This is a genomic window from Plantactinospora sp. ZYX-F-223 (assembly GCF_039649625.1).
GTDB lineage: Bacteria > Actinomycetota > Actinomycetes > Mycobacteriales > Micromonosporaceae > Plantactinospora.
The window spans coordinates 230,685-288,355 of sequence record NZ_JBDJAV010000001.1 but is presented as its reverse complement, the minus strand read 5'-3'; the positions used below and the strand labels follow the sequence as shown (position 1 = coordinate 288,355).

The 57,671-nt window shown below is 73.0% G+C and carries 54 protein-coding genes and 1 pseudogene (2 of these 55 cut by a window edge); 19 read left to right on the top strand and 36 right to left on the bottom strand.

Translation table 11 applies throughout. The features are described 5' to 3' along the window. The 9 genes and pseudogenes from AAH979_RS01160 to ftsY all read right to left on the bottom strand — a co-directional run. A protein-coding gene (locus AAH979_RS01160; protein WP_346255883.1) for a histidine kinase crosses the window boundary here: on the bottom strand, positions 1-37 show its 5' end (the start). It extends 1,166 nt beyond the left edge of the window; only the first 37 of its 1,203 coding nucleotides appear in the window; it begins with the start codon at positions 35-37; the stop codon falls past the left edge of the window. A 37-nt stretch (positions 38-74) separates the two neighbouring features. Beyond that, positions 75-368, bottom strand: a complete 294-nt coding sequence (locus tag AAH979_RS01155; RefSeq protein WP_346255882.1) for a hypothetical protein — start codon at positions 366-368, stop codon at positions 75-77. A 24-nt stretch (positions 369-392) separates the two neighbouring features. Then, positions 393-896 carry an ABC transporter permease subunit gene (locus tag AAH979_RS01150; protein WP_346255881.1) on the bottom strand — a complete coding sequence of 168 codons (504 nt, stop codon included), beginning with the start codon at positions 894-896 and terminating at the stop codon, positions 393-395. Further along, on the bottom strand, positions 886-1,818 hold the full coding sequence (locus AAH979_RS01145) for an ABC transporter ATP-binding protein (protein ID WP_346255880.1): 933 nt from the start codon (positions 1,816-1,818) through the stop codon (positions 886-888). The genes AAH979_RS01150 and AAH979_RS01145 overlap by 11 nt, the downstream gene beginning before the upstream one ends. A gap of 126 nt (positions 1,819-1,944) precedes the next feature. Continuing rightward, positions 1,945-4,287, bottom strand: a pseudogene (locus AAH979_RS01140) ([protein-PII] uridylyltransferase); the annotation flags it as partial. Between the two features lie 78 nt (positions 4,288-4,365). Continuing rightward, positions 4,366-4,704 carry a P-II family nitrogen regulator gene (locus AAH979_RS01135; RefSeq protein WP_196205300.1) on the bottom strand — a complete coding sequence of 113 codons (339 nt, stop codon included), beginning with the start codon at positions 4,702-4,704 and terminating at the stop codon, positions 4,366-4,368. A 24-nt stretch (positions 4,705-4,728) separates the two neighbouring features. Beyond that, a complete protein-coding gene (locus AAH979_RS01130; protein WP_346256277.1) occupies positions 4,729-6,111 on the bottom strand; it encodes an ammonium transporter in 1,383 nt (460 codons plus the stop codon). A 247-nt stretch (positions 6,112-6,358) separates the two neighbouring features. Further along, positions 6,359-7,147, bottom strand: coding sequence for an aminoglycoside phosphotransferase family protein (locus AAH979_RS01125; RefSeq protein ID WP_203858403.1), 789 nt, complete (start codon positions 7,145-7,147; stop codon positions 6,359-6,361). 89 nt (positions 7,148-7,236) lie between these two features. Next, entirely contained in the window at positions 7,237-8,436 is a 1,200-nt protein-coding gene (ftsY, locus tag AAH979_RS01120; protein WP_346256276.1) for a signal recognition particle-docking protein FtsY, read from the bottom strand. A 161-nt stretch (positions 8,437-8,597) separates the two neighbouring features. On the opposite strand from ftsY, the gene AAH979_RS01115 reads away from it, so the two are divergent. Then, a complete protein-coding gene (locus AAH979_RS01115) occupies positions 8,598-10,358 on the top strand; it encodes an alkaline phosphatase D family protein (RefSeq protein ID WP_346256275.1) in 1,761 nt (586 codons plus the stop codon). A gap of 35 nt (positions 10,359-10,393) precedes the next feature. Here the strand turns inward: AAH979_RS01115 and AAH979_RS01110 are convergent, their stop codons facing one another. Beyond that, a complete protein-coding gene (locus AAH979_RS01110) occupies positions 10,394-10,558 on the bottom strand; it encodes a DUF397 domain-containing protein (protein ID WP_346256289.1) in 165 nt (54 codons plus the stop codon). Positions 10,559-11,060: 502 nt separating this feature from the next. Here AAH979_RS01110 and AAH979_RS01105 point away from each other — a divergent pair. Further along, the gene (locus tag AAH979_RS01105; protein ID WP_346256274.1) at positions 11,061-11,579 is read left to right on the top strand and encodes a DinB family protein; all 519 of its coding nucleotides are present in this window, start codon (positions 11,061-11,063) and stop codon (positions 11,577-11,579) included. Positions 11,580-11,588: 9 nt separating this feature from the next. On the opposite strand, the gene AAH979_RS01100 is transcribed toward AAH979_RS01105, so the two are convergent. From AAH979_RS01100 to AAH979_RS01090, 3 genes are all read right to left on the bottom strand, one after another. Continuing rightward, entirely contained in the window at positions 11,589-12,212 is a 624-nt protein-coding gene (locus tag AAH979_RS01100) for an HAD-IA family hydrolase (protein ID WP_346256273.1), read from the bottom strand. Beyond that, positions 12,213-15,791 carry a chromosome segregation protein SMC gene (gene smc, locus AAH979_RS01095; protein ID WP_346256272.1) on the bottom strand — a complete coding sequence of 1,193 codons (3,579 nt, stop codon included), beginning with the start codon at positions 15,789-15,791 and terminating at the stop codon, positions 12,213-12,215. A gap of 438 nt (positions 15,792-16,229) precedes the next feature. Next, a complete protein-coding gene (locus AAH979_RS01090) occupies positions 16,230-16,424 on the bottom strand; it encodes a hypothetical protein (RefSeq protein WP_101370286.1) in 195 nt (64 codons plus the stop codon). A gap of 416 nt (positions 16,425-16,840) precedes the next feature. On the opposite strand from AAH979_RS01090, the gene AAH979_RS01085 reads away from it, so the two are divergent. After that, entirely contained in the window at positions 16,841-18,265 is a 1,425-nt protein-coding gene (locus AAH979_RS01085; RefSeq protein ID WP_346256271.1) for a CAP domain-containing protein, read from the top strand. Between the two features lie 126 nt (positions 18,266-18,391). After that, the gene (locus tag AAH979_RS01080; protein WP_346256270.1) at positions 18,392-19,213 is read left to right on the top strand and encodes an endo alpha-1,4 polygalactosaminidase; all 822 of its coding nucleotides are present in this window, start codon (positions 18,392-18,394) and stop codon (positions 19,211-19,213) included. 5 nt (positions 19,214-19,218) lie between these two features. Here the strand turns inward: AAH979_RS01080 and mutM are convergent, their stop codons facing one another. The 8 genes from mutM to rsmD all read right to left on the bottom strand — a co-directional run bounded on the left by mutM (position 19,219) and on the right by rsmD (position 24,959). Then, positions 19,219-20,082, bottom strand: a complete 864-nt coding sequence (mutM, locus tag AAH979_RS01075; RefSeq protein ID WP_346256269.1) for a bifunctional DNA-formamidopyrimidine glycosylase/DNA-(apurinic or apyrimidinic site) lyase — start codon at positions 20,080-20,082, stop codon at positions 19,219-19,221. Positions 20,083-20,095: 13 nt separating this feature from the next. Further along, positions 20,096-20,923, bottom strand: a complete 828-nt coding sequence (rnc, locus tag AAH979_RS01070; RefSeq protein ID WP_346256268.1) for a ribonuclease III — start codon at positions 20,921-20,923, stop codon at positions 20,096-20,098. Between the two features lie 224 nt (positions 20,924-21,147). Beyond that, positions 21,148-22,125, bottom strand: coding sequence for a phosphate acyltransferase PlsX (locus AAH979_RS01065; RefSeq protein WP_346256267.1), 978 nt, complete (start codon positions 22,123-22,125; stop codon positions 21,148-21,150). A 117-nt stretch (positions 22,126-22,242) separates the two neighbouring features. Next, entirely contained in the window at positions 22,243-22,416 is a 174-nt protein-coding gene (gene rpmF / locus AAH979_RS01060) for a 50S ribosomal protein L32 (RefSeq protein ID WP_089254967.1), read from the bottom strand. Between the two features lie 8 nt (positions 22,417-22,424). After that, positions 22,425-22,988: a YceD family protein gene (locus AAH979_RS01055; protein ID WP_346256266.1), complete on the bottom strand. Its 564-nt coding sequence runs from the start codon at positions 22,986-22,988 to the stop codon at positions 22,425-22,427. A 180-nt stretch (positions 22,989-23,168) separates the two neighbouring features. Then, complete coding sequence (locus AAH979_RS01050; protein ID WP_107258419.1) at positions 23,169-23,666, bottom strand: hypothetical protein; 498 nt, start codon at positions 23,664-23,666, stop codon at positions 23,169-23,171. A gap of 229 nt (positions 23,667-23,895) precedes the next feature. After that, positions 23,896-24,381: a pantetheine-phosphate adenylyltransferase gene (gene coaD, locus AAH979_RS01045; protein ID WP_318395408.1), complete on the bottom strand. Its 486-nt coding sequence runs from the start codon at positions 24,379-24,381 to the stop codon at positions 23,896-23,898. After that, positions 24,378-24,959, bottom strand: a complete 582-nt coding sequence (gene rsmD / locus AAH979_RS01040) for a 16S rRNA (guanine(966)-N(2))-methyltransferase RsmD (protein ID WP_346256265.1) — start codon at positions 24,957-24,959, stop codon at positions 24,378-24,380. The genes coaD and rsmD overlap by 4 nt, the downstream gene beginning before the upstream one ends. A 374-nt stretch (positions 24,960-25,333) precedes the next feature. Between rsmD and AAH979_RS01035 the strand changes: the two genes are divergently transcribed. After that, complete coding sequence (locus AAH979_RS01035) at positions 25,334-26,464, top strand: cell wall anchor protein (protein WP_346256264.1); 1,131 nt, start codon at positions 25,334-25,336, stop codon at positions 26,462-26,464. A 226-nt stretch (positions 26,465-26,690) separates the two neighbouring features. Here AAH979_RS01035 and recG read toward each other — a convergent pair whose 3' ends face one another. Together recG and AAH979_RS01025 are read right to left on the bottom strand one after the other, a co-directional pair. Further along, positions 26,691-28,937, bottom strand: a complete 2,247-nt coding sequence (gene recG / locus AAH979_RS01030) for an ATP-dependent DNA helicase RecG (protein ID WP_346256263.1) — start codon at positions 28,935-28,937, stop codon at positions 26,691-26,693. 91 nt (positions 28,938-29,028) lie between these two features. Then, positions 29,029-30,663: a DAK2 domain-containing protein gene (locus AAH979_RS01025; protein WP_346256262.1), complete on the bottom strand. Its 1,635-nt coding sequence runs from the start codon at positions 30,661-30,663 to the stop codon at positions 29,029-29,031. Between the two features lie 223 nt (positions 30,664-30,886). Between AAH979_RS01025 and rpmB the strand changes: the two genes are divergently transcribed. Next, on the top strand, positions 30,887-31,078 hold the full coding sequence (gene rpmB / locus AAH979_RS01020) for a 50S ribosomal protein L28 (protein ID WP_101370273.1): 192 nt from the start codon (positions 30,887-30,889) through the stop codon (positions 31,076-31,078). 156 nt (positions 31,079-31,234) lie between these two features. On the opposite strand, the gene AAH979_RS01015 is transcribed toward rpmB, so the two are convergent. Next, positions 31,235-31,702, bottom strand: coding sequence for a GNAT family N-acetyltransferase (locus tag AAH979_RS01015; RefSeq protein WP_346256261.1), 468 nt, complete (start codon positions 31,700-31,702; stop codon positions 31,235-31,237). Between the two features lie 98 nt (positions 31,703-31,800). After that, positions 31,801-32,739, bottom strand: a complete 939-nt coding sequence (locus AAH979_RS01010; RefSeq protein ID WP_346256260.1) for a thiamine-phosphate kinase — start codon at positions 32,737-32,739, stop codon at positions 31,801-31,803. A gap of 215 nt (positions 32,740-32,954) precedes the next feature. On the opposite strand from AAH979_RS01010, the gene AAH979_RS01005 reads away from it, so the two are divergent. Then, positions 32,955-33,188: an Lrp/AsnC ligand binding domain-containing protein gene (locus AAH979_RS01005; RefSeq protein ID WP_101370271.1), complete on the top strand. Its 234-nt coding sequence runs from the start codon at positions 32,955-32,957 to the stop codon at positions 33,186-33,188. A 3-nt stretch (positions 33,189-33,191) separates the two neighbouring features. After that, positions 33,192-33,893, top strand: coding sequence for a DUF3515 family protein (locus AAH979_RS01000; protein WP_346256259.1), 702 nt, complete (start codon positions 33,192-33,194; stop codon positions 33,891-33,893). 79 nt (positions 33,894-33,972) lie between these two features. On the opposite strand, the gene AAH979_RS00995 is transcribed toward AAH979_RS01000, so the two are convergent. After that, positions 33,973-35,067, bottom strand: a complete 1,095-nt coding sequence (locus AAH979_RS00995) for a D-alanine--D-alanine ligase family protein (RefSeq protein WP_346256258.1) — start codon at positions 35,065-35,067, stop codon at positions 33,973-33,975. Positions 35,068-35,464: 397 nt separating this feature from the next. Here AAH979_RS00995 and AAH979_RS00990 point away from each other — a divergent pair, with 397 nt between their 5' ends. Next, on the top strand, positions 35,465-36,799 hold the full coding sequence (locus AAH979_RS00990) for an AAA family ATPase (protein WP_346256257.1): 1,335 nt from the start codon (positions 35,465-35,467) through the stop codon (positions 36,797-36,799). After that, complete coding sequence (locus AAH979_RS00985) at positions 36,799-37,965, top strand: tetratricopeptide repeat protein (protein WP_346256256.1); 1,167 nt, start codon at positions 36,799-36,801, stop codon at positions 37,963-37,965. Before AAH979_RS00990 ends, AAH979_RS00985 begins: the two co-directional genes overlap by 1 nt. A gap of 124 nt (positions 37,966-38,089) precedes the next feature. Here the strand turns inward: AAH979_RS00985 and AAH979_RS00980 are convergent, their stop codons facing one another. Next, positions 38,090-38,311, bottom strand: a complete 222-nt coding sequence (locus AAH979_RS00980) for a hypothetical protein (protein ID WP_346256255.1) — start codon at positions 38,309-38,311, stop codon at positions 38,090-38,092. A 469-nt stretch (positions 38,312-38,780) separates the two neighbouring features. On the opposite strand from AAH979_RS00980, the gene AAH979_RS00975 reads away from it, so the two are divergent. The 4 genes from AAH979_RS00975 (at position 38,781) to AAH979_RS00960 (ending at position 42,971) form a co-directional block, all read left to right on the top strand. Further along, positions 38,781-39,626 carry a helix-turn-helix transcriptional regulator gene (locus tag AAH979_RS00975; protein WP_318395419.1) on the top strand — a complete coding sequence of 282 codons (846 nt, stop codon included), beginning with the start codon at positions 38,781-38,783 and terminating at the stop codon, positions 39,624-39,626. A gap of 1 nt (position 39,627) precedes the next feature. Then, a complete protein-coding gene (locus AAH979_RS00970) occupies positions 39,628-39,852 on the top strand; it encodes a DUF397 domain-containing protein (protein ID WP_346256254.1) in 225 nt (74 codons plus the stop codon). 139 nt (positions 39,853-39,991) lie between these two features. After that, positions 39,992-40,582: an HD domain-containing protein gene (locus tag AAH979_RS00965; protein WP_346256253.1), complete on the top strand. Its 591-nt coding sequence runs from the start codon at positions 39,992-39,994 to the stop codon at positions 40,580-40,582. 166 nt (positions 40,583-40,748) lie between these two features. After that, positions 40,749-42,971: an MMPL family transporter gene (locus tag AAH979_RS00960; protein ID WP_346256252.1), complete on the top strand. Its 2,223-nt coding sequence runs from the start codon at positions 40,749-40,751 to the stop codon at positions 42,969-42,971. A gap of 101 nt (positions 42,972-43,072) precedes the next feature. On the opposite strand, the gene AAH979_RS00955 is transcribed toward AAH979_RS00960, so the two are convergent. The 6 genes from AAH979_RS00955 to AAH979_RS00930 all read right to left on the bottom strand — a co-directional run bounded on the left by AAH979_RS00955 (position 43,073) and on the right by AAH979_RS00930 (position 49,145). Then, complete coding sequence (locus AAH979_RS00955; RefSeq protein WP_346256251.1) at positions 43,073-43,735, bottom strand: DUF998 domain-containing protein; 663 nt, start codon at positions 43,733-43,735, stop codon at positions 43,073-43,075. 99 nt (positions 43,736-43,834) lie between these two features. Continuing rightward, complete coding sequence (locus AAH979_RS00950) at positions 43,835-44,290, bottom strand: hypothetical protein (protein WP_346256250.1); 456 nt, start codon at positions 44,288-44,290, stop codon at positions 43,835-43,837. Positions 44,291-44,513: 223 nt separating this feature from the next. Then, the gene (locus tag AAH979_RS00945; protein WP_346256249.1) at positions 44,514-45,578 is read right to left on the bottom strand and encodes an ROK family protein; all 1,065 of its coding nucleotides are present in this window, start codon (positions 45,576-45,578) and stop codon (positions 44,514-44,516) included. 586 nt (positions 45,579-46,164) lie between these two features. Beyond that, on the bottom strand, positions 46,165-47,289 hold the full coding sequence (locus AAH979_RS00940; protein ID WP_346256248.1) for a cystathionine gamma-lyase: 1,125 nt from the start codon (positions 47,287-47,289) through the stop codon (positions 46,165-46,167). Between the two features lie 26 nt (positions 47,290-47,315). Beyond that, the gene (locus tag AAH979_RS00935) at positions 47,316-48,311 is read right to left on the bottom strand and encodes an NAD(P)H-dependent glycerol-3-phosphate dehydrogenase (RefSeq protein ID WP_346256247.1); all 996 of its coding nucleotides are present in this window, start codon (positions 48,309-48,311) and stop codon (positions 47,316-47,318) included. A 111-nt stretch (positions 48,312-48,422) separates the two neighbouring features. Further along, entirely contained in the window at positions 48,423-49,145 is a 723-nt protein-coding gene (locus AAH979_RS00930) for a lysophospholipid acyltransferase family protein (RefSeq protein ID WP_346256246.1), read from the bottom strand. Between the two features lie 245 nt (positions 49,146-49,390). Between AAH979_RS00930 and cofC the strand changes: the two genes are divergently transcribed. The 5 genes from cofC to AAH979_RS00905 all read left to right on the top strand — a co-directional run bounded on the left by cofC (position 49,391) and on the right by AAH979_RS00905 (position 55,645). After that, positions 49,391-50,035, top strand: coding sequence for a 2-phospho-L-lactate guanylyltransferase (gene cofC / locus AAH979_RS00925; protein WP_346256245.1), 645 nt, complete (start codon positions 49,391-49,393; stop codon positions 50,033-50,035). A gap of 90 nt (positions 50,036-50,125) precedes the next feature. Beyond that, positions 50,126-50,323 (top strand): cold-shock protein, encoded by a 198-nt coding sequence (locus AAH979_RS00920; protein WP_318395431.1) that lies wholly within the window; start codon positions 50,126-50,128, stop codon positions 50,321-50,323. A 602-nt stretch (positions 50,324-50,925) separates the two neighbouring features. After that, a complete protein-coding gene (locus tag AAH979_RS00915) occupies positions 50,926-53,082 on the top strand; it encodes an RNA degradosome polyphosphate kinase (protein ID WP_346256288.1) in 2,157 nt (718 codons plus the stop codon). 68 nt (positions 53,083-53,150) lie between these two features. Beyond that, entirely contained in the window at positions 53,151-54,680 is a 1,530-nt protein-coding gene (locus AAH979_RS00910) for a CYTH and CHAD domain-containing protein (protein ID WP_346256244.1), read from the top strand. Next, positions 54,668-55,645, top strand: coding sequence for a bifunctional NUDIX hydrolase/histidine phosphatase family protein (locus tag AAH979_RS00905; RefSeq protein ID WP_346256243.1), 978 nt, complete (start codon positions 54,668-54,670; stop codon positions 55,643-55,645). The genes AAH979_RS00910 and AAH979_RS00905 overlap by 13 nt, the downstream gene beginning before the upstream one ends. Positions 55,646-55,906: 261 nt before the next feature. Here the strand turns inward: AAH979_RS00905 and AAH979_RS00900 are convergent, their stop codons facing one another. The 3 genes from AAH979_RS00900 to leuC form a co-directional block, all read right to left on the bottom strand. Further along, positions 55,907-56,497, bottom strand: a complete 591-nt coding sequence (locus tag AAH979_RS00900; protein WP_346256242.1) for an HU family DNA-binding protein — start codon at positions 56,495-56,497, stop codon at positions 55,907-55,909. A gap of 174 nt (positions 56,498-56,671) precedes the next feature. Further along, complete coding sequence (gene leuD / locus AAH979_RS00895; protein ID WP_318395435.1) at positions 56,672-57,259, bottom strand: 3-isopropylmalate dehydratase small subunit; 588 nt, start codon at positions 57,257-57,259, stop codon at positions 56,672-56,674. Positions 57,260-57,273: 14 nt separating this feature from the next. Continuing rightward, positions 57,274-57,671 carry the 3' end of a 3-isopropylmalate dehydratase large subunit gene (leuC, locus tag AAH979_RS00890; RefSeq protein ID WP_346256241.1) on the bottom strand. It continues 1,057 nt past the right edge of the window, so 398 of the gene's 1,455 nt are visible here — the last part of the coding sequence; its start codon lies beyond the right edge, outside the window; its stop codon occupies positions 57,274-57,276.

The following is a 57,671-nucleotide window of genomic DNA, read 5'->3' as shown; positions in this document are numbered from 1 at the left end:
CCCGCCCCTGCATCGCCATCTGTGCCGAGGATGTCATGCCGGCTCCCCTCCCAGCAGGCCGCGCCGGTACGGCTTCAGAGGATGTCCCGGCGGTGCAGGTACGCCCCGGCCAGCAGGACGAAACCGAGCAGGTACCCGGCGAGGATCACCGCCGCCTGGCCACCGCCGACGACCGCACCGACCCCCGGGGTGTCGGCCGAGGCGCCGAGCGCCGCCGCCAACGCCCCGGCGTTCGGGCCGGGCAGCCCCTTCTGGAGTTCCGCCACCCAGTCCAGGATCGGCGCGGCGACGGCGGCCAGCAGGTTCTGCACGGCGAGCAGCCAGACCAGGCCGAGCCCGATCGGCAATGCCACCCCGCGCAGCAGCACCGCCAGCAGTACGCCGAAGCCGGCCTAGACCATGCTGATCAGCCAGCCGCCGCCGATCCCGACCGCGAGGTCGCCGGGCGCCGGCCAGTGCACCGGCTGCGACTCCGACACCGCGATCAGCAGGCTGGTCAGCGCGCCGACCCCGAAGAGGGTCAGCACCAGCGCCAGGGTGGCGGCGGCCAGCACCAGCAGCTTGCCCAGGTAGACCGACAGCCGGGACGGCCCCTGGGTGAGCAGGGTCTTCCAGGTGCCCCAGGCGTACTCGGCGCCGACGGTGAGTACCGCCAGGATCAGGCAGATCGCGCCGACGAAGACCGGTAGTCCGCCGATCGAGTTGCCGACCAGTCGCGCCGGCAGCAGCGCGTCGAGCGCCCGGTCGCTGAGCACCCCGGCGGAACCGTCGGCGTAGGCGGCGTACGGGACGAAATAGGTGAAGACAAGGCTGAGTACGACCGCGACGGCGAGCAGCAGCCAGGTACCCGGTCGACGGACCATCTTGATCGCTTCCGCTCGGCAGCTAGCCCACATGGTCGGCCCCTCCGGTCAGTTCGAAGAACACCTGCTCCAGGTCCCGTTCCAGCGGCCGCAGCTCGCGTACCGCCACTCCGGCGCCGACCAGCTCGGTGTTGAGCCAGGCGGCCCGGTCCGGATCGACGGACAGGTCCAGCCCGCCGTCGACCACCCGCACCCGGTCCGGGCCGAGCAGTGCCCGTACCCGCTCCTCGGCGCCGCCCAGCGGCTCGGCCAGTACCCGCAGCCCGGCGGCGCCGCGCAGCTCCGCGACAGTGCTCTCGGCGACCAGCCGGCCCCGGGAGACCACCCCGACCCGGTCGCAGACCTGCTGCACCTCGCCGAGCAGGTGGCTGGAGAGCAGTACGGTGCAGCCGGCCGCCGCCAGCCGGCGGATCAGGGCCCGCATGTCGGCCATCCCGGCCGGGTCGAGCCCGTTGGTCGGCTCGTCCAGGATCAGCAGCCGGGGATCCTTCAGCAGGGCGGCGGCGACGCCGAGCCGCTGCTTCATCCCGAGCGAGTAGCCGGCGTACCGGTCGCCGGCCCGGTCGGCGAGGTCGACCAGCTCCAGCACGGTCCGGATCCGGATCGGCGGGGTGCCGGTGAGCCGGGCCAGCACCCGCAGGTTGTCCCAGCCGGAGAGGTAGGGGTAGCACGCCGGGCCCTCGATCAGCGCGCCGACCCGGTCCAGTTGGCCGGGGGCGCCGGGCGGCCGGCCGAAGAGCCGGACGGTCCCGGCGGTAGGCCGGACGAGGCCGAGCAGCATCCGCAGGGTACTGGTCTTGCCGGCGCCGTTCGGGCCGAGGAACCCGTACACCTCGCCGCTGCGTACGGTGAGGTCGAGCGAGTCGACGGCGACGAGGTCGCCGTACCGCTTGGTCAGGCCGCAGGTCTGCACCGGGTGCGGCGGCCCGGCCGGGCTGGCTGGCATGTCCGTCATGCCCTCGACGATCCCGCCCGGCGGGCCCGGCGGCGTCGCCCGGTGAGCGACCTCCGGGCTACGTCCGCTGACGTAGTCGGGGCTGCCGGCCGACGCGACCGCCGCCCCGGACAGCAGCGCGACGGTTCAGCCGGCGACGGCCAGCACGGCGGCCTCGACCCGGTCCCGCTCGGCCGCGTCGGGCCAGTTTCCGACCAGGTAGAAGGCGTCGACCACGTCGCCGCCGAGGGTGGAGATCCGGGCCGCCCGCACCTGGGCGCCGGCCTCGTCCAGTGCGCTGGTGACCCGGTAGAGCAGCCCACCCGCGTCGGCGGCCCGCAACTCCAGCACCACGGCGTCGGTCGCGGCGGCCCGGTGCCAGACCACCCGGGGTGGCGAGCCGCCGCCCCGGGCGGCCAGCGCACGACCGCGCAGCCGCTGGGTCACCGAAACGTCGCCGGTGACCGCCCGGCGCAGGTCGGCGGCGAGCGCGACCGGGTCCGGCGGGGTGCCGTAGCGGGGCTGCACCAGGAACTCGACCAGGGCGGTCTCCTCGACCATGCTGGCGTCGGCGGCCAGCACCTCCAGCCGGTGCAGGGCCAGACATCCGGCGACCGCGGCGAGCAGGCCCCGCCGGTCCGCCGCGGCCACCGCCACCCGGTCCCCCTCCAGGTGTACGGCCGGCAGCGGCCCCGCCACCAGCGCCGGGTCCGGGGTCGGTGGCTCGGGGAGCCGGCCGGTGTCGAGCCGGGTGTGCACCCGGCGGACCAGTTCGGCGATCAGCCGGGCCTTCCAGTCCGACCAGGCGGCCGGTCCGGTCGCCAACGCGTCGGCCCGGGCCAGCGCGTGCAGCAGGCTCAGCGTGCTGGTGTCCTGCACCGCCTCGGCCACCCGCGCGATGGTGACCGGGTCGGCGAGGTCCCGCCGGGTCGCCACCTCGGGCAGCAGCAGGTGCAGCCGGACCAGCTTCTCGATCAGGTCGACCTCGGCCGGCGGCAGCCCGATCCGGGCGGCGATCCGGGCCGCGATCGGCGCCCCGACCAGGCTGTGATCCCCACCCAACCCCTTCCCGACGTCGTGCAGGAAGGCGGCGAGCAGCAGCAGGTCGGGCCGGTCCACCTCGCGGGCGTACCCGGTCGCCTCGGCGGCGGCCTGCACCAGGTGCCGGTCGAGCGTGTAGCGGTGCACCGGATTGTGCTGCGGCAGGCTGCGCATCCGGGGCCACTCCGGCAGCCAGCCGTCGACCAGGCCGTACCGGTCACAGGTCTCCCAGGTGGCGACCAGCCCGGGACCGGCGCCGAGCAGGGTGATCAGCGCGGCCCGGGCGGCCGGCGGCCAGGGCGTCGGCAACGGCGGGCAGTACGCGGCCAGCCACTCGCAGGTGGCCCGGGCGATCGGCAGCCGGGCGCTGGCCGCGGCGGCGGCGACCCGCAGCGACAGGCTCGGATCGGGGCGGGCCCCGATGGCCGTCCGGGCGAGTACCAGCTCGCCGTCCTGCTCCACCACGTCCCGGGCGACCGGGCGGCGCAGCGGCCGGCCGTCGGCGCCCCGGCGCCGCCCGGAGCGGAGCCGGTCGGCGGCCCGCCAGGCGTCGTCCAGGGCGTGGCTGATGGTCCGGGCGTCCCCGGCGACCTGGCGCAGCAGCGCGTCGCCCAGCTCGGCGACGCCGTCGGCCGACCCCGCGCCGTCGGGCGGAACCGGCCCGTCGCCGTCGGGTGGAAGCTGTCGGGGGGCGGGGTCGAGGGTGCCGCGCCGGAGCTGACGCAGCCCGAGCAGGCCGGCAACGGCGGCCCGCTCCTGGGCGAGTAGCCGGTCGACGCGGCGGCCGACCGAGGTGTGCAGGGCGTCCCGGGTGTCCAACATCCGCAGGTGCGCGGCCCGGACCGCCGGGCGGAGCGTGTCGCTGATCCCGGCGAAGGCGATGGCCCGGAGCAGCCCGACGTCCCGCAGGCCGCCGGCCGCCTCCTTCAGGTCGCCTTCCAGCAGGAACGCCAGCTCGCCGTGGGCCTGCCAGCGGGTCGCGGTGACCTCGCGCAGCGCCGGCAGCGCGCGTACGGCGGTCCGCCGCCACTGGTCGGCGGCGGCGCCGACCAGCCGGGCGGAGAGTTCCCGGTCTCCGGCGACGTGCCGGGCGTCCAGCAGGCCGAGCGCGACCTTGACGTCGTCGTGTGCGACGGAGAGTGCCTCGGGGATGGTCCGCACCGAGTGGTCCAGGCCGAGCCGGGCGTCCCAGATCGGATACCAGAGCGCGGCGGCCAGCTCGTCCATGCCGGGCATCCCGGAGTGCAGCAGCACCAGGTCCAGGTCGCCGCAGGGTGCGCACTGCCGGCGGCCGAGCCCGCCGACCGCGACCAGGGCTACGCCGGTAGCCGAGGCCGGTTCCGGGCCGCCCCGTCTGCCGGCGGTCTCCCGCAGCCCCGCCGCGAGCAGCCCGGCGAGCCAGCCGTCGAGCGCCGCCGCACGCTGCTCGCGTGCGGCGGCGCCGATGCCGGGGATGACCAGGGGCCTCGGGTCGACCTGACCAGCGGTCAGCGGCGCGGGTCCCGTGGTCATCGTGGCGATCTCCTCCTAGAGCGCGTCGAGGCCGCGCTCGCCGGTACGGACCCGGATGACGTCCTCGACGCCGGTCACCCAGACCTTTCCGTCACCGATCTTGCCGGTACGGGCGGCGGTGACCACCGCGTCGACCACCTTGTCGACGTCGATCTCGTCGGTCAGTACCTCGACCCTGATCTTCGGCAGGAACTCGACGGTGTACTCGGCACCCCGGTACACCTCGGTGTGGCCCTTCTGCCGTCCGTACCCCTGGACCTCGCTGACGGTCAGGCCGGCCACGCCCAGGGCGTGCAGCGCCTCCTTGACCGCGTCCAGTTGGTACGGCTTGATGACCGCAGTCACCAGCTTCATGTCCAACCCCTCCATCGGAGAAACTTAACCGGCGACCTTTTCGCTGACCGGAGCGGCGGGCTCCCCCGCCGCCGTGCTGCTGTTCGGGGTGCCGATTCCGGCCATGGCGAACGCGCCGCCGCCGCTGCCGGAAGCCGTGGAGAGGTCGTACCCGCTCTCCGCGTGCTCGGCGAGGTCGATGCCGTCGACCTCGGACTCGCTGCTCGCCCGCAGGCCGATGGTGTGCTTGATGGCCAGCGCGATCAGCGCCGCGACCGCGAACGAGTAGATCGAGACAATGCCGCTGCCCAGCGCCTGCCGGCCGAGTTGGGTCAGGCCGCCGCCGTAGAAGAGGCCCTCGCTGCCGCCGAGCCCCTCGATCGCGGAGTTCACCTGGAGGGTGGCGAAGAAGCCGATGGAGAGCGAGCCGATCCAGCCGGCGACGAAGTGCACGCCGACGACGTCGAGCGCGTCGTCGTAGCCCAGCCGGTACTTGAGGCCGACCGCCAGCGCGCAGACCGCACCGGCGACGATGCCGAGGACGACGGCCGGGAGCGGGGCGATGAAACCACACGCCGGGGTGATCGCGACCAGGCCGGCGACCGCGCCGGACGAGGCGCCGACCAGGGTCGGCTTGCCGTCCCGCAGCCACTCCACGATGATCCAGCCGAGCAGGCCGGCGGCGGTCGCCACCTGGGTGTTGACGAAGGCCACCGCGGTGGTGCTGTCCACGGTCAGCTCGGAACCGGCGTTGAAGCCGAACCAGCCGAACCAGAGCAGGCCGGCACCGAGCGCCACGAACGGCACGTTGTGCGGCTTGAAGCTCTCCTTGGGCCAGCCGATCCGCTTGCCGAGGACCAGCACCAGACCGAGCGCGGCGGCACCGGCGTTGATGTGCACCGCCGTACCGCCGGCGAAGTCGAGAGCCTTGATCTTGGCGCCGATGAATCCGCCGCCCCAGACCCAGTGCGCGACCGGGATGTAGACCAGAGTGAACCAGGCGAACGCGAAGACCACCCAGCCGGCGAACTTGAGCCGGTCGGAGACCGCACCGCTGATCAGCGCGACCGTGATGATCGCGAACATCATCTGGAACACCATGAAGACGTACGTCGGGATGCCGGTCCCGGCGCCGAGGAAGAGCCACTCCTCGCCGGTGAAGCTGGTCTCGGTGCCCAGGTACTGGGTGAAGCTACCGATCACGTTGTTCAGGCCGGCGTTGTCGTTGGTGCCGAACGCCAGGGTGAAGCCGTAGATGACCCACAAAACAGAGACGAGCCCGATGGACACGAAGCTCATCATCATCATGTTGAGCACGCCCTTGGACCGGTTCAGGCCGCCGTAGAACAGGGCCAGACCCGGCGTCATGAGCAGCACCAGCGCAGACGACACGAGCAACCAGGCGGTGTTGCCAGTGTTGATCTCCACGCTGCCTCCTCTCGGTAGATTCCTCCTTCCGGCAGGAAGGGCAGCATCGCCCGTACGCCGGTTGCGCGGAAGCTTCCTGGCTGGAGGTTTCACGCGTGGTGCCCACTTGGTTTCCACGGCGTCACGGGTTGTTTCCAACATGTGAAGAAGCCCGCACTATCGATGGAACGGACGGGGGCATACCAGCCGAATAGCCCGCCATGGATGTACGGACAGCGACACCCGGCCGCCGGAACGCGTAACCGGACTACCGGAGCGCGTACTCCAGGGTGTGCCGTTCGTAGTCGAGCAACCGCAGATCGCGCATCGGGCGCCGGAGGTGACCTTTGTGCACGATCCGGACGAACGCCGGGTCACCGGCCGCAGCCATCCGGCGGATCCCCTCGACGTGGTCCACGATCCGCTTCCGGATGGTCCGGACCAGCCGGTGCCGGTCCCGGGGGATCAGCCCGTACGCGTCGGCGAAGAGCCGCAGCCGGCGCGGCCGGTTGGGCCGCTGCCAGCCAAGGGTGTAGGAGTCCCGGTCGGAGAAGAGCGGCACCCAGGTCCAGGCCGCGTACGCCACGTCGTAGATCCGGGCGCCCGGCGAGGCGAGGTCGAAGTCGATCAGGGCGAGTGTGCCGTCCGGCCGCCAGATCACGTTGTGCGGGGCGGCGTCGTGGTGGCAGATCACCTCGGTGTCCGGCGGCGGCGGGCCGAACGACCGCCAGACCGCGTTCGGCGGGGGCTGGAAGCCGTACTGGGCGTCGTGGAACATCCGCAGCATGGTGGCGACGGTGGCCAGCGCCTCGTCGGTGACCCAGTGCGGGGCGAGCGGGTATTCCCCGCACTCCCCCTCCAGGTACGACAGCACCTCGCGGTTGCGCGAGTCCATCCCGAGGGCCCGGGGTGAGCCGGTGAAGCCGACGTATTCCAGGTGCCGGAGCAGGGCGTGCACCGAAGGGGTCCACGGGCCGGCGTTGCGCCGGACCGTGTCGCCCACCCGCACGACGGTGCTGACGTTCCCGCCGTGCAGCGGGATCTCCTGCGAAGTCACGTACGTCTCTCCTGAAGGAGCGGCGCTGGAACAGCGTCACCAGGCCCGCGCCCGGGGACGGGGCGGGGTTTGCGAACAGTCCCCCGAGATTACGCGTCCACGCCAAGCGGCTCGGTGCCGAGGAGCGCATCGACGAACTGCGCCGGATCGAAGGGCGCCAGATCGTCCGGCCCCTCGCCCAGCCCCACCAGCTTCACCGGGATGCCGAGCTTGCGCTGCACCGCGATCACGATGCCGCCCTTGGCGGTGCCGTCGAGCTTGGTCAGCACCACGCCGGTCACGTCCACCACCTCGGTGAAGACCCGGGCCTGCTCCAGGCCGTTCTGCCCGGTGGTGGCGTCCAGCACCAGCAGGGTCTCGTCCACCGGACCGTGCCGGGAGACCACCCGCTTGATCTTGCCCAGCTCGTCCATCAGGCCGACCTTGTTCTGCAACCGGCCGGCGGTGTCGATCAGCACGGTATCGACGGACGCCTCGATGCCGCGCTGCACCGCGTCGAAGGCGACGCTGGCCGGGTCGGCTCCCTCCGGGCCCCGGACCACCTCGGCGCCGACCCGGCCGGCCCAGGTGGTGAGCTGCTCGGCGGCGGCGGCCCGGAACGTGTCGGCGGCGCCGAGCAGCACGGTACGGCCGTCCGCGATCAGCACCCGGGCCACCTTGCCGCAGGTGGTGGTCTTGCCGGCGCCGTTCACCCCGACCACCAGCAGCACCGCCGGGGTGCCGCCGTCCCGGGTCGCCCGCAGCGACCGGTCCAGCGTCGGGTCCAGTACGCCCACCAGCTCGGCGGCGAGCAGCGCCCGCAGCTCGGTCGCGGTACGGGTGCCGAGCACGGCGGTCCGCTCCCGCAGCCGGTCCACGATCTCCCGGGTCGCCTCGACCCCGACGTCGGCGCCGATCAGGCTGTCCTCGATCTCCTCCCAGACCTCCTCGTCGAGATGGTCCCGGGCGAGCAGGCTGAGCAGGCCCTTGCCGAAGACGTTCTGTGACCGGGAGAGCCGGGCCCGCAGCCGGACCATCCGGCCGGCGGTCGGCTCCGGCCGCTCCACCACCACCGGCGCTTCGACCTCGGTCGGTGCCGGCGGAGCCTCGACGGGCGGGGTCAGCACGTCCGTCGGCGGTGCCGCCGTGGGGCTGGGCGGCACCGGTGGCACCGGTGGGGCTGGCGGGATCGGCGGCAGCGGCGGGGCGGCCCGGCCGCCCCGGCGGGTCACCACCAGACCGACCGCCAGGCCCACCAGCAGGAGCACCAGCACGGCGGCCACGACCACCATGACGAGGAGGTTGTCCATACGGGCGATCCTGTCAGACGCCGGACGGCTTGGCGCAGCCGCCGCACCTGTGCCGGGGTGTTACAGCCGAGTAGGCTCGCCGCGAAGCTCCGGTAAGCACTGCGGGCAACCGGGTAGGAAAATGCGTCCAGCACCCCCTCACCGCGCTCGGAGGTCGTCCCATGCCCACCGCCCGGCTCCTGATCGGCCCGGTCCTGCGCCGGGTGGTCGGCTCCAGCGCGACCGTCTGGGTGGAGACCAGCGGGCCGGCCCTGGTCCGGGTCGAGACGCCGGACGGCGCGAGTGGCGAGGCGCCCACCTTCACCGCCTTCGACCACCACTACGCGCTGGTCGTGGTGACCGGGCTGACCCCGGGTACGGCCGCGCCCTACCACGTCTTCCTGGACAGCGAGCAGGTCTGGCCGGAGCCCGGGGGGAAGTTCCCGCCGAGCGTGATCCGGACCCGCCCGGCCGGCGACCTCGGGGCGCGGCTGGTCTTCGGCTCCTGCCGGGAGACCACCCAGCACGCCACCGCCCGGAAACTGCCGCCGGACGCGCTCGACGCGTACTCCCGGCGGTTGATGGCGTCGGTCGGCGCCGGGCGGCCGGGCGAGCGCGGCGGGCCCGCCGACGCCGCCGACTGGCCGGACCTGCTGGTGCTGCTCGGCGACCAGGTCTACGCCGACCAGACCTCTCCGACGGTACGCAAGCTGCTGCGCCGCCGGCGTGACCGGAGTGCCGGTGCCCCGGCCGACCAGGTGGTGAGCTTCGACGAGTACACCAAGCTCTATCTGGAGTCGTGGCGGGATCCGGAGATCCGCTGGTTGCTCTCCACCGTGCCGAGCGTGATGATCTTCGACGACCACGAGATCATCGACGACTGGAACACCTCGGCGCCGTGGCGGACCGAGACGCACCGCCAGCCCTGGTGGCCGGAACGGATCTCCAGCGGGCTCGCGTCGTACTGGGTCTACCAGCACCTGGGCAACCTCGAACCGGACGAGATCGCCGCCGACCCGGTCTATGCCAAGGTCGTCGCCGCCGAGGACGCGACCTCGGTGCTGCGCGAGTTCGGCGAGCGGGTCGACGCCGAGGCGACCGGCTACGACGCCGCGCTGGGCCGGGGCGAGTCACCGGCCGAGGCCGCCCCGCCCGGCCGCTACCAGTGGAGCTACTCGCTCGACGTCGGCCGTACCCGGCTGGTGGTGCTGGACAACCGGTGCAGCCGGGTACTCGACCGGACACACCGGGCGATGCTGCCGCCGGCCGAGTGGTCCTGGTTCACCGACCAGGTGCACGGCGAGTACGACCACCTGGTGGTCGGGTCGTCGCTGCCCTGGCTGCTGCCACCCGGTATCCACCACCTCGAATCCTGGAACGAGCGGCTGGCCGACTCGGACCGGCCCCGGGTGGCGGCGTTCGCCGAACGGTTGCGCCGGGCGTTCGACCTGGAGCACTGGGCGGCGTTCCGCCGGTCGTTCGACGCGCTCGCCCAGGTCTTCGTCCGGCTCGGCAGCGGGCCTGCCGGGCAGCCGGGCGACCGGGTGGGTGCCGGGCCGGCGTACCCGCCACCGGCGTCGATCAGCGTGCTCTCCGGCGACGTGCACCACTCGTACGTGGCCCGGGCCCGGTTCCCCGGCGGGCCGACCGCCACTCCGGTGCACCAGTTGACCTGCTCGCCGATCCACAACCAGATCCCGGTGCCGATGCGACCGATGCTCCGGCTCGGCTGGTGGCGCGGCCCGTCGGTGGTGGCCCGGGCGCTGGCCCGAGCGGCGGGGGTCCGCCGACCCCCGGTGCGCTGGCGCAAGCTGGACGGGCCCTACTTCGGCAACGCGGTCAGCACACTGCGGCACGAGGGCCGCTCCGCCGAGGTGACCATCGAGGGCACCGCGCCGGACGGCACCCTGCACACCGTCGCCCGGCGTACCCTCACCCGCTGACCGCCGTAACCGCCAGTCGGGTAAGGGCGAACCGGTCAGAAGTCGAACTCCCCGTCCTTGGTACCGGCCAGGAAGGCATCCCACTCCGCCCGGGTGTAGACGATCACGGCACCGTCCGGAGCCTTGCTGTGCCGCACCGCCACCCGGCCACTTCCATCCGCCAACGGCCCCGCAGTGTCGAAACCTTGCTCGGGTGCGATGAATGCATCGATCGTCTCCTGTCGGCGGGCGCCCGGGAGCCGTTGCTCCCGCTGAACCTTTTTCAACCTCCCCTTGCGGTCCGGCGGACCGAAAGGTCGGACGCGGTGAGTGAGCGCCGCGCGGTCCAGGTTGAAAAAGGTTCACTGTTGGGCGCGGGGAAGCGTGGTGACGTGCGCGACGGACGCCACCGGGCGACTAGCAACGGCTTGGCTGTGAAGCCGACAGGTAAGGGTTTCCGGGCGCTGTCCCGGCCACCGGGCCTCATCTGCGGGTCGGACCGGACCCGCCTTGCCAGCCCGCGAAAGAACTACCACAAACCACCCAACGCCGACTACCCCGCGACCACACAAGATGCGGCCCGAGATTCTCGGCGAATTGTGGTTAGCGGCGAGCCACAATTCGCCAAGAATCTTGACGCCCTTGAGCGCGGTGGCGGGGCGGGGCGCAGCGCGGGGCCGGTGGCGGCGGTGGGCGGGCGAGTGATCATGCAATCATGTCCCGATGACCTGGACCGCTCCCGACATCGACCGGCACCGCGCACCAGTGGTCGCGGACGAGCGCACCATGCTCGACGGCTGGCTCGACTTCCACCGGCAGACCCTGCTGACCAAGTGCGCCGGGCTGACCGCCGACCAGCTCCGCACCGCCAGCGTCGAACCCTCCGGGCTGACCCTGCTCGGCCTGGTCCGGCACTGCGCCGACAACGAGCGGTACTGGTTCCGCCAGCAGTTCGCCCGGCTCGACATACCGTGGCTGTACTACACCCCGGAACAGCCCGACCGCGACCTCGAAGGCATCGCCGACGCGGACCCGGCGAGCGACCTCGCCACCCTGCGGGACGAGATCGAACTTGCCCGCCAGGCCGTCGCCGGTCGTGACCTGGACGACACCTTCCCCGGCAACCGTGGCAGGGACATCAGCCTGCGCTGGGTCTACCTGCACATGATCGAGGAGTACGCCCGGCACAACGGCCACGCCGACCTGATCCGGGAACGCCTCGACGGCACCACCGGCGAGTAGCAGCCCGGCTCAGTACGCCAGCGCGGCGCGCAGGTAGGGCAGGTCCGCCGGCCCGTTCCACCGGTACGCGGACAGCCCGGCCACCCGGGCCCCCCGGACCGACCGGTCGGAGTCGTCGACGAAGAGCACCTGGGCCGGCGGGGCGCCGACGGCCAGGCAGGCCTGCTGGAAGTACTCCTTCGACGGCTTCGGTACGCCCAGCTTCGAGGAGTTGACCACCACATCCACCTCGTCGGTCAGGCCGAGCAGCGCCAGGTCGGAGTCGAGCAGGTCGGTGGCGTTGCTGGCCAGCCCGACCCGGATCCCGGCCGCCCGCACCTCCCGGACGAAGTCGAGCACCTCCGGGTCCACCGTGCCCCGGTCGGCCTGCCACTCCTGCACCGCCGCCCGTGCCCGGTCCGGCCCACCGGCCGGCTCGGCGAGCGCGTCGGCGATCCCGGCCAGCCAGTCGGCATGACTGAGCTGCCCGGTGACCGCCGGTTGCAGCAGCGACCACCGCATCGCGGTGTCGTAGAGCGCGCCAGCCGGCAGCCCGTACCGGCGCTCGACGGCAGCGGTGCGCTCCGGGTCCCACCGGCGCAACACCCCGTCCAGGTCCACCAGCAGGGCGGTCGGGCGTTCCCGCCGGGCCATTCAGTCCTCCTCGTTGCTGAGCCGCTGGCTGATCACCTGGGTCACGCCGCTGCGCATGGTCACGCCGTACAGGGCATCGGCGACTTCCATCGTCCGCTTCTGGTGGGTGACGACGATGAGTTGGCTCTTCTCCCGCAACTGGGCCATCAGGGTGATCAGCCGGCCCAGGTTGACGTCGTCCAGCGCCGCCTCGACCTCGTCCATGATGTAGAACGGGCTGGGCCGGGCCCGGAAGATCGCCACCAGCATCGCGACGGCGGTCAGCGACCGCTCGCCGCCGGAGAGCAGCGACAGCCGCTTGATCTTCTTGCCGGGCGGGCGGGCCTCGACCTCGACGCCGGTGGTGAGCAGGTCCTCCGGGTCGGTGAGCACCAACCGCCCCTCGCCGCCGGGGAAGAGCACCGTGAAGACCTGCTCGAACTCCCGGGCGGTGTCGTGGTAGGCGCTGGCGAAGACCTCCAGGATCCGGTCGTCCACGTCCTTGACCACGGTGAGCAGGTCCTTGCGGGTCGCCTTCAGGTCTTCGAGCTGCTCGGAGAGGAACTTGTAGCGCTCCTCCAGGGCGGCGAACTCCTCCAGGGCCAGCGGGTTGACCTTGCCGAGCAGGGCCAGCTCGCGTTCCGCCTTCGCGGCACGCTTCTCCTGTACCGGCCGCTCGAACGGCACCGGTTCCGGCGCCGGCCGGTCGTCCCGCTCGGCGGCGGTGATCTCCGCCTGGCTGGGCGGGACCGGCTGCTGCGGGCCGTACTCGGCGACCAGCGTCTCCACGTCCAGCCCGAAGTCCTCGGCCGCCTTCGCCTCCAACTGCTCGATCCGCAGCCGCTGCTCGGCCCGGGCCACCTCGTCCCGGTGCACCGCGCTGGTCAGCCGCTCCAGGTCGGCGCCGAGCCGCTTGGCCGCGCCGCGTACCTCCTGGAGTTCGGCCTCCCGGGCGGACCGGGCCGCCGCGACCTCGTCCCGGGTCTGCTCGGCCGCGGCCAGCGACACCGCGAGCCGGGTCAGCGCCTCCCGGGCACCGAACTCGACGGCCCGGGCGATGCCGGCACCCCGGGCCCGGGCGGCCCGCCGGGCGGCGGCCCGCTCCCGGGCGGCCCGCTCGGCGGCTGCCTGCCGGGCCAGCGAGTCTGCGCGGCCGGCGATCGAGGCGACCCGCTCCTCGGCGGTACGCACCGCCAGCCGGACCTCCATCTCGTTCTGCCGGGCCTGCGGCAGGTACGCCGCCAGCTCGTCCCGCTCCTCGGTGGACGGGTCGGCGTCGATCGGGGTGGCCTCGGCGAGCCGGAGCCGCTCCTCCAGCTCGGCCAGGCCGGCGAGGTCCCGCTCCCGGGCCTGCTCGGCGCGGCCCCGCGACTCGGCCAGCCGGTCCATCTCGGCCTTGGCGGACCGGGCGGCGGCGCCCAGCTCGGCCAGCCGACGGGCGGCGGCGTTGCGCTGCCCCTCCGCGTCCCGCTTCACCGCCGCGGCGGCGGCCACCTCCTGCTTGCGCTCGGCCACCTCCTCGCGGGCCTCGCCGAGCTGTTCGCGCAGCTCGGCGATGGTCTGCTCGGCGGTGAGCCGGTTGGCCCGGGCCTCCTCGACCGCGGCCTGCACCTCCAGGAAGCTCGGCGCCTTGGCCGAGCCGCCGGCCGCCGCGTAGCCGCCGATCACGTCACCGTCGGCGGTCACCGCCCGCAGCTCGGGACTGCCGGCCACCAGCTTGGTCGCGGCCTCAAGCGTGTCGACCAGTACGACGTCACGCAGTGCCCGGTGCACCGCCGGGCGTACGTCGTCGGGGCAGCCGACCAGGTCCGGCGCCCAGTGCGCACCGGCCGGCAGGGCGGGGCGGAGCGCGTCCGGTGAGCCGATCATGCCCGGCCCGGCCTGGCCGCCGACCAGCAGCTCGGCCCGGCCGGCGTCCTGGATCTTCAGCCACCGCATCGCCTCGGCGGCCTCGTCCACCCCGGCCACCGCGACCGCGTCGGCCAGCGAGCCGAGCGCGGCGGCCAGCGCCGCCTCATGCCCGGGCGCGACGGTCAGCAGCCCGGCCAGGCTGCCGAGCAGCCCCGGCACCTGGTCGCCCCGGGCCAGCAGCGCCCCGGCGCCGTCCTTGCGGCGCAGCCCCATCGCCAGCGCCTCTTCCCGGGCCTTCCAGGTCGCCGCGTCCTTCTCCGCCGCCCGCTCGGCGTCGGAGAGGGTACGCACCCGGGCCGCCGCCTCCTCCTGCGCGGCGACCGCCTCGGCGTGCCGGGCGTCCAGCTCGGCGTTGTCCCGGTCCGCCTCCGAGGACTGCTCGGCAACGGCGTCCAGCTCGTTCTGGGTCTGCTCCGCCCGCAGTTGCGCGTCGGCGTGCGCGGCGGCGAGCCGTTCGATCTCCTCGGCCGCCGACCCGGTACGCGCCCGCGCCGAGTTGACCTGCCCGGTCAGCTTGGCCAGCCCCTCACGCCGGTCGGCGATCGCCTTCGCGGCCGCCACCAGCGCGCGTTCCGCCTCGGCGAGCTGGCGTTCGAGCTGCTGGCGGCTCTCCACCGCCTCGGCCAGCCGGATCTGGTCCTCGGTCAGCGCGGCACGCAGCTCCTCCTCGTGCGCGCGGACCTCCTCGGCCTCGGCTTCCAGCCGGTCCGGGTCCCGGCCGGGGCGCTCGTCGTCCGGGGTGGTGCTCAGGTGCCGCAGCCGCTCCCGGGCCAACTGCTCCGTGGAGCGGAACCGCTCGGTGAGCGCGGAGAGCCGGTACCAGGTGTCCTGGGCCCGGGCGAGCAGCGGGGCGTCGGACGCCAGTGCCTCTTCCAGCTCGGCGAGCCGGGACTGCACCTCGGCGTGTTCGCGTTCGACCTGCTCGCGCCGCTGCCGTAGGGCGGCCTCGTCGGCGATCTCCTTGTCCAGGGTCGAGCGGAGCGTGGCCAGGTCGTCGGCGAGCAGCCGCAGCCGGGCGTCCCGCAGGTCGGCCTGGATCCCCTGCGCCCGCCGGGCCACCTCGGCCTGCCGGCCCAGCGGCTTGAGCTGGCGGCGCAGCTCGGCGGTGAGGTCGGTCAGCCGGTTCAGGTTGACCTGCATCGCGTCGAGCTTGCGCAGGGCCTTCTCCTTGCGCTTGCGATGCTTGAGTACGCCCGCCGCCTCCTCGATGAAGGCACGCCGGTCCTCCGGCTTCGCGTGCAGTACGGCGTCGAGCTGGCCCTGCCCGACGATGACGTGCATCTCCCGGCCGATGCCGGAGTCGGAGAGGAGCTCCTGGATGTCGAGGAGCCGGCAGGAGTCGCCGTTGATCTCGTATTCGCTCTCGCCGGACCGGAACATCCGGCGGGTGATCGACACCTCGGTGTAGTCGATCGGCAGCGCGCCGTCGGTGTTGTCGATCGTCAGGGTGACCTCGGCCCGACCCAGCGGCGCCCGGCCGGCGGTGCCGGCGAAGATCACATCCTCCATCTTGCCGCCACGCAGCGCCTTCGCGCTGTGCTCACCGAGCACCCAGGCAATCGCGTCGACGACGTTCGACTTGCCCGAGCCGTTCGGACCCACCACGCAGGTGATCCCCGGCTCCAGCTTGAAGGTCGTGCTGGAGGCGAAGGACTTGAAGCCCTTCACCGTCAGGCTCTTGAGATACACGTTCCCGATCCTCGTCCGGCGCGACCGCCGGGCAGACTCAGCGCTTCCCGGTCCGTCCCACTCCCGGTCCGGCGCCGCCGACGACCGGGTCGTCAGCCGCTCGGCCGCGCCCGAACTCGGCGGAGATTCTGCCCCCGGCGGTGGGAGCCTGGTCAACCCGCAGGGTAACCCGGTGGCGGTCGTCCTGCTCGACGCGGCACGCACCGACCAGCGTATCGGATCGCCAGAGACCCTCCGGCCCGCACACGCACCGCTCCGGGCCGGATCCGACCGGGAACCGCCGTACTGCCACCGGACGGAGACGGGACCGGCGACAGGCGTAGCGGGGAGCAGGCGTACCCGGGAAACAGAACTGCGCGCCGCCACAGGTGTGTCGGCGCGCTTTTTCTGGTGCGATTCAGTTGTCAGGCGGGGCGCCGGTTGCCCGACGCCCGGAGCTCAGGTCAGTGCGGGCTCGGCCAGCCGCAGCAGGTCGTCTGCCTCGGCGACCGCTGCCGCGAGCCGATCATTCTCGGCACGCAACCGCGTCGTCTCGAACTCCAGTGCCTGAACCCTGGCACGCAGTCGGGTGACCTCGTCGAGGAGGCGCCGGTCGGGCGCCGCACCAACGTGGCCGTAGAGGGCCTTCGCCATATCGTCTCCTTGTAATGCGCTGCCGGAAAGGCCGGCCAACGCGCGCCCAACTCGTACGCGACTACCCGCCCGCAGGCATACGCGGGCATGGTCGGGCGCGACTGGCGACACTTACATAGTGTGCCGATGTCCCGGCTGAGTCAAGTTCACCGGGACACGGGCCACCTGTGCCATCAACCACTCGATCGCCGAGGGCTTGCCGCGCAGGCACGAACCAGGTCGCTGTCCGGACCACCGGAGTCTATCCGCCGTCGATGTCCGGATCGACGTCGCCCCTGGCCAGCCGCACAATCCCGCCGGCGGGTCCCCCCTTATATCTTCCTTAGCCACGTTGCCCCGCTCTGGCCGGCCCGCGTAGCGTCCGCACGGTCAGCGACCAGGCAATAACCGGGATCCGGAAGCAATGGAGGCACGGCGTGCAGGGGTGGAACGAGCAGACCGACTGGGAGGACGGCAGGGACTGGCCCGGCCGACCCGACAACGGTGCTGCCTACCCGGCCGTCCGCGCCGGTCGTCCGGATGATCTATCCCGCTCGTCCCGGCACCCCGGCACGGCGGACCCGCACCACCGTCCCGATTCGGACTGGTCGGACCAGCCGGACCACCACCGGCAGTACCCCGACGGCGGCTGGCAGGACGAGCCGGCCGGGGCCGGACGGCGGACCGGAGCAGGCTGGTCGGACGAACCGACCGAGTTCCGGCAGCCCATCGAGACGGGCTGGGCCGACGAGCCGGACCGCCAGCACGGTGACGCCCGCTGGGCCGACGAGCCGGACCGCCAGCACGGCGACGCCCGCCGGGCCGACGAGCCCGCCGACGTCGCGCGGTCCGCCGCAGCCGGTCTGGAGGGCGAGCCGAGCCGGGTCCCGCATCCCGGCGAGGCGGGCTGGACGGACGAGGTCACCGAGCGCTGGCGACGGGCCGGACTCGACCGGGTGGACGAGCCGACCGAGCGGCGGCAGCACGCCGCAGCACGCTGGGCGGACGAGCCGGCCGACCTCGGCGCGTTCGCGCTGGGCCGGGACCCTGACGGCATCCCGGGCCGCCGGGTACCGTCCGGCGGCCGCCGGACGGACGGCGGCCCTGCCGACCGGAGCGGATCCGGCCGGCACCGCCGGCCCACCCCGCTGCGTGGCCCGGTCGGTCTGGGTATCGCGGTGACCGCGCTGCTCGGCCTCTTCGGCGTCGGTGCGGCCCTGCTGCCACCGAGCCTCGCCGACGCGCCGGCCGGCAACCGTGAGGGCCAGCCGGCCGTCGAGGCGGCCGGTCCCGAGCAGGCCACGGCCCCGGCGACGCCGGAGCCGAGCGGGACCGCCACCCCGACGCCGACCCCGACCGCCACCCGGCCGGCCCCGAAGCCCAAGACCACCACCACCGCGCCGAAGCCGCCCCGGACGAGCAGCCCGGCCGCGCGGCGTACGCCGGCCCGGTCGGGGTCCGGGGCCAGCGCGGCGGGGAGCAGCCAGGAGGCGCAGGTACTCGCGATCGTCAACCGGGAGCGCGCCGCCAACGGATGCGCCGCAGTGGTGATGAACAGCGACCTGGCCGAGGCGGCCCGACTGCACAGCCAGGACCAGGGCGAGCACACCAACATGTCGCACACCGGCAGCGACGGCAGCGACTTCGTGGAACGGGCCCGCCGGGCCGGCTACGACCGGCCGATCGGCGAGAACGTCGCCATGGGTTACGAGAACGCCGCGGCCGTGATGGACGGCTGGATGAACAGCTCCGGGCACCGGGCCAACATCCTCAACTGCGACGCCAGGGCGATGGGGGTCGGGGTGGCCACCGGTGCCGACGGCCGGCTCTACTGGACCCAGATGTTCGGCGCGGTGGCCTGACCTGCTCAGCCCGGCCGCGTGAGCTGCGGCTCCGGCGGCACCTCCCCGGCCGCCGTGCCCGAGGTACGGGCTGACTCGTTGGCCGGTACGAGGGGGTGCGCAGCCGTGCTCAGCGCTGCTGGATGAGTGTCCGGGATACGCCGGGCGGCCGGGCTGGTCCTCGCGGTCGCGCTGCTGCTGCCGACCCAGGGGTGTCGCCTCCTACCGGACCGGTCCGAGGTGCCACCGTGGCCGGGCGGCCCGACGCCGAGCTGGCAGTGGCAGGTCAGCGGTCAACTCGATCCGACCGTCGACGCCGAGGTGTACGTGCTCGACGGCTTCCTGATATCGCTGGAGACCGCCCGACGGCTACGGGCGCACGGGCGGCGTCTGGTCTGCCACGTCGAGGCCGGGATCTACCAGGCGGCCCGCCCCGACGCGGCACGGTTTCCGGCCGGCGTACTCGGTGCGCCGGCCCGGGTACCCGGCCAGCCGTCGGGTACGCCGCGCGGCCGGTGGCTGGACATCCGGCAGTGGTCGGTACTCGAACCGGTACTCGCCGACCGGTTCCGGCTCTGCCGGGGCAAGAGGTTCGTCGCGGTACTGCCGGTCGGGATGGACGGCTACACGCACCGGTCCGGCTTTCCGCTGACCTTCGACGACCAGCTCGCCTTCAACCGGCGCGTCGCCGAGCTGGCCCGGCAGGCGCACCTCGCACCGGGGCTCGCGGGCGACATCGACCAGGTGCTGGCGCTGGAGCCGTACTTCGACTTCGCGGTCAACGAGGAGTGCGTCCGGCGTACCGAGTGTGCCCGGCTGGTGCCGTTCACCCAGGCCGGGAAGCCGGTGTTCCACGTCGAGTACCAGGGCTCGACGGCGGACTTCTGCACCACCTCGGTCGGCTACGGCCTCACCTCGATCCGCAAGGACCGGGACCTCGGGGTACGCCGGGACGTCTGCCCGCCCTGACCGCCTCAGCGGGTCGGCCGTGCCGCCGTGCGGGGGCGGGGCTGGCAGCGGGGACAACTGAACGACGACCGGTTCATGAACGCCTCGCGACGGATCGGCGTGCCGCAGCGCCGGCAGGGCAGGCCCTCCCGGCCGTACACGTTCAGTTCGCGGTCGAAGTAGCCGCTCTCGCCGTTGACGTTGACGTAGAGCGCGTCGAAGCTGGTGCCGCCCTCTTTGATCGCCTCGCCGAGCACGTCCCGGACGTGGCCGAGCAGTCGGGTGACCGCCGGCCCGGTGAGCGTTTCCGTCGGCCGGGCACCGTGCAGCCGGGCCCGCCACAGCGCCTCGTCGGCGTAGATGTTGCCGACCCCGGAGATCAGGGTCTGGTCGAGCAGCGCCCGCTTGATCTCGGTACGCCGCCGCCGGGTCGCGGCCACGAAGTCGGTGTCGGAGAACTCCGGATCCATCGGGTCCCGGGCGATGTGCGCGATCTCGGCCGGCAGGGTCGCGCCACCCTCCGAGACCGCCAGGCCGCCGAAAGTGCGCTGGTCGACGAAGCGCAGGTCGGTGCCGCCGTCGTCGAAGGTGAACCGGATCCGCAGATGGGTCTCGTCGGCCGCCTCGGTCGGCCGGACCAGCAGTTGCCCGGACATCCCGAGGTGTCCGACGATCGCGTCACCGCTGTCCAGCGGCAGCCACAGATATTTGCCACGCCGCCGGGCGTCCAGGATCGTCCGTCCGGCGAGTACCGCGGCGAAGTGCTCGGCGCCGGGCAGGTGCCGGCGTACGGCGCGCGGATGGCGTACCTCGACGGTCGCGATCCGCCGACTCGTCACCCAGCGGGACAGCCCTTCCCGGACCGTCTCCACCTCGGGCAGCTCAGGCATGTACCACCTTCGTTCAGTTCGGGACGGCGTCGCCGACCGTACCCGGGTTGCCGCGGTCGGCGTCGACCGGCCCGCCGGAGGTCGCGACGACCGGCCGTCCGGCGGCCGGTTCGGCGGTGGCCGGCTCGTTCTGCTGTTCGGAGAGGGTCCGCCAGGCGGCCTCGGCGGCCCGCTGCTCGGCCTCCTTCTTGCTGCGGCCGTCGGCACCGCCGTACTTCCGGCCGGCCACCACCACCCAGGCGGTGAAGGTCTTGGCGTGGTCGGGCCCGGCCTCGTCGATCCGGTACTCCGGGACGCCCAGCCCGAGCGCGGCGGTCAGCTCCTGCAGGCTGGTCTTCCAGTCCAGCGCGGCCCCCCGGCCGGCCGACTCCGCCATCAGCGGGTCGAAGAGCCGGTGGATCACGATGGCGACGGTGTCCAGGCCGTACTGGAGGTAGATCGCGCCGAGCAGCGCCTCCAGGGTGTCGGCGAGGATGCTCGCCTTGTCCCGCCCGCCGGTGCTCTCCTCGCCCTTGCCCAGCAGCAGGTACGGCCCGAGTCCGGCCGGGCCGAGCCGCCGGGCGACGTCGGCCAGCGCCCGCATGTTGACCACGCTGGCCCGCAGCTTCGCCAACTGCCCCTCGGGCAGGTCCGGATGGTTGTGGAACAACGCGGTGGTGATCACCACGCCCAGCACCGAGTCGCCGAGGAACTCCAGCCGCTCGTTGGTCGGCAAGCCACCGTTCTCGTACGCGAACGACCGGTGCGTGAGGGCCCGCTCCAGCAGGTCCGGGTCCAGGGCGACCCCGAACGCCGCCTCCAGGTGCGTGGTCGGCGGTCGCCGCCGCTTGTCCTTGGTCATGCCGTCTCCTCGCTTCGCCTGCCGCCGCCCCGACCCGGACGGCTGGGCTGGCTGGTGTGTTCGCTCATGCCGGCACTCCGCTTCGCTGCGTGCCGTCATGAGGCTCATCCGCACCGAACTGGCTGATTCGCTCGCTACGCCCACTCACGCCGGCACTCCGCTTCGCTGCGTGCCGTCATGAGGCTCATCCGCACCGAACTGGCTGATTCGCTCGCTACGCCCACTCACGCCGACACCCCGGTGTCGGTGGCCCGACCGGTCTCGGTGGACTCGGCGAGCAGCGCGGACACCGCCGGGATGGTCCGGCGGCGGTGCAGGTGGGCGGCGAGCGCGATGCCCGACGCGACGTCGTCGTCCCGGGCCGCACCGTGGCAGACCACCACGGCACCAGCCACCCCGAGCAGGGTGGCGGCGCGTGGCGGGCCGCCGCTGGCAGGCGGGCCGCCGGCCATCGCGTACGCGCCCTCGATCCCCTTGAGCAGGACGTTTCCGGTGAAACCGTCGGTGACGACGACGTCCGCCCGGTTGCCGAGCGCCACGTCGTACCCCTCGACCAGGCCCACGTAGCGGGCACCGGCCGGCAGACCCTGCTCGGCCAACGCCGGGTCGGCGGCCCGACGAATCCGGTCGCCCTTGCCCGGCTCGGTACCGATCGAGAGCAGCCCGACCCGGGGCTGTGGCACCCCGTGGGTGACCGCCGCGTAGGCCGCACCGAGTACGGCGTGCCGGGCCAGGGTGCCCGGTCGGGCCTCCAGGGAGCCGCCGACGTCGAGCAGTACCACCGGGCCCTCCAGGGCCGGCAGGGTGGCGACCAGCGCCGGTCGGCGTACGCCGGGCCAGCGGCCGAAGCCGAGCACGGCGGCGGTGACGGTCGCGCCGGTCGCGCCGGCCGAGACCACCGCGTCCGCCGCACCCTCGACCACGGCCGCCACCGCGGCCTGGATGGTGTTGTCGGAGCGGACGATCGCGGCCGGATCCCCGTTCATCGCGACCACGTCGCGGGCCGGCCGCACGGCGACCCGGTCCCGCTCGGCCGGGCGAAGTACGGCGATCAGCCCGTCGGCCACCTCGGCGGGGCCGACGAGCAGAAGACGCAGGTCGGGATCAGCGCGGAGCGCCCGCAGAGCGCCGTCAACCACGACGGCGGGAGCTTCGTCCCCGCCGAGGAGGTCGACGGCGATCCGCACGGTGCCCGGCTCCACGGGTACGCCGACCCTCCAAGGTCGGTCGGCGTCGGCGGGAGCCGGTGCACCGGGCAGTCGCCAGGGCGAATGCGCCGTCCGACCGGAGGTCGGTGGCGTCACTCGGTGTCCAGGAGGTCAGACCTCGATGACCTGGCGGCCGTTGTAGGTGCCACAGACACTGCAGGCCGCGTGCGGCAGCTTCGGCGACTTGCACTGCGGGCAGGCCACGGTCGCGACCGCCGTGGTCTTCCACTGCGCCCGGCGGGACCGGGTGTTGCTGCGCGACATCTTGCGCTTGGGGACGGCCACGGTTCTTCCTACTCCTCTTGACGGGTCAGTTGCGACAGGCCCGCCCAGCGCGGGTCGACCTGCTGGTGGCTGTGTTCAGCCGGCAGTTCGTCCCAATGGACCCCGCACTCGGGGCACAGTCCTGGGCAGTCCTCCCGGCACACCGGGTTGGTCGGCAGTGCGAGCACCACCGCGTCCCGCAGTGCCGGTTCCAGGTCGATCAGGTCGCCCTGCATCCGGCCCACCTCGTCCTCGTCGGTCGTCTCGTCCGTGGTGCTGTGCTCGTAGGCGTACAGCTCCTGGATCGGGACGACCAGCGAGTCCGTGATCGGGCGCAGGCAGCGGCCGCACTCGCCCTCGATCGGACCGGTGACGGTCCCCGAGACGAGTACGCCCTCGGACACCGACTCGAGCCTCAGGTCGAGGTTCAGGTCCGCGCCCTCCGGCACGCCGATCAGCTCCACGCCGAGGTCCGCCGGTGCCGCCACCGTCCGATTGACCGCACGCAACACTCCAGGTCGGCGCGGCAGCTCCCTCGTGTCGAGGACCAGCGGCGACCTGGGGTTGAGATGGGTCGGCAGATGTTTGGGCATAGTCAGACTCCGGCCTGTGTGAGGCCGACGAAACAGGTTACCTGAGCAGGGGGCTTAGCGTCGAACCGGGGCGAGCCGGCCGGGCCTCGACGGACACCGGTCGCCCCGGGCGGCGATCCGGATCGCCGCCCGTCGGGACGGTGAGCGGTCCGGACAGCGTGCCCAGACCGGACAGTACGCTCAGAACGGCAGCGGGCGCTCGTTCTCCTCCCCCACGAACGTGCCGATCTCGCGCAGCGCGTGCATCTTGTCCCGCCCGCGCTCGATGGAGGCGAGCGCCCGGGTCAGGAACTGCTCGAAGTTGGCCAGCGCGGTGTCGACGTAGTCGTCGACCTCCTCCCGGAGCCGCTGGGCCTCGGCCCGGGCCTCCGCGATGATCCGGGCGCCCTCGTGCTCGGCGGAGACGGTGATCTCGTTGACCGAGACCAGCCGGGCGTGCTCCGCCTCGCCCTCGCTGATGATCCGGTCCGCCTCCCGCTTGCCGGCATCCATGATCTTGTCGCGCTCTTCCAGCAGCGCCGCCGCCCGGCGCAGTTCGACAGGCAGCTCGACGCGCAGTTCCTCAAGGGCACCGATCATCTCGGCGCGGTCGACCATGGCGTTGTTGCGGGACATCGGGACGGATCGCGCCGTCTCCACCATGCCGATGATCTCGTCTATGCGATCGAGCGGGTCCACCGGTACCTCACTCCCGTCGTTGCTTCGGTCGACATACATGATGGGGTGTCGGACCGGATTACTGCTCAACCAATGATGCGGTGCGATCCGTACCCGACCGGCGATCGACCCGGAACCGGCGCGTCGCAGGGGCCCGGACCTGGGCCGGAGCGGCGGCCGTCACCGATCTCGGGGTCCGGTTGGTGCCGGCCGGTGCCCGGGACGGGCGCGACCGGAAGACACCGGCCGATCAGGAGCCGGGGCGGACCAGCCGCTCCCGCAGCCGCTCGCGGACCACGTCCGGTACGTGCGGCGAGACGTCCCCGCCCCACTTCGCCACGTCCTTGACCAGGCTCGACGACAGGAAGGAGTGCAGCGGGCTGGTGGGCATGAAGAGGGTCTCGACGCCGGCCAGCCCGATGTTCATCTGGGCCATCTGCAACTCGTAGTCGAAGTCGCTGACCGCGCGCAGCCCGCGTACCACGACGCCGGCCTGCTGGGTCCGGCAGAAGTCGACCAGCAGTCCCTGGAACGACTCCACCCGGACGTTGCCGTAGGAGCCGGTCACCTCGCGGAGCATTTCGATCCGCTCGTCGACGGTGAACAGCCCGCGCTTGGACTCGTTGATCAGCACGCCGACGATCACCTCGTCGAAGAGCCGGCTCGCCCGGCCGATGATGTCGAGGTGACCGTTGGTGACCGGATCGAAGGAGCCGGGACAGACCGCACGTCTCACGATCGGCGACCGTACCAAAGAGTGGTCTCGCCGTAACGGCGACTGCGCTGCGCGGTGATCCCCTGCACCCAGTCGACCGGCCCGGTCCGGCTGGACCGCTCGATCACCAGCAGGGCGTCCGGGGCCAGCCAGCCCTGGTCGCGCAGTGCGGCCTGCACCGCCGTCAGCTCCGAATCCGGTACCGCGTACGGCGGGTCGGCGAAGACGACGTCGTACGGGCCTTCCTCGGGCGGGGTGCCGAGCACCTGGGCGACCTTGCCGGTGACCAGCCGGGCGGTCCCGGCCACCGGGCTGGCCGGGGTCGAGCGCAGCGCGGCGAGGTTCTCCCGGATGGTCCGGGCGGCCCGGGGATCGGACTCGACCAGCAGCACGTGCTCGGCGCCCCGGGACAGCGCCTCCAGGCCCACCGCGCCGGAGCCGGCGAAGAGGTCGGCGAAGCGCGCGCCGGCCAGCTCGGTGCTCGCCTCGATCGCGCTGAACAACGCCTCCCGGACCCGGTCGCTGGTCGGCCGGGTACGCCCGCCGGGCGGCGCGGAGATCCGGCGACCGCCGAGTACGCCCGCCACGATCCGGGTCATCCCGCCTCCTGGGTGGACGCCTCCTGCATGACAGCGACGCTACGCGACCCGCAGGTGGTGCCGGTTCGCCACGGGTGGCAACACACCTCCGATGAACGCCAACCGGACAAACGGGTACGCCGAGTACACCGAGGGACATAGATTCACTACCACCCGTATATCAATGGTCTCGAATTTACAACATCATCGTTAGAAGACCCTGAAGGGTGTTCCTGTACCACGCCAATCGCTAAGGTCGTGCGCTGTGCCGGCTGCGTCTCGCCGGCCTACGACGTCGGGGAGGCGGTTCTCGCAGGTCGAGCGCCACCCCATGGCGCCCCCGCTCGCCTCCCACCCGCGTCGTACCATGACGCCCTCATCTCTCAGGAGTACGCGTGATCCGTCCTAAGCTGCCGCTCCGGCGGCCGCTCGCCATCCTCGGGGCTGCCTTCCTCGGCATGACTGCGGCGCTAGCTGTTGCCGCCCCCGCGAGCGCCCATCACAGCGAGGTCAAGGTCGAGGGTGAGTGCAACACCACCACCGGCGAATGGGACGTTACCTGGACCGTCCGCAGCGTCGCCCCGCGCGATGTGCAGAAGTTCAAGTTCGCCGAGGTCGAGGCCCAGAAGTTCGTCGGTGACACGGCCTCCGAGCTCACGATCCCGGGCATCGAGGTCACCGAGGGCAAGAACTACCCGCACCCGGTGAACCAGAACCTCGAGTTCAAGCAGAGCCTTCCCGCCGAGACGACCGGTGTCGCCATGCGGATGAAGGCGAATTGGGACAACCAGTTCGAGGAAAACAAGTGGGCCGGCGCGGAGGTCAAGTTCGCCGGCACCTGTGAGAAGGAAGAGGAAGAGCCTCCGGCCACCGCGAACCCGGCTGCCACCGTTGGTTCCGACTGCGACGGCAGCGTCGTGGTCAAGCTCCAGAACGGCGAGAACGCCACCGCGCCTGCCAAGTTCACCGTGAAGGGCAGCGAGGGCTTCGAGGAGAAGGTCACCGTCGCCGCTGGCGAGGAGAAGGCCGTCGCGGTGCCGGCGGCTAACGCGGGCAAGATCACGGTAACCGAGGAGGGCCAGAAGGAGGCTCTCTACGATGCCGCTCCGCCGGCAGCCGAGGACTGCGTCGAACCCGGCGAGCCGGCCCTCAGCTACGCCATGACCTGTGACGAGTTCATCTTCGAGATCGACAACCCGAAGGATGGCAAGACCTTCACCGTGACCTTGACCCCGAACAAGGGCGAGGCGAAGACCGTCACTGTGGAGCCGGGCAAGGTCGAAACCGTCACGTTCACAGCGGAGGAGGGGCTGACCGTCACGCCTAAGGTCGAAGGACAAGAGGGTAAGTCGCTCGCCTGGGAGAAGCCGGAGGACTGCGAGTCCGGCGGTGGCGGTGGCGAGGGTGAGCTGCCGCTGACCGGTGCCGCTGCCGGTGGCATCGCGGCTGGCGCCGTGCTGCTGCTCGCCGCCGGTGTGGTGCTCTACATCGTGGCTCGCCGCCGTCGGGTGACCTTCACCGCCTGATCGGTAGCAATCGCACCCACTGAACCAACCGCCTGAGGGCGCGTCGACCGGAAACGGTCGGCGCGCCCTCAGCGTCTTTCCGGGTACTCGATACCAGCGGCGCGGGGCGTGCGACCTGGGTGGGCCGGCAGGGCGACGAGGCGAAGGCTGGTCATCTGCATTGGGGCCGGGTCGAACACTTCTTCGTCAACGCGTACGTGTTGCCCTTGTGACGAGTAGCTGACGGTCAGCCCTTTTCCAGGTATTCCGCGCGTTCCTCGTCGACGAGTGCGGCCACCGAGGCGGCCAGGGCCGGGTGCCGGTCCAGCTCCGGATCCTCCTCGACCAGGGCGATCGCCTCGACCCGGGCGTCCCGGATCAGCTTGGCGTCCTTGAGCAGGGACAGCAGCCGCAGGTGGGAACGCCGCCCGGACTGGGTCGCCCCGAGTACGTCCCCCTCCCGGCGCTGCTCCAGGTCGAGTTCGGCCAGCCGGAAACCGTCGGTGGTGGAGGCGACCGCGTCCAGCCGCTCCCGGGCCGGCGTACCCTCGACGGCCTCGGTGACCAGCAGGCACAGCCCGGCGGCCGAGCCCCGGCCGACCCGGCCGCGCAACTGGTGCAGTTGGGAGACGCCGAACCGGTCCGCGTCGAGCACGATCATCACGGTCGCGTTCGGCACGTCGACCCCGACCTCGATCACCGTGGTCGCCACCAGCACGTCCAGCTCGCCGGCCGCGAAGGTCCGCATCACCGAGTCCTTCTCGTCGGCCGGCAGCCGTCCGTGCAGTACGCCGATCCGCAGCCCGTGCAGCGGGCCCTCGGCGAGCAGTGGCGCCACCTCGGCCACCGCCAGCGGGGGACGTCGACCGTCCTCGCCGACCGCGCCGACCTCCTCGGCGGTCGCCGCCTGGTCGCCAATGCGCGGGCAGACCACGTACGCCTGGTGGCCGGCGGCCACCTCCTCGCGCAGCCGGCGCCAGGCCCGGTCCAGGTACGCCGGCTTCTCCGCCGCCGGTACGACGTGCGAGGCGATCGGCGACCGGCCGCGCGGCAGCTGGGAGAGGGTGGAGATCTCCAGGTCGCCGTAGACGGTCATCGCCACGGTGCGCGGGATCGGTGTCGCCGTCATCACCAGCACGTGCGGCGGCTGCTCGGCCTTGGCCCGCAGCGCGTCCCGCTGCTCGACACCGAACCGGTGCTGCTCGTCCACCACCACCAGGCCGAGGTCGGCGAAGTCGACGCCCTCGTAGAGCAGCGCGTGGGTGCCGACCACGATGCCGGCCTCCCCGGCCGCGACGCTCTCCAGGGTGCGCCGCCGGGCCGCCGCGCCGAGCGAACCGGTGACCAGGGCCAGCCGGGTACCGTCCGGGTCGCCGTCCAGCTCACCGGCCCGACCGAGCGGACCGAGCAGGTCGAGCATGCCCCGGTAGTGCTGCGCGGCGAGCACCTCGGTCGGGGCCAGCAGCGCGGCCTGGCCGCCCGCGTCGACCACCTGGAGCATCGCGCGCAGCGCGCAGACCGTCTTGCCGGAGCCGACCTCGCCCTGGAGCAGCCGGTGCATCGGATGCGCGGTACCCAGATCCGCCGCGACCTCCTCCCCGACGGCGCGCTGCCCGGCGGTCAGTTCGTACGGCAGCCGGCCGTCGAAGGCGGTCAGCAGCCCGCCCTCGCGGCGCGGCCGGGGCTTGGCCGGCCAGGCCGCCGCCCGGTGCTTGCGCTGCACCAGGGTCAGTTGCAGGGCGAACGCCTCGTCCCACTTCAACCGGTGCCGGGCCCGGTACAGTTCCTCCTTGCTCCCCGGCCGGTGGATCTCGCGCAGCGCGGTGGCCAGCCCGACCAGGTTGCGGGTGGCCCGCAGCGTCGCCGGCAGCGGGTCCTCCGGCGGCGTGACGGTGTCCAGCACCACCCGGACACACCGGGCGATCACCCAGGTCGGCACCGCCGCCGCGGCCGGATAGACCGGGATCAGCGCCCCGGCAAACTCCTCGATCTCCTCACTCGCCTCGCCGCCGGTGCCGGACTCGCCGTCGCCGCTGCCGTCGCCAAGCAGGACGTACTCCGGGCCGTTGAGCTGGCGCTTGCCCCGGAACTCGGTGACCTTGCCGGCGAACATCCCCCACCGGCCAGGCTTGAGATCCCGCTCCCGCCACGCCTGGTTGCCGAAAAAGGTGAGCGTCAGTACGCCGCCGGAGCCGTCCCCGACGGTCACCTCCAGCAGGTTTCCCCGGCGCTGCCGCATCGGCCGCACCGCCGTACGCTGCACCTGGCCGAGCACGGTGACCTGCTCCCCCACCTCCAGGGAGCGGATGTCGGTGTGCTCGCCCCGCTCGTCGTAGCGACGCGGGAAGTGGTAGAGCAGGTCACCGGCGGTGTGCAGGTCGAGGTGGCTGGCGAGCGCCTTCGCCGTCTTCTCGCCGACCAGCTTGCGCAGCGGTGTCTCCAGGTCGGCCGAGGTCGCTACCGCTCCGGCCGGGGCCGGTTCCTTCGCTGTCATCAGCCCCCCACGAGCGTTCTCATCCGACTCTCCACCAGCACCGTCGTCCGGCTCTCCACCGGCACCGTCGTCCGGGCTTTCCCCAGCGGCGTCACTCGACTCCCACCAGCAAGGGGTAGAACGGCTGACCGCCGGAGTAGTGGTGCACCTCGACGAAGGGCCAGCGCCGGGCCAGGTGGGCCCGGAGGACCTCGGCCAGGTCCTCCCGGGCGTCGGCGCCGAGCAGCAGGGTGACCAGCTCGCCGCCGCCGCCGAGCATCCGGTCGAGCAGCGCCGTGCAGGTCTGCACCAGGTCGCCGCCGATCAGGTGCACCTCGCCGTCGACCAGCCCGAGCACGTCACCCGGGTGGCAGCGGCCGGCGACCGTCAGCGCCTCCCGGGAGGCGTGGCAGACCTCGGCGTACCGGCAGGCGCCGGCCGCCTCGGCCATCGCGATCACGTCGTCGGCGAACCGGCGGGCCGGATCGCGGACCGCGAGCGCGGCCAGCGCCTGCACCGGGGAGCGGGTCGGCACCACGCTCACCGATATCCCGAACGGCTGCGCCTCCTCGGCCGCCACCCGGGCCACCGCCTGGGTGTTCGGGTCGTTCGGCAGCACCACCACCCGGGACGCGCCGGTCGACCGGACCGCCCCGAGCAGCTCCCCGGCGGACGGGTTGCCGTCCACCACGGTCGCCCCCTCGGCCGCGAAGATCGCCGCCAGCCCGGGACCGGAGGCGACCACCACCGCCGCCCGCTCCGGCGCGTCCGCCGGAGCCGGCTCTGGCGGGCCCGCCCCCGGGAGCTGGTCCTCGAAGCGGGTGACCGAGATCTGGTACGGCCGGCCGGCCACCACGCCGGCCTCGATCGCCGCCCCGACGTCGTTGACGTGTACGTGCACGTTCCAGGTCGACGTGCCGGTGGTCTCCGCCTCGTCGCCGACCACCACCAGCGAGTCGCCCAGCCGGGCCAGTTCGGCGCGGAGCCGGCGTACCGCCGCCAGGTCGGCGTCGAGCAGGAACTGCACCTCGTAGGCGTACTCGATGGAGCCGGTCTCCCGGGCAGCCGCCAGCGGCCGGCGTGGCGGTGCCGGGACGGGCCCCGGCCGATCCGGTGCGGCACCGGTGACCACCTCGACCAGCGCGTCCAGCAGGACGCAGAGGCCGCGCCCGCCCGCGTCCACCACACCGGCCCGGGCCAGCGCCGGCAACTGCTCCGGGGTACGCGCCAGCGCCTCGGCGGCGGCGGTCGCGGCGGCCCGGACCACCGCCGGAAGATCGTCGGTGTCGGCCCGTTCGGCGGCGGCCGCCGCGGCGGTGACGACGCTGAGCACGGTCCCCTCCACCGGCTCGGCCACCGCCGAATACGCCGCCGCGCCGGCCGCCCGCAGTGCCCTGGCGAGCGCCCGACCCCGGACCTCGGGGGTGTCGCCGAGCGCGTCGGCCAGGCCGCGCAGGATCTGCGAGACGATCACTCCCGAGTTGCCCCGGGCGCCCAGCAGCGCACCCCGGGCCAGCAGCCGCAGCACGCGGGCGGGTGCCGGCTGTCCATCGACGCCCGGATCGTCCCGTTCGAGCCGGAGCGCCTGCTCGGCGGAGGTCATCGTGAGCACCAGGTTGGTGCCGGTGTCGCCATCCGGAACCGGATAGACGTTGAGCTGGTTGATCTCGTCCTGGTGCCGCTTGAGCGCGGCCAACCCGCCGGCACACCACCGGTGCAGGGCCGCGGCATCGAGGGTCTCCAGCACGGCGAGAAGCCTACTGGCGTACCCTGACGCCCCGCTGGCACTGCCGGGCGACTCCGGCCACCGCGTCCGGCGGAAATCCGGCGGCGGAGCGACGTGGCGGCCGGCGGGCCGGGACCGGGTGGAGCCGATTCGCCCGGCGACCCGGCCATCGGGTACCCTGGCCAGGTTGCCCGGCCAGCACCCTGCCGGCGACCTGACAACGATCAATTCCCAGGAGTATCCCGTGGCTAGCGTGTGCGACATCTGTGGCAAGGGGCCTGGCTTCGGCCACAACGTGTCCCACTCGCACCGGCGGACCAACCGTCGCTGGAACCCGAACATCCAGTCGGTGCGTACCCCGGCGGGTGGCGGCACGACCCGCAAGCTCAAGGTCTGCACCTCGTGCATCAAGGCCGGCAAGGTCGCCCGCGCCTGAGCCTGGGCAACCGTAAGCTCGGATAGCCGCCGGAGCAGTGTTCCGGCGGCTATCGTCGTGCGCCCCGGACCCGCCATCCAGGCGCGCCCCCGCCACCCGGGCGGGCCACCGGTAACGGGTGCCGGGCGAGGTGAGGGGTGCCGACCGGCCGGCGGATCAGAGCGAGCGGCCGAACGAGAGCACCCCCGGCTCGTCCCGGTAGTAGCCGAAGTCCGGAATCCGCTCGTAGCCGCTGCCCTTGTAGAGCGCGATCGCCTCGGGCTGCCGGTCGCCGCACTCCAGGATCAACCGGCGGCGTCCGTGTTCCCGGGCCGAGTCCTCGACCGCTGACAGCATCCGCCGGGCGACGCCGCGACCGCGAGCCGCCGGGGAGACGTACATCCGCTTGAGTTCGGCGACGTCGCCGGTGCCGCCGTGGGTACGCCACCCGGCGCAGCCGACCGGCACCTCGTCCAGGTACGCCACCAGGAACGCCCCGGCGGGCGGGGAGAACTCGCTCGCCGCCACGGGGGTCTCGTCGCCCCCGCCGCCGTACCGCTGTGCCAGGTCGGCCAGCGCGGAGACGACCAGTTGCTGTGCGACCGGGGAGTCGTAGGGGACGGCGCGGATGTCCAGCTCACTCACCCGGTGAAGGGTACGACCCACGCTCACGCCTTACCGATCGGGCCCGGGGTACTCGCCGATCCGGAAACCGGCGCACCGGACGGCTCGATCGACGCCGGTCAGCGGAAGTGGTCCCAGCCACCCGATCCCTTGTACGCCCGCCCGTCCACGGTCACCCCGGCACCGTGCACCACGTGACCGATCAGCCGGAAGCCGCCCGGCAACGGCAGGTCCTCCGGGAACGTCGCCACCAGCGCATGGTCGTCGCCACCGCCGAGGACCCAGGCCAGCGGATCCACCCCGAGCGCGTGTGCGGCGTCCCGCATCTGCTCAGGCACCTCGAACGCGCTGCCGAGCAGGTCGATGCCGACCCGGCTGGCTGTCGCCACGTGACCGAGGTCGGCGAGGAGCCCGTCCGAGACGTCGATCATGGCGGTGGCGCCGAACCGGGCCGCCGACGGCCCCGCCCCGTACGGCACCTCGGGCCGCCGGTACGCCTCGACCAGGACCTTCGGGGTACGGAATCCGCGGGACAGCACGGTGTAGCCGGCAGCGGCGTAGCCCAGCCGACCGGCGAGCGCGACGACATCGCCGGCCCGTGCGCCGCTGCGCACCACCGGGGGCAGCCCGCCGAGGTCACCGAGGGCGGTCACCGCGATGGTCAGGGTGGGGCTGGCCGACATGTCCCCGCCGACCACGCTCGCCCCGACCCGGGCCGCCTCCGCCGCCAGGCCGTCGGCCAACTCCTCCGCCCACTGCGCCTCCAGGTCCGGCGGCATGCAGAGCGCGACGAGCAGCGCGGTCGGCACCGCGCCCATCGCCGCCACGTCGGCCAGGTTCGCCGCGGCGGCCCGGTGCCCGATGTCCACGGCGCTCGCCCAGTCCCGGCGGAAGTGCCGCCCCTCGACCAGTACGTCCGTCGAGGCGACCACCCGGCCGTCGGGGGCGTGCACCACCGCCGCATCGTCGCCCGGCCCGAGCAGCGTGGCGTGTCCGGCGCCCAGCCGGGCGGTGACCCGGGCGATCAGGCCGAACTCGCCGGCCCTCGCGACGCTCACACCGACCTCCGGGCACGCTCGGCAGCCGTCCCGGCCGGGCCCGTGGCTGGTCGCGGCCACCGGTTTCCGGGTACCTCCGGATCCGGTGCCGCACCCGCACCGGGCCGGCCGATTCGATCGCTCATCGTGTCTCCTCCGACCACCGATCGGGATCCGACCTGCTCCGTACGGTATTTTCACGGTCTAGCCGCTCGGCGGCGGACGGGAGGCGGGTCGTGGTCCAGGCGTACATCCTCATCCAGACAGAGGTCGGAAGGGCACGTGACGTGGCCGCGCACATCTCGGATATTCCTGGAGTCGTCCGCGTCGACGCCGTCACCGGCCCGTACGACGTGGTCGTGCTCACCGAGGCACACACCGTCGACGAGTTGGGCAAGATGATCGTCAGCAAGGTGCAGTTGGTGCCCGGCATCACCCGCACGCTGACCTGCTCCGTGGTCCGGTTGTAAGTGGTGCGGAGCACGAAGTCCGGCCAGCCGGACGGGCACCAGACCCAGCCGGAAGCAGCCGCCTCGCAGCCGGAAGCGGTCGAGTCAGGGTCGGAGGCGGCGGCGACCGGTCGTCCGGCGGGCTCGCCGACCGGGGCCGGGCCGGACCGGACCACCCGGCAGGCGGCGCTCTGGGCCACGGTGGTCGCCCTACCGCTGACCGTCCTCGTCGCGGTGCTGGTCTTCGGCCAGCTCAGCCCGGATCCGGTCGAGAAGCCCGCCGCGACGCCGACCTCGGCCGCACCGCAGGCGACCGCGCCGGTGCAGATGGCCGCCCCGGCCCTGGCCGAACGGCCGGCCACGGTCTGCCGGGCCCTGCTGTCCCGGTTGCCGGCCACCCTCCGCGCCCTCGCCCAGCGCCCGGTCACCGCCGGGCCGGAGCAGAACGCCGCGTACGGCGACCCGGCCATCACCGTGGCCTGCGGCGTGGCCCGGCCGGCCGTTCCGGACGTCCCCGACCTCTGGATGATCAACAAGGTCTGCTGGCTCACCGAACACCGCGACGGCGGCCTGGTACTGACCACTGTGGACCGTGAGGTGCCGGTCCGGCTCAGCGTGCCGGCCGGGCAGGAGCAGACGGTGCAGTGGGCGGCACCCGTGTCGGAGTCCCTGGTCGCCTCGGTGCCGTCGGTGCCGGACGTGCCGACCGGCTGCACCGAGGGCTGACCGCCATCCCACCGACGCCACGCCGTTTCCGGTCCGGCCGACCTACCCCTGACGGGCGGCGGCAGCGAACAGACGTTTGTCAATGCAGACCGGTGCCTCGACGCAGCGCGGTCCGGATCAGCCGGTTCACCAGCTTGGGGTACTCCAGCCCGGTCGCCGCCCACATCTGCGGGAACATCGAGGTGGGGGTGAACCCCGGCATGGTGTTGATCTCGTTGAGGTAGACGTCCAGTTCCGGCGTGACGAAGAAGTCGACCCGGGCCAGACCGGCGCAGTCCAGCGCGGTGAACGTGCGGCAGGCGTACTCCTGTACCTGCCGGGTCACCCGGTCCGGCAGCTCGGCCGGGATGTCGTAGTCGCTGGCGTCGAGGTACTTCGCCTCGAAGTCGTAGAAGTCGTGCTCGGCCACCCGGATCTCGGCCAGCAGCGACGCCTCCGGGCCGCCACCGGCCTCGGCCTCCAGCACCCCGCACTCGATCTCCCGGCCGACGATCGCGCCCTCGACCAGCACCTTCGGGTCGACCTGCCGGGCCAGCGCGACGGCGTCGTCGAGATCGGCCCAGTCGGAGACCTTGCTGATCCCGACCGACGAACCCGCCCGGGACGGCTTGACGAAGACCGGCAGCCCGAGCCGCTCCTTGTCCTCCTCGGTCAGGCTGACCCCGCTGCGCAGCACCACGTACGGCCCCACCGGGATGCCCTCGGCGACCGCCAGCTTCTTGGTGAACTCCTTGTCCATCGCCGCCGCCGAGGCGAAGACGTTCGCACCGACGTACGGGATGCCGGCCATCTCCAGCAACCCCTGGATGGTGCCGTCCTCGCCGTACGCGCCGTGCAGCGCCGGAAAGACCACGTCGACTCCGGCGAGTGCCTGGGGCCCCTGGGACGGGTCCAGCACCATCAGACCGTCGCCGGTCGGGTCGGCCGGCAACACCACGGTGGATCCGGCGGCGGCGGTGATCTCAGGCAGCCGCCGCTCGGTGATCGCGAGCTGGGCCGGGTCACCGTCGGTCAGTACCCACTGGCCGGCCCGGGTGATGCCCACCGGAACCACGTCGTACTCGTCGGGGTCGAGGGCGCCGAGGATGCTGCCCGCGCTGACGCAGGAGATCGCGTGCTCCGTACTGCGGCCGCCGAAGACGACGGCCACGCGGGTCTTGCCTGGGGTGGTCACTCCGGTCACCTTTCGTTCGCGTCACCGCTGGTCGCTCGCGTCACCGCTGGCCGGCGTCGTCGCTGGCCGAGCGCGGCACCGCTGGCCGGCGTCATCGCTGGCCGAACGCGGCACCGCTGGCCCGCGTCGTCGCTGGCCGAACGCGGCACCCGACGGGGTCCGCCCGGCCGGAGACCCAGCGGTGCTGCCGTCGCTCCTCGTGCGCTCACCGGGTGACCCTACTCTGCGTGGCCTACTCCCGGGTCTACACCCCTTTTCAGCGCCGGGAAACCTCTACCGGAGTGAGCGTGCCGAGCACAACGGGTAACCGGTGACGTACCGGCGCTTGAGGGGCTGCGGCGACCGGAGTTGCGGGTGTGTCGCCGCCGGGACCGCTGCCGTCTAGGCTGCTCGTCTTGTGAGTTCCGATTCGGTCATCGACAGCCTGACCTCGGCGGTGAACGCGAGCCCGCAGGACGTTCCGCTGCGGCTGCACCTCGCCGGGCTGCTCCTCGACGCCGGGCGCCCCGCCGAGGCGATCGCGCACGTCGGGCAGGCGCTCGCCAGCAACCCGGCCGACCCGCAGGCACAGGCCCTGATGCAGCGGGCCCTGGGCGGCGGTGCACCCGCGCCCGGTACGCCGGCCTCCGGCACGCCCGCGCCGGGCCCGGCGACCGGCCCGGACGCCGCCGCCGAACCGGCGGCCGGCACCGGAGCCGCAGCGGATCCACCGCCACCGGCCCGGCCACCCAGACCGGGCCAGCCGGGCGACGACTCGCTCGCCGCCTACGAGCAGGAACTCGCCGACGTGGTGCCGCCGCGCTTCTCGCCGGCCGGAGACCAGCCCGAGCCGGTGACCGGGGACGCCGACCGGATGTTCGACGTCGAGGTCTCCACCGTCCGGCTCGGCGACGTCGGCGGGATGACCGAGGTCAAGGAGCGGCTGGAACTGGCCTTCCTCGGCCCGCTGCGCAACCCGGAACTGCGCAAGCTGTACGGCAAGAGCCTGCGCGGCGGCCTGATGCTGTACGGCCCGCCCGGCTGCGGCAAGACGTTCCTGGCCAAGGCGATCGCCGGCGAGATGGGCGCCAAGTTCATCTCGCTCTCCATCGTGGACGTGCTGGACATGTGGATCGGCAACTCCGAGCGCAACCTGCACGAGCTGTTCCAGACGGCCCGGCGCAGCGCGCCGTGCGTACTCTTCCTCGACGAGGTCGACGCGCTCGGGCACAAGCGCTCCAAGGTCACCTCCAGCGGGATGCGGACGATCGGCAACCAACTGCTCGCCGAACTCGACGGCGTGGAGGGCAACAACGAGGGCGTCTTCGTGCTGGCCGCCACCAACACGCCCTGGGACGTGGACCCCGCGCTGCGCCGGCCCGGCCGCCTCGACCGGGTGGTCCTGGTACTCCCGCCGGACGCTCCGGCCCGGACCTCGATCCTGGAGTACCACCTGCGGGAGCGGCCGATCGCCAACATCGACATCCGCCGGATCGTCGCCGCCACCGAGGACTTCTCCGGCGCCGACCTGGCACACCTGTGCGAGTCGGCCGCCGAGTACGCGATGGCCGACTCGATCCGGCGCGGCGAGGTACGGATGATCGAGCAGCGCGACTTCGACCGGGCGCTGAAGGACGTCCGCCCGTCCACCAAGCCGTGGTTCGCCACCGCCCGGAACGTGGCGATGTTCGCCAACGAGGGCGGCATGTACGACGACCTGGTCGGCTATCTGAAGCGGCGAAAGCTGATCTGATGACCGCCGATGCCACCGATGCCGCCGGGGCCGCCGAGGCCGGTACGGGCGCAGACGCCAAGAACTCGCTCCTGGAGCGGGCGTTGCAGCTCGCCCAGGTCGGCCGGGTCAAGGCGGCGTACCCGCTGATCAGCCAGGCGCTCCAGGGCGATCCGGGCGACAGCCACGCCCTACAGGTGCTCGGCTACTGCTACCAGCGGGAGGGCCGCTGGGGAGACATGCTGACCGTGCTCGACAGCGCGGCCCGGCGTACCCCGGAGAGCCCACAGTTGCAGCGCAACCGCTCCCTGGCGCTCCGCCAGCTCGGCCGGATCCCCGAGGCGCTCGCCGCCGCCGAGCTGGCCCGCTCCCTCGATCCGGACGATGCCCGCAACGAACTCGCCCGGGCCGAGGCGCTGCTGCGCGGCAGCGGTACCCGGACCGTGCTCGCCGCGCTGGCCGCGACCCGGCGGGCCAGGGAACTCGACCCGGAGAGTGTCTGGGCGCACATCACCGAGGGCAAGGTGCAGCGCCGGATGGCGGAGTTCGGCCGGGCCCGGGCGGCGTACCTGGAGGCGCTGCGGCTCGCCCCCGACGACCCGCAGGCGTTGTACGGGCTGGCCACCCTGGACAGTGACCGGGGTCGGGCGGTACGCGCCTCGCCGGCCATGGCCGGGGTGCTCCAGACGGTACCCACCGATCCGGTCGCGATCCGGGCCGGCACCCGCAATGCCCGCCGGGCGCTCTGGCTGCTGACCGATCTCGGCTGCGTCGTACTCCTGGTCGTCGCCTTCGTGGTGGGGACGTTGCAGGAGGCGATCGCGTCCCGTCCGCTCGCGGCGGCCAGCGGGGTGCTGGTGGCGCTGGCCGGCGCGGCTGCCGTTCTCGCGCTGCTGCGCTGGCGGTTCAACCGGCTCTCCGCGCCGATCCGCGCGCTGGTGCTGGCCAACCGCTACCGGTTCTCCTTCGTCACCGCGCCGCTGCGGCTCGCCGCGCTGCTGCTCGGCATGCTGCTCTTCACGCTCGGCCCGCATCCGCCGGTCGCGGTCGTCGTGGTCGGCACGACGGCGATGGTCGTGCCGCTGCTGACGCTGATCATCCGGTGGCGCAGCCGGGCCGCGGTCGAGGTGGGTCTGCTGGTCCGCCGCTGCTGGTTCCGGTTCCGCCGCCTCCTCTCGGGCGGCTGACCGCTCACCTGTGGCGGCTGCCACCTATGGCGGCTGACCGCTCACCTCGGGCGGCTGACCACCTGTGGCGGGTGACCGCTCACCCCGGGCGACCGAACCGGCGACCCGACCGGCGGTCGGCGGCTCAGCCGGCCAGGGATCGCCGTCGGCCGACCGCGAGTACCTTGACCCGCTGCCGTCCCGCCCGCACCATGCCGAGCGCCGCGAAGGCGGTGGCGATCCGGTCGGCGGCCTCCCGGCTGGTGGCGCCGACGACCTGGCGGCGCCGTTCGGGCTCGATCCGCTCGTCCCGGCCCTCCTTGGTCAGCGGCCGCACGTCGGTGAGCACCACGAGATACCGGGTCACCGTGACCGCCCCGGCCACCACCGCGGGTAGCTTCCCCGCCCGCGATCACTCCGAAGTCCGTGCCGGTCAGAGGCCACGGCGAGCCGCCTCCGGCTCGGCCGTCGTGCCGGCCAGCCCACCCCACCGGTCCCGGCACACGTAGGCCAGGTCGGCGTGGATCCACGCGCCCTCGTTGTCCCGCAACACGGGTCGCGCGCACCAGCGGCATCGGGAAACCCGAGGCCAGCACGGGGTCGCGGTCATCTGTCACCTCCAGGTCCGCTTGCTGGCGGGAGGGACACGGCGATCGGGTACGGGAAGGTCCGATCGCCGTGCGCCTCATTCCCCTTCGGTCACCCACAGCCACCGTCGACACGACCACCGGCGGTGAGGACGTGATGACAGATTGCCAGTTGTGAACGCGTGAATGCAACTCTCACGTAGCTTCTCTCATGCACGCATTCCCGGTTCCATGTGACAGGATCGATGCATGGCTCCGAAGTCGTTCCGTGCCCGCCGCCTCGGCATCGCCCTGCGCCATGCCCGCGAGGCGGCCGGGCTCACCCTCGAACAGGCCGCTGACGAGATCAACAGCACTCGCAGCACGCTCTCCCGGTACGAGAACGCGCAGACGATGGTCAGCCCGGCCTCGGTACGCGCGCTGCTCACCCTCTACAAGCGGCCGGAGAGCGAACTGGAGGACATGGTGGCGCTCGCCAAGGAGGCCCGGAAGCAGGGTTGGTGGGTTCCCTACTCGTACATCCTGGACCGCCGCACGATCGACTTCATCGCGGTCGAGGCCGAGGCCACCGCGATCGCGAACTTCGAGCCCTCGGTCGTGCCGGGCCTGCTCCAGACCACGGAGTACATCCGGGCGATCATGCGCGGCGGCCCGCACACCCTCGGCGACGAGGAGGTGGAACAGCGGGTGCAGATCCGGATCGGCCGCCAGGAGCGGCTGAAGGAGCCCGACCCGCCGATCTACGACGCCATCGTCGACGAGGGCGCCCTGCTTCGGCCGGTCGGCGGGGAGGCCGTGATGGCGGCGCAGCTGAAGAGCCTGCTCAAGATGTCCGAGCTGCCGAACGTGACCGTCCAGGTCATCCCGCTCAAGGCGGGCTACCACCGCGGTACCCGTGGTTCGCTGCACATCCTCGAGTTCGCCGATCCGGAGGATCCGATCCTCGCCTCGGTGGAGACCGTCGCCGGACAACTGATCCTCGACCGGCCGGACGAGCTGCGGACCTGCACGAAGATCATGGAACACCTGCGGGCCGTCGCGCTGAGTCCCGCGGAAAGCCGCGACAACATCAACCGCCTCCTGAAAGGACTGTGACATGTCACCGGAGACGACCGACCTGCTCGGCCGGGCACCCTGGCGCAAGAGCAGCCACAGCGGAGACCAGGGCGCCTGCGTCGAGTTCGCCCTGCTCGCCGGGGCCGCCGACGACGTCGTGGCCGTACGCGACTCCAAGGACACCACCGGCCCGGTGCTGGTCTTCGCACCGGCCGCCTGGACCGCATTCACCACCGCGCTGCCCACCTCCCCCGTTCTCCCCTGACCTGCGGGGGAGGTCGGCGGTCACCGAGCTGCGTCCCCCCGGCAAGGCTCGGCCCGCCCAGCTCCGGTGCCCCACGCCCCCTGTTCCGCCGGTCCGGGTCGGCGGTCAGGGGGCGTGGCGGTGGCTACCCTTGATCGGCGTGACCGCCACCGCGCTGCACCGCGCCCTCACCGACCCCGGCACGCCGCCGCTGCGACCGCTCCCGCCGGAGGCCGCCGAGCTGCTGCTCAGGTCGAACGCCCCGGCCCGGTTGGCCGCACACCTGCGCGCGGTGCACGACGTCGCGGCCCAGTTGCTCGACTGGCTCGGCCAGCACTGTCCCGAGCTCGCCGTCGACCACGGGGCGGTGCTCTTCGGCGCGGCCACCCACGACATCGGCAAGACCCGCCATCCCGAGGAGCTCTCCGGGCCCGGCTCGCGGCACGAGCCCGCCGGCCGCGAGCTCCTGATCGGGTACGGCGTCCCACCAGCCTTGGCCCGGTTCGCCGCCAGCCACGCCCGCTGGGACTCCCCGGACGCGACGATCGAGGAGTTGCTGGTCAGCCTCGCCGACAAGGTCTGGAAGGGCCGACGCGAAGCCGACCTCGAAACCCGGATCGTGGACCGCCTGGCGGCGGCCGGCGGGCAGCAGCGCTGGGCCGCGTTCCTGGCCCTCGACGACGTACTGACCGGGATCGCCGAGGAGGCCGACGCGCGCCTCGACTTCCAGTCCCGCTATCCCGTCGGCTGACCTGCGCACCGGCCGGCGGGGTGTGGTCTGCCGCAGTACGCCGATTGCGGCCGGCCGCCCTGGGACGGATGCCGCACCTCATGGTGGACGTCCGGGCGGATTTCTAACGTCGGAACGGACCCGAGACGGGTCCTGGATCATCCGACAGCGTTGAGGACTCCGACCTGTGAAACGTATTCCCCTGACCGTGCGGATCGGCCGGTGGAGCGCCACCCGCCCCCGACTCGCCATCCTCGGCTGGCTGCTCTTCGTCGCCGCCTGTGTCATCGGCGGCTCGGCCGTCGGCACCGTGCCGGCGACCGGGGCGAACAGCCTGCACGGCGAACTGGCCCGGGCCGACCGGATCGAGCGGGACGGCCGGTTCGCCGAGCCGCCGGTGACGGAGAACGTCCTGATCACGCCCGTGACCGGTGCGCTCGACCGGGACCGGGCCGAGGCGGCGGCGGCCGAGGTCGGCACCCGGATGCGTACCCTGCCGGAGGTCGCGGAGGTGCGGCCGCCGCTGCCCGCGCCGGACGGCACCGCGCTGCTGGTCGAGGTGGTGCTCGCCGGCACGCCGGACGGTACGGCCGACGCCGCCGAACGGCAGGTACCGGCGCTGCTGGCCAGTACCGCCGAGGTCCAGCGGGAATTTCCGGACCTGCGGATCGAGCAGATCGGCAGTGCCTCGCTCGGCAAGGCCCTGACCGAGACGCTGGGCGCGGACTTCCGGCGGGCCGAACTGATCAGCGTGCCGGTGGCCCTGGGCATCCTGGTGGTCAGCTTCGGCGCGCTGATCGCGGCGGGCGTACCGGTGCTGCTGGCGCTGTCGGCGGTGGCCGCCGCGTTCGGGCTGGCCGCGTTCGCGTCGCACGTCTTCCCCGCCGGAGAACTGGTGAACAGCGTCATCCTGCTGATCGGGATGGCGGTCGGGGTCGACTATTCCCTGTTCTACCTGCGGCGGGAGCGCGAGGAGCGGGCCCGGGGCCGGGACCACCGCAGCGCGGTCGAGATCGCCGCCGCCACCTCCGGGCACGCGGTACTCGTCTCCGGGCTGGCGGTGATGGTGGCGATGGCCGGGCTCTACCTGGTCGGCGAGAACACCTTCAGTTCGATGGCGACCGGCTCGATCCTGGTGGTCGGGGTCGCGATGCTCGGCTCGCTGACCGTGCTGCCGGCGGTACTGGTCACGCTGGGGCGGTGGGTGGACCGGCCCCGGGTGCCGTTCCTCGGCCGCCGGATCGAGCGGGCCGGCCGGAACCGGTTCTGGTCGGTGGTACTCCGGCCGGCGCTGCGCTGGCCGGCGCCGACGCTGCTGGTCGCCGTACTCGCGTTGCTCGCCCTCGCGGCCCCGGCCCTCGACATGCGGCTCGCCCGGCCGACCTCGGCGGACCTGCCGCGCTCCATCCCGATCCTGCGCGGTTACGACCGGCTGGCGGCGGCGTTCCCCAGCAACGATCTCGGCACCAGCCACACCGTCGCGATCCGCACCGGGGCCGGGCACGGCGCCGAGCTGGACCGGGCGCTGACCGAACTCGGCATCCGGCTGCGCGACGCGGCCGGCTTCGCCCACGACCGGGAGCCCACGGTACGGCGCTCCGCCGACGGCCTGGTCCGGCTCGTCTCGGTGTACGTCGCCGGTCCGGCCGGCAGCGACGAGGCGGTCCAGACGCTGCGCCGGCTCCGGGCCGAGCTGTTGCCGGCCACCGTCGGCCGGGTGCCGGACACCGACTACGCGGTCGCCGGCCGTACCGCCAGCGGCCAGGACTTCCTGGACCAGATGTCGGACTCGCTGCCGTCGGTGCTCGGCTTCGTCCTCGCCGTCACCTTCCTGGTCATGCTCGGCAGCTTCCGGTCCGTACCCGTGGCGTTGACCTCGATCCTGCTCAACGCCCTCTCCGTCGCCGCCTCGTACGGGCTGCTGGTGCTGGTGTTCCAGCACTCCTGGGCGGAGGAGCTGCTCGGTTTCCAGAGCAACGGCGCGGTCGTCTCCTGGCTGCCGCTGATGCTCTTCGTCATCCTCTTCGGGCTCTCCATGGACTACCACGTCTTCGTGGTCAGCCGGATCCGCGAGGCGGTGCTGCACGGCGTGCCGACCCGGGTCGCGATCGAACGCGGGATCGTCTCGTCCGCCGGTGTGGTGAGCAGCGCCGCGATCATCATGGTGGCGGTCTTCGCGGTCTTCGCGACCCTGTCGATCCTGGAGTACAAGCAGCTCGGGGTCGGCCTCGCCGCCGCGATCCTGATCGACGCCACCGTGATCCGCGGACTCGTGCTCCCCGCCCTGATGCGGCTGCTCGACGAGGCGAACTGGTGGGCGCCGCGCTGGCTGCGGGGGAACCGGCGGTCGCCGGTCGACCCGGCGGAGGCACCGACGATGGAGCTGACGGTGCTGGGACCGCGACGCTGATCCCGGCTACTGTGATCTGGATGCCGGACGTGACCGAAGCGAAGCTCGACGACTGGCGCGAGCGGCTCGGACCGATGCTTGCGGGACTCCGACGCGGGCTGCTAGCGGGCCGGGACCGCCCGGGACGGGTTGCCGGCGACCCGATGTAGCCGCGCCACCAACACCGCGAGCAGCGCCAACTCGACCAGCACCAGGATCCGTTCGACCAGGCCCATCATCACCCGACCACCGGGAAACGCGACGTAGTAGAGCGCGAGCAGCGCGAGCACGCTGGTCACCGCCAGCGCCCGCAACCGGCGTACGGCATCCCGCCAGCGGGCGTCGGCGGCGAGCCGGCGGATGGCCAGCAGCGTCGCGACCGGCAGGGCGACGAAGGCGGCGACCGAGACGTACCTGTGCACGTAGCCCTGGGTACTCAGCTCGACCACCCCGATCGGGTCGGTCGGGATCAGCGCCGAGGCGATCAGCCCCAGGCACCAGACCAGCAGCAGCGCCTCGGCGAGGCGTCCCACCCTGACCCGGGCGGCCCGCAACGCCAGTGGCACGGCCAGCGAGGTGATCCCGAGGATCAGGATCGCGACGTTCATCGGCCAGCCGTTGTTCGACACCGCGTAGTCGCTGATGGTGAGCGACAGCGGGCTCATCCCGGGGTCGGGGGCGAGGTGCGCCGCGACGCCCAGGGTCGCCGTCAGGCACATGCCGAGCGCCGCGACCAGGGTCAGCGGTCGAGCGGTCCACGGCTGCGGTAGGGATCCGGACATCATGTGACCAGCGTCGTCGCGCCGCCGCGTCGGCGAATCCGGCGTGATCCCGGACCGATCCCGGGGTTCCGCGACCCTGAGCAGGTCAGGGTCGGGTTTCCCCTACCGCCGGCACTCCCCCCAGCACCATCGACACGGGCATCCCGGCCCGCTTCCGCCGCGCCCCGGGCCGCCGTATGCCTGTCGCTGCGCCGAGACCGCCGGAGGGGACGAGGCGGCCGGGTGCGCCGGGAGACCGGCCACCCGTTGCGCGAGCGCCCGCCTGATCATCCTTTCCGTCGGCACCCAGCCGAGGAACCGGCGGTGCAGTTCGGCCGGGTACGGCCCGGGGTTCGGGCTCAGTCGGAACAGGTCCCCGGCCGCCTCGAACAGGGCCGCCCCGAGGTACCCGAACAGCGACAGCGGCTCCTGCCGGAACTCCACCAGCAGCGACCATTTGCTCAACAGGCACGGCCAGGGGGAGCCGCACTGGCGGCACGTCCACAATGGGCGGCGGGGCGAGTGCGGACGGTTCGGGTCGGTCAGCTTCGTCAGGTCCCGCAGCACGACGACGCCCATCACTGATCGGCTTCGGCCCGGGCGCCCCGGTAGGCGCGACAGCCGACCGGACCCGCCTACGTGGTGGCCGTGTTCCCGTTCCATGCCGGGTCTGCCCTGCGATTCGTCGCCCTGGGCCGGGGCGACGGAGGCGGGGCGTTCCGCGTCACCTCCGGGGGCGCCGGCTGCGTGGCGGGCGTTCGTCAACCTGGCGAAGTCGCACGGCTGACGCCCGGCCGAAGTCTCAGTTGGCCGGCTGATCCTGCCCTCGGACGGCCGGGCTGGCCGCACCGTCCAGCAGCTTCAGCGCGGCGATGGCGGCGCCCCGGGCCCCGGCCATGTCGAGATCCGGCACCAGCGCGAACCGGGCCCGCTCGGCCTGCTCGGTCCGGAGCGTGGTGTGTTCCCGGACGGTGGCCAGAAACCAGTCCCGGAACTCCGGCGCCGCCTCGACCACGCCACCGCCGACGAAGTACCCGTCCGGGTCGGTGAAGTTGGCGACGATGGTGAAGAGCCGGCCCAGGGCCATCGCCTGCTGCTCGAAGATCCGCAGCGCCATCGGGTCGCCGTCCACCCCGTACGACCGGACCTGCTTGGCGGCACTCACCGGGTCGAGATCGCCGAGCGGGTGCCCGGCGTACCGGCCCAGCCAGTACGGCAGCAGGTTGCGCCGGATGCCGGTCAGCGAGGCGACACTCTCCACGTCCCCGACGAACCCGCAGTTGCAGACCGGCACCGGCTGCCCCTCGGCGAGCAGGCCGAACATCGGGATGTGCACGTGCCCGAGCTCGCCGGCCATCCCGGCGGTACCGGTCACCACCTGCCCGCACACCACCACGCCACCGCCGAGTCCGGTGCCCACGATGGCGGAGACCGACGACCGCTGCGGCGCGTCGGCGCCGAAGTAGGAGTGGTGGGCGTAGAGCGCGGCCGCGTTGCCGTCGTTGTGGTAGACCACCGGCAGGCCGAGCCGGCGTTCGAGGGCGCCCCGGATGTCGTAGCCGCGCCAGGCCGGCTGGGAGAAGTTCGTCGAGCCCTTCGACGAGATGACCCCGGTGGCGCTGGCCGGCCCCGGGGTGTCCAGCCCGACGGCCCGGACCTGCTCCGGCCGGGTGCCGGTACGCGCCAGCACCTGTGCCATCGCCCCCGCCAGCGCCTCGACCGCCGCCTCCGGGCCCTCCAGCACCTGGCACGGGCTCTCGACCAACTGGTCGACCAGGAACCGGCCGGTCGCGTCCAGCACGGTGGCGTTGTTGCTGTTACCGCCGTTGTCGAGCCCGACCACGACCGGTATTTCCGAGTTCGTCATGGTGTGCCTCCCGGTACGCCGGCCGGCCCGGACCCGATCCCGGCGTCGGCAGCCGCCCGATGTTCATACCCTGCCGTACCCGAGCCACTCCCGCACCCCCTGCCGCCACCGAGACGTCGCGACCGGCCCCGGATTCCGGACCACCGGTCGCCGGAAGGGGCGTCGTCCAGCCCTCGACGGCGCGTCGATCCGGTCCACCAGATGCGCGCAGGAGAGCGCGGTCCGGCGGTCGGATTCGCGGACGCCGATCCGCCTCTCCGTCCAGCGCTCAACACCCGGAGCCGCCATGCCTCGCCGCCGGACATGACCCTGCTGCGGAGACTGTCGAGCTGGGTGCACAGACGGGGCGCCCTGACAGTCCGTGGGGCGAGGTCCCTCCGGCGGCGGGCGTGGGGGTTGCTGGTCGGGTCGGGGTTGGGTCGGGTGCAGGGACGGGGCAGCTCGACAGTCGGCCGGGTGGAGTTGGTCTGGCGGGCGTGGGGGTTGCTCGTCGGGTGGACGGGTCGGGGTTGAGCTGGGTGCAGGGACGGGGATCGGGGTCGGAGTGGCCGCGCCGTGCCCGCTACCCGCCTCGGAGGCCGAAGTGCTACCCGCCGGCCGCGTCGAGCGCGGTGGTCAGGTCGGCGACCAGGTCGGCGGCGTCCTCGACCCCGCAGGAGAGCCGCACGAATCCGGCGGAGACGTCGTCGCCCCACTGGGCCCGCCGGTCGGCGCTGGTGTGCAGCCCGCCGAAGGAGGTCGCCGCGAAGACCAGCCGGCTGGCGGTGAGGAACCGCGTCACCCGGTCGGCGTCGCCGAGGTCGAACGCGACGATCCCGGGCACCCGCCGGAGCTGCCGGCTGGCGATCGGGTACGCCGGGTCGTCGGCGAGCCCCGGCCAGCGTACGCCGGAGACGTCGGAGCGGGCCCGCAGCGTCGCCGCCACCGCCGCCGCGTTGGCGCTCTGCCGGGCCAGCCGCAGGTCCAGCGTGGCCAGTGACCGGTGCGCCAGCCACGCGTCGAAGGCGCCCGGGATCGAGCCGGTGGTGGCCCGCCAGCCCCGGATCGTCTCCAGCAGCCCGGCGGTCCGGCTGGCCACGTAACCGAGCAGCAGGTCCGAGTGCCCGGTCAACGCCTTGGTGCCGGACGCGACCACCAGGTCGGCACCCAGGTCCAGCGGTCGCTGGCCGAGCGGTGTCGCGGTGGTGTTGTCGACCGCGAGCAGCGCACCGGCGGCGTGCGCCCGGGCGGCCAGCTCGGCGATGTCGCAGACGTCCAGGCCCGGGTTGGCCGGTGTCTCGACCAGCACCAGCCGTACGCCGTCGAACGCCGGGTACGGGCCGGCGGTCGGCACGAAGTCGACCCGTACCCCGATCCCGCGCAGCGTCTCGGCGGCGAACGCCCGCACCGGGAAGTACCCGTCGGTGGGGAGCAGCACGGTGTCACCGGGCCGGAGCACCGAGAGCAGCACCGCCGTGATCGCGGCCTGCCCGCTGGCGAAGGCGAGGCAGTCCCCACCTTCCAGCTCACCGATGGCCGCCTCCAGTCCGCGCCGGGTCGGGTTGTCCGGCCGGCCGTACCCGTTCGGGGTCGCCTCCGGGCCGATCGCCGGGTCCAGGTGGTAGGGGGCGGCGAAGACCGGCCCGGGCAGGAACGGCTGCCCGGGCACCGGCTCCGGCAGACCGGCGTGCACGCTCCGGGTGCCGTCACCGTAGTTCGACTGGTCGGGCATGGTGTCCTTCCGTGGATCGACGCCGGTCACTCGGGCCTCGGCTTGCGGCTCATCAGCACGGCCATCGCGGTGTGCGGGTCGGCGCCCTCGTGGCAGACCCGCTCGACCTGCTCGGTGATCGGCATCTCCACCCCGTGCGCCCGGGACAGGTCCCGGATCGCCAGGCAGCTCTTCACCCCTTCGGCGGTCTGCCGGGTCGCGGCCTGCGCCTGCTCCAGGGTCTCGCCCCGGCCGAGGTGCTCGCCGAAGGTCCGGTTCCGGGACAGCGGCGACGAACAGGTGGCGACCAGGTCACCGAGGCCGGCCAGGCCGGCGAAGGTGAGCGGGTCGGCGCCGAGCGCCACCCCGAGCCGGGCCGTCTCCGCCAGCCCCCGGGTGATCAGACTCGCCCGGGTGTTGTCGCCGAGCCCCATCGCGGCGATCATGCCGTACGCCAGCGCGATCACGTTCTTGACCGCACCGCCCAGCTCGCAGCCGATCACGTCGTCGTTGGTGTACGGCCGGAGGTACGGCGTGCTGACCGACGCCTGCACCAGGTTCGCCCGGTCGGTGTCGGTGCAGGCCACCACGGTCGCGGCGGGTTGCTCGGCGGCGATCTCGGCGGCCAGGTTGGGGCCGGAGACCACGACGACCCGGTCCGCGGCCACCCCGGCGGTCTCCACGATCACCTCGCTCATCCGCTTGGTGGTGCCCAGTTCGATCCCCTTCATCAGGGAGACCAGCGTCGAGTCGGGTTCCAGGTGCCGGGCCCACTCGGCCAGGTTGCCGCGCAGCGTCTGCGCCGGTACCGCCAGCACCACCAGGTCGGCGCCGGTGATCGCCTCGGCGGCCTCGGCGGTGCCGCGTACCGCCACCGGCAGCCGCAGCCGGGGCAGGTAGTCGGGGTTGGTCCGGGTGGTGCGGATCGCCTCGGCCACCGCCGGGCGGCGGGCCCAGAGCAGCACGTCCCGGCCGGCGTCGGCGAGCACCTTCGCGAAGGCCGTACCCCAGGAGCCGGCGCCGAGCACGGCGACGTGGCTCATGCCGACACTCCGCTTCGCTCGCTACGCTCGCTCATGCCGGCACTCCGCTGCGCTCCGTGCCGTCATGAGGCTCAATCACACTGAGCTGACTGATTCGCTCGCTACGCTCGCTCATGCCCGATCCTCGGTGCGGCGGTTCGCCTGCGCCGACCAGAGCGGCGGGGGCGTCCCGCGGCGGATCTCGGCGAGCATGTCGCGCAGCCGCAGCATGATGGCATCGGTCATCTCGTCCAGTACGGCCTTGCTCGGTGCCGCACCGGCCCACCGGCTCAGGTCCACCGGTGGACCGGCGACCACCGTCACCGGGGTACGCGGCCGGAGGCTGACCTTCTTCGTCCGTGGGTCGAAGATCCGCTGTGGTCCCCACATCACCACCGGCACCACCGGGGCACCGGTGGCCAGGGCGAGCCGGGCGGCGCCGGTCTTGCCGCGCATCGGCCACAGCTCGGGCTCCCGGGTGGTGGTGCCCTCCGGGTAGATCACGACGGCGGCACCGGAGCGGATCGCCCGGTCCAGCGCCTCCAGTGACCTGGCCGCGTCGACGGTGCCGCGCTCCACCGGGATCTGCTGGCACTTCAGCAGGATTTTGCCGAGCACCGGCACCTTGAAGATGCTCGCCTTGCCCAGATAGCTGGGCCAGCGGCCGGAGTCGTAGATGAAGTGCGCCGAGACCAGCGGGTCGAAGTGGGAGAGGTGGTTCGGCACGATGATCACGCCACCGGACGACGGGACATGCTCCATGCCGCGCCAGTCACGCCGCGTCCAGACGGTCAGCACCGGCTTGACCACCGAGACGGCGAACCGTCGCCAGAATCCCAGCCTGCGCCGTGTCACTGTGCCTCCTCGTCGTCCCCACTATGGCGCGGCCCGGCCGGGGCGCCACCCGGGCGTCCTGGCTCGGGTGGCGAGGTGACACCGCCTGTGCCCACCCCGTCCGGCCTGCCACCGACCCGGGCCCGGGGTGCCACCGCCCGCAGCGAAATCATGCCTGCCCGTCCCGGGTACGGCCAGCCAGGGGTATCCCGGGAGCCGGGTACGCCACACCCGGGCGGCCGCCGGCGAGCTGGCAGGATTGTCGCGTGGCAGAGCGGAACTGGACCGTGGTGGTGCCGGTCAAGCGCCTCGGGTCGGCGAAGAGCCGGCTGCGCGGCGCGCTCGACGGCGTACCGCACGAACTGCTCGCCCTGGCCCTGGCCGAGGACACCGCCGAAGCCGTACTCGGCTGTCCGGCCGTCCGGGAACTGCTGGTGGTGACCGACGACCCGGCGGCCACCGCGACCCTGGGCCGGCTCGGCGCCCGGATCGTGTCGGAGCCGCCGACCGCCGGGCTGAATCCCGCGTTCGTCCGGGGCGCGGCGGCGGCCTCCGGCGGCCCGGTGGCGGCACTCACCGCCGACCTGCCGGCACTGCGCCCGGCCGAGCTGGCCGAGGCACTGCGGGCCGCCGGTGGTTCGCCCGGGGTACGCCGGTTCGTCGCGGACGCCCCCGGCACCGGCACCGTACTGCTCACCGCCGCCCCCGGCGCGGCCCTGGACCCCTGGTTCGGCCCGCACTCGGCGGCGGCGCACGCGGCCTCCGGCGCCCGTCCGCTCACCGGCGCCTGGCCGACGCTGCGCCGCGACGTCGACACCCCGGCGGACCTGCGGGCCGCGGCGGCGCTCGGGCTCGGCCGGCACACCGCCGCGCTGACCCGGCGGGCGGCACCGGCCGGCGCCGAGCGCTGAGTCACGACCCGACCGGCGGCAGACCGCTGCCGGTGCCGCCGCCGCAGCAGGCCGACCCGCCGCCCGGCGGACCGGTGTACGGTGCTGTGCATGCAGGGCACGGTGGCCGACTACGACCCGCAGACCAGGACCGGCACGCTGCTGCTCGACGACGGCTCCCGGGTCACCTTCCCGGCGACCGCGTTCGACGCCTCCGGCCTGCGCCTGCTCCGGTTGGGTCAGCGGGTCCGGCTGGAGCACGACGACGCCGGCACGCTGGTCCGGGTCACGCTGCCGACCTTCCCCTGATCCGCTCGGTCAAGTTCATTTTCCGTTAACCGCCGCCGGGGAATGATGGGGTGGTGAGCACCCCGCCGTCCCGACGCCCCCTCTCCCAGCGCCAGTCGCGGTCCGGCGCCACCGAACGCTCCCAGCGCCAGTCGCGGTCCGGCGCCAGCGAACGGCCGACGCCGGAGCCGGCACCGGACGGGACGGACGAATCCCGGCAGGCGAGCCCGTCCCGTCCCGCCCCGGCACCCCCGCCCGGGGCCGGTTCCACCCGCACACCCCGTACTCCCCGGGGTGGCCGGACGGGCGGAGACCAGCCGCCGGGCACGGCCCGTACCCCACGGGGCGGCCGGGCCGGCGGTGGTGAGCGGCCGGCCGGTGCCGGTGACCGGCCGGAGGGGCACACCGACCGCGAGCCGGCAGGCGAGCCGGACGGCACCGTCGAGCCGGACACCGTCGCCGAGCCGGACCGGTCGGCGGCGCTGGACCAGGCGGCCGACTCGGCGCGCGCCGCGGCCGGCGGGCCGGACCGGAGCCCGGCGACCGGCCTGGCCGACAACCCGGCGCACGGCCGGCGCGGGGCACCGGCGACCGGCCCGGGCAGCGCCGTCCCGGAGAGCGCCCTGGCCGCCCGGGCCGAGGCGACCGAGCCGTCCGCCGAGCCGGTCGGGGAACCGGCCGCGCCGCTGCCGTCGGACCGGTTCCTCAACCGGGAGCTGTCCTGGCTGGATTTCAACTCCCGGGTGCTGACCCTGGCCGAGGACCCGGACACCCCGCTGCTGGAGCGGGCCAAGTTCCTCGCCATCTTCGCCAACAACCTGGACGAGTTCTACATGGTCCGGGTCGCCGGGCTGAAGCGGCGGTTGCAGGCCGGGCTGCCGGTCCGGGGCGGCGACCGGATGCCGCTGACCACCCAGCTCGAACTGGTCTCCGAACGCGCTGCCGACCTGGTCGCCCGGCACGCGGCGTGCTTCGTCGACGAGGTGATGCCGAAGCTGGCCACCGAGAACATCGCGCTGCTGCACTGGGACGAGTTGCCCGTGCCGGAGCGGCAGCGGCTGCGGGCGTACTTCCGGGAGCAGATCTTCCCGGTGCTCACCCCGCTCGCCGTCGACCCGGCGCACCCGTTCCCGTACATCTCCAGCCGGTCGCTCAACCTGGCGGTGGTGGTGCGCGACTCCGACCACGGATCCGAACTCTTCGCCCGGGTGAAGGTGCCGAACAACGTACCCCGGTTCGTCCGGGTCGAACGGGACGCGCCCGGCTACCGGTTCCTACCGGTGGAGGACCTGATCGCGGCCCACCTCGACCAGCTCTTCTCCGGCATGCAGGTGGTGGAGTGCCACCTGTTCCGGGTCACCCGCAACGCCGAGGTGGAGGTCGACGAGGACCGGGACGAGGACCTGCTGCAAGCCCTGGAACGGGAACTCGCCCGGCGCCGCTTCGGCCCGCCGGTACGCCTGGAGGTGGCCGCCTCCGTCTCCGACCACGTACTCGACCTGCTGGTCCGGGAACTCGACATGGACAGCCAGGACGTGCTGCGGGTGCCGGGGCTGCTCGACCTGACCGCGCTCTGGCAGGTCTACAACGAGTCCAATCGGCCCGAGCTGAAGGACCCGCCGTTCGTGCCGGCCACCCATCCGCGGCTCGCCGAGGGTGAGGTTCCGCGGAGCGTCTTCGCCACCCTGCGCGACGGCGACATCCTGGTGCACCATCCCTACCACTCGTTCTCGACCAGCGTGCAGCGGTTCATCGAGCAGGCCGCCGCCGACCCGAACGTGCTGGCCATCAAGCAGACCCTCTACCGCACCAGCGGGGACTCCCCGATCGTCGACGCGCTGATCGACGCGGCCGCCGCCGGCAAGCAGGTGGTGGTGCTGGTGGAGATCAAGGCCCGGTTCGACGAGGTGGCCAACATCGGCTGGGCCCGGGTGCTGGAGCGGGCCGGCTGCCACGTGGTCTACGGCCTGGTCGGACTCAAGACGCACTGCAAGACCGCGCTGGTGGTCCGGCAGGAGGGCAATCAGATCCGCCGGTACTGCCACATCGGCACCGGCAACTACCACCCGAAGACCGCCCGGCTCTACGAGGACTTCGGCATGCTCACCGCCGACCCGGAGATCGGGGCCGACCTGACCGACCTGTTCAACGTGCTGACCGGGTACAGCCGGCAGACGTCGTACCGGCGGTTGCTGGTGGCGCCGCAGGGCATCCGGCGCGGCCTGATCGAGCGGATCGAGGGCGAGATCGACCGGGCCCACCAGGGCCTGCCGGCCCTGGTCCAGTTCAAGGTCAACTCGCTGGTCGACGAGGCGATCGTGGATGCGCTCTACCGAGCCTCCCAGGCCGGGGTGCACGTCGACCTGCTGATCCGGGGGATGTGCACGCTGCGGCCGGGCGTACCGGGACTGTCGGAGAACATCCGGGTGCGCTCGATCCTCGGCCGCTTCCTCGAGCACTCCCGGGTGTTCCGGTTCGGCAGCGGGGTCGTCGCGACCGGCGGTGCCGGCGGATCGGACGGCGGTGTCGAGTTCTGGATCGGCTCCGCCGACCTGATGCACCGCAACCTGGACCGCCGGGTGGAGGCGCTGGTGCAGGTGACCGACCCGACCGCCCGGGCCGAGCTGGACGAGTTGCTGACCGCCGCGATGAGCCCGCAGGTGGAGGCGTTCGACCTGACCGGGGACGGCTGCTGGACCCGACGCAAGGGCACCCTGGAGGCACCGCTGGTGAACCTCCAGGAGGCGCAGCTGCGCCGGGTCGCCGGAGCCGCCAAGTGAGCCGCCGAGTGCTCCGCCGGGAGCGAGGGACGCTCGGCGGAGCCGACATTCCGGACTAGGCTTGGCCGATGCTGGAGGAGGAGCGGAAGTACGACGTCGACCCGGAGTTCACCCTGCCCGACCTGTCCGCGGTCGTGCCGGACGGCGTACGGGTGGTGGAACTGCCCCCGGTGACGCTCACCGCGACCTACCTCGACACCACCGACCTGCGGCTGGCCCGGGCCGGGGTGTCGCTGCGGCACCGCAAGGGTGACGAGCTGCCCTGGACGGTCAAACTCCCGTCCGACAGTCCCGGCGTACGGCACGAGATCTCCCGGACGGGCCGGCCGAAGAGCGTTCCGGCCGACCTGGTGGCGCTGGTGACCGCGTACTCCCGGGGCGCGGAACTCAAGCCGGCGACGGTGGTCCGCACGGTGCGGCGGGCGTACGAGCTGCGCGACGGCGCCGACCGGACCCTGGCGGAACTCGCCGACGACGCGGTGCAGGTGCGCGACGGCAAGCAGGTCCGGTCGACGTTCCGCGAGATCGAGGTGGAGCGCAAGGACGGCGGACGGGACCTGCTCGACGCGGTGGGGTCGGCGCTGACCGCGGCCGGCGCCCGGACCGGTGACTTCACCCCGAAGCACGTCCGGGCACTCGGTGCGACGGCCGAGGCGGCGCCCGACCTGGTGCCCCCGGGCGAGCTGCCCGAGCGGCCCAGCGCCGGGGACGTGGTGGCGGCGGCGGTCCGCCGCAGCGTCGGCCGGCTGCTCGCACACGATCCGCTGGTCCGGTTGCGGGCGCCGGTCGGCGACGACGACACCGCCGTACACCAGATGCGGGTCGGCTGCCGACGGCTCCGCAGCGACCTGCGGACGTTCGGGCCGCTGGTCCGCACGGCGTGGGCCAAGCCGCTGCGGGACGAGCTGAAGTGGCTGGCGGGGGTGCTGGGGCAGGCCCGGGACGCCGAGGTGCTGCGGGCCCGGCTGTCCCGGACGGCCGCCGCCGACCCGCTCAGCCCGCTCGACCCGGCGGCGGTGGAGCGGATGGACGCGGTGCTGGTGGCCCGGCACGAAACGGCGCTGGCCGACGTCGACGAGGCGCTGGGCTCGGCGCGCTACCACGCCCTGGTCGAGGCGCTGGTCGACGCCACCCGGACGCCGCAACTGACCACCCGGGCCGACGGACCCGCCGACGAGGTGCTGCCCCGACTGGTCGCCCGCCCCTGGCACCGGCTGACCGACGGCGACGACGAGGTCGACGGCGCCGCCGACCTCGACCCGGCCGCCCCGGACGAGCGCTGGCACGCGGTACGGATCAACGGCAAGCGGGCCCGGTACGCCGTCGACGCCGTCGCCGGGGTGCTCGGCGGCGACGCGGCGAAGCTGGCCAGGGCGCTGGCGAAGGTGCAGGACGTGCTCGGCGAGCACCAGGACGCGGCGGTCGCCGCCGAGACCTGGCTGTCGATCGCGGCACAGGACCCGGCCGACCATGCGGTGGCGGTCACCGCCGGCCGGTTGGTGGAACGGGAGCGGGCCGCCGTCCGTACCGCCCGGGCGGCCTTCCCCGAGGCGTGGCGCCGGGCGAGCCGGGGACGCCGGACGGCATGGCTGGGGTGACACCGGTCCGCGCGGCGGGTGGCGTGGTCTGGCGCCACTGCGACGACGGTGTGCGGGTGTGCCTGGTGCACCGCCCCCGCTACGACGACTGGTCGCTGCCGAAGGGAAAGCTGGACCCGGGGGAACATCCGCTGACCGCCGCGGTGCGCGAGGTGGCCGAGGAGGCCGACGTACGCGGGGTGCCGGAGGTGCGGCTGCCCCCGGTGCACTACCGGATGCGCGACGGTGCGCCGAAGACGGTCGAGTTCTGGTCCATGCGGGCCGCCGGCGACGGCGGTTTCCAGCCGGAGACCGAGGTCGACGCCGTACGCTGGCTGCCGCTGGACGAGGCCACCCGGCTGGTCAGCTACCCGCACGACGTGCGGGTGCTTGAAGACTTCGCCGCCCTGCCACCGGTGACCGTGGTGCTGGGGCTGGTCCGGCACGCCCCGGCGGGCAAGCGGGGCACCTGGTCCGGGCCGGACACCGCCCGCCCGCTGGAGGGCGCCGGTCTGGCCCAGGCCCGGGAGCTGGCCGGACTGCTCGCGCTGCTCCGCCCGGTACGCCTGCGTTCGGCGGCGCCCCGGCGCTGCGTACAGACGCTGCAGCCCCTGGCCGAACTGCTCGACCGGCCGATCGAGGTGGATTCCGCGTACGACGAGCCGAAGCCGGGGCAGGACGGCGAGGAGAACGCCCTGGCCGCCGCCGGAGCCCTGCTCGAACTGGCCCGGGCCGGCGAACCGGCAGTGGTCTGTAGCCAGGGAAAGGTGATCCCGCAGGCGTTGGCCCGGCTGGCCGCCGCGTCCGCCGCACCGACCGACCCGACCGACCTGGTACTCCCGAGCGGCCCGGTCGCGCTTCCCCGGTCGGTGGAGGATTTCCGGACCAGGAAGGGCACCGGCTGGCTGCTCGCCTTCAGCGGCGACCGGCTGGTCGGGCTGAGCCGGCTAGACGGCGCGGACCGCCTCGCCGCCATCGCACCCTGACCGCCCTGCCCGGTTCGCCGCTCGCACATCCCTGCCCTGCCCTGCCCGGCCCTGCCCGGCCCTGCCCGGCCCTGCCGGGGCTGTCGGTCCAGGGGTACCCCGAAGGGTCCGGCTCGGGCTTTCAGGCCGCCCAGGGGCCACTGAGCGGCGTTAACGCCCTGCCGACATCGGGGGACGAGACCGCGCGGTCCGGGTTTTCCGTGCCGGACAACGTGAAAGGGCGCCCCCGGACGAGCCGGAGGCGCCCTGACGGTACCCGGATCAGCGCTTGGCGGCCTTCTTGGCCGGAGCCTTCTTGGCCGGAGCCTTCTTGGCCGTGGTGGCCTTCTTGGTCGCCGTGGCGCGGGTGGACGTGCTCTTGGCCGCCGTCGTCTTCTTCGCCGCCGTCGTCTTCTTGGCCGTGGTGGCCTTCTTGACGCCGGTGGCCTTCTTCGCCGGAGCCGTCTTCTTCGCCGCCGCCTTGGTGGCGGTCGTCTTGGCGGGTGCCGCCTTCTTGGTCGTCGTCTTCTTGGCAGTGGTCGACTTGGCCGTCGACGCCGCGCCGGCCTTCTTCGCCGCCACGGTGTTCTTCGGGGCCTTGCCGCTAGCCACCATCTCCTTGAACCCGGCGCCCGGCCGGAAGGCCGGAACCGATGTCTTCTTCACCTTCACCGATTCACCGGTACGAGGGTTGCGGGCTGTTCGAGCACCGCGCACGCGCTTTTCGAACACCCCGAACCCGGTGATGGCAACCCGATCGCCCTTGGTGACCGCCGCCTGGACCTCCGCGAGGACCGCGTCGAGCGCCGACGTCGCCGTCTTCCGGTCTCCCAGACGAGCGGCGAGAGCCTCGATGAGCTCGGCCTTGTTCACGACTTCCCTCCCAATGTGCAACTGGACTCAACGCGAGCCATTCTGCGCGCACGGTATGCCCTGTGCCACCGGGACACAAACATCTGCTCGAAAAAACCCATTGTGTCGCAACGGATTCACCCCCGCCGGGCGAACCGGCGGGGGCGAAAACGACTGTGCGGTCGGCGGTTCGGCCTATGCCACCACGGGCCGGAAGGGGGATCGCCGGCCCTCGTACGCGGTGATGTCCGCCTCATGCCGGAGGGTCAGTCCAATGTCGTCCAAGCCCTCCATCAGCCGCCAGCGGCTGAAGTCGTCCATCGGGAAGGACCAGGTGTCCTCCCCGGCCCGGACCTCCCGGGCGGTCAGGTCGACGGTGATCCGGACCGTCGGGTCGGACTCCACCAACTCCCACAACGCCTCGACGGCCTTCAATTCAAGCTCGACCGGAAGGAGCCCTTCCTTGAGCGCGTTCCCCCGGAAGATGTCCCCGAAGCGGGGGGCGATGACGGACCGGAACCCCCAGTCGCGCAGCGCCCACACGGCGTGCTCGCGGGAGGAGCCCGTGCCGAACTCGGGGCCGGCCACGAGAATCGACGCCCCAGAATATGAGGAATCGTTGAGTACGAATGCCGGATCCTCCCGCCAGGCGCTGAAGAGGCCGTCGGCGAAGCCCGTCCGGGTCACCCGCTTGAGGTACACGGCGGGGATGATCTGATCGGTATCCACGTTGGACCGGCGCAGCGGGACCGCCGTACCGGTGTGCACGGTGAACTTGTCCATGTCAGGTCAGCCCTTCACAGGTCGGCCGGGGCGGCCAGCCGGCCCACCACGGCAGTGGCGGCGGCGACCGGTGGCGAGACCAGGTGGGTACGCCCACCCCGGCCCTGCCGGCCCTCGAAGTTACGGTTGGAGGTCGAGGCCGAGCGCTGGCCCGGCTTGAGGGTGTCCGGGTTCATGCCCAGGCACATGGAGCAGCCGGCGAACCGCCACTCGGCACCCGCCTCGGTGAAGACCTGGTCCAGCCCCTCCTGCTCGGCCGCCTCGCGGACCGCTGCCGACCCGGGTACGACGAGCATCCGCACCCCGTCGGCCACCCGGTGTCCGCGCAGCACGTCGGCGGCGGCCCGGAGGTCCTCCAGCCGGCCGTTGGTGCAGGAGCCGACGAAGACCACGTCCACCGGTACGTCCCGGA

Bases quoted from the DNA above. Each gene is read 5' to 3' on its own strand.
- AAH979_RS00950 (WP_346256250.1), bottom strand. From the start codon at position 44,290: ATGGGCGTCGTCGTGCTGCGGGACCTGACGAAGCTGACCGACCCGAAC.
- rnc (WP_346256268.1), bottom strand. From the start codon at position 20,923: ATGACCAAGGACAAGCGGCGGCGACCGCCGACCACGCACCTGGAGGCG.
- AAH979_RS01055 (WP_346256266.1), bottom strand. From the start codon at position 22,988: ATGCCCAAACATCTGCCGACCCATCTCAACCCCAGGTCGCCGCTGGTC.
- AAH979_RS00935 (WP_346256247.1), bottom strand. From the start codon at position 48,311: ATGAGCCACGTCGCCGTGCTCGGCGCCGGCTCCTGGGGTACGGCCTTC.
- AAH979_RS01145 (WP_346255880.1), bottom strand. From the start codon at position 1,818: ATGACGGACATGCCAGCCAGCCCGGCCGGGCCGCCGCACCCGGTGCAG.
- AAH979_RS00920 (WP_318395431.1), top strand. From the start codon at position 50,126: ATGCAGGGCACGGTGGCCGACTACGACCCGCAGACCAGGACCGGCACG.
- AAH979_RS01135 (WP_196205300.1), bottom strand. From the start codon at position 4,704: ATGAAGCTGGTGACTGCGGTCATCAAGCCGTACCAACTGGACGCGGTC.
- AAH979_RS01150 (WP_346255881.1), bottom strand. From the start codon at position 896: ATGTGGGCTAGCTGCCGAGCGGAAGCGATCAAGATGGTCCGTCGACCG.
- recG (WP_346256263.1), bottom strand. From the start codon at position 28,937: ATGACAGCGAAGGAACCGGCCCCGGCCGGAGCGGTAGCGACCTCGGCC.
- ftsY (WP_346256276.1), bottom strand. From the start codon at position 8,436: ATGGACAACCTCCTCGTCATGGTGGTCGTGGCCGCCGTGCTGGTGCTC.
- AAH979_RS00940 (WP_346256248.1), bottom strand. From the start codon at position 47,289: ATGCCCGACCAGTCGAACTACGGTGACGGCACCCGGAGCGTGCACGCC.
- AAH979_RS01115 (WP_346256275.1), top strand. From the start codon at position 8,598: ATGCCCACCGCCCGGCTCCTGATCGGCCCGGTCCTGCGCCGGGTGGTC.
- AAH979_RS00985 (WP_346256256.1), top strand. From the start codon at position 36,799: ATGACCGCCGATGCCACCGATGCCGCCGGGGCCGCCGAGGCCGGTACG.
- mutM (WP_346256269.1), bottom strand. From the start codon at position 20,082: ATGCCTGAGCTGCCCGAGGTGGAGACGGTCCGGGAAGGGCTGTCCCGC.
- AAH979_RS01090 (WP_101370286.1), bottom strand. From the start codon at position 16,424: ATGGCGAAGGCCCTCTACGGCCACGTTGGTGCGGCGCCCGACCGGCGC.
- AAH979_RS00905 (WP_346256243.1), top strand. From the start codon at position 54,668: ATGGCTGGGGTGACACCGGTCCGCGCGGCGGGTGGCGTGGTCTGGCGC.
- AAH979_RS00975 (WP_318395419.1), top strand. From the start codon at position 38,781: ATGGCTCCGAAGTCGTTCCGTGCCCGCCGCCTCGGCATCGCCCTGCGC.
- AAH979_RS00910 (WP_346256244.1), top strand. From the start codon at position 53,151: ATGCTGGAGGAGGAGCGGAAGTACGACGTCGACCCGGAGTTCACCCTG.
- AAH979_RS00945 (WP_346256249.1), bottom strand. From the start codon at position 45,578: ATGACGAACTCGGAAATACCGGTCGTGGTCGGGCTCGACAACGGCGGT.
- leuD (WP_318395435.1), bottom strand. From the start codon at position 57,259: ATGGACAAGTTCACCGTGCACACCGGTACGGCGGTCCCGCTGCGCCGG.
- AAH979_RS00955 (WP_346256251.1), bottom strand. From the start codon at position 43,735: ATGATGTCCGGATCCCTACCGCAGCCGTGGACCGCTCGACCGCTGACC.
- rsmD (WP_346256265.1), bottom strand. From the start codon at position 24,959: ATGACCCGGATCGTGGCGGGCGTACTCGGCGGTCGCCGGATCTCCGCG.
- AAH979_RS01105 (WP_346256274.1), top strand. From the start codon at position 11,061: ATGACCTGGACCGCTCCCGACATCGACCGGCACCGCGCACCAGTGGTC.
- AAH979_RS00970 (WP_346256254.1), top strand. From the start codon at position 39,628: ATGTCACCGGAGACGACCGACCTGCTCGGCCGGGCACCCTGGCGCAAG.
- AAH979_RS01100 (WP_346256273.1), bottom strand. From the start codon at position 12,212: ATGGCCCGGCGGGAACGCCCGACCGCCCTGCTGGTGGACCTGGACGGG.